Genomic DNA, 57,671 nt, shown 5'->3' on the forward strand with positions numbered 1-57,671 from the left:
CTTCCACTCGACCGGATCTTCCGGGGCCGTTACGTCCAGCCTGACAAGGTCGTATTTGCCAAGCAGTGCAGTCGGCGCCCAGTAATAGGTGATGAACCCCTCTTTTCGTTCATAGGCCTTCGCAATGGCACCATCGAGACCAGCTGCAGAACCGGGACTCATGAGACGAAACCCCTTATCTCCAGCCTTGTAAGCCTTGAAAAGTTGGGCGGTGACAATGGTCGCACCCCAACCTTCTGCACCGTTGAAAATCACACCTTTTTTTGCGTCTTCCGGATCAGGGAAGAGGTCGGGATGGTTCAGTGCGTCCTCAACAGTTTTGATATCCGGGTGTGCGTCCGCCACATATTTTGGGATCCACCACCCTTGAACCCCACCATCTGGAAGCGCCTTAGCAGCCTCAACGATCTTGTTATCCTTCAGACCACGCGGAACAATTTCGGGCAGAAGATCAACCCACGTTTCAGGCGAAACATCGGGCTGCTCTTTTTCGACCATGGACGTGGTTGACGGCACTGTGTCACCCGGCATCATCTCCACGGTGCAATCAAAGCCGTTTTCCAGTATAAACTTATCTACATAAGCCAGAACCTCGGCGCTCTGTACATTGATATGCATTGCCAGCGAGACATTGCCGCAATCAGCCGCAAAAGTTGGCGTGGAATTGCTTGCAAGACCAACCAGAAAACACGTCGACGCAAGAAGTCTTCTCATGATGTTCCCCTTTTTCTTAGCGGCTGATGACGGGAGCAGGACGCCGCGAGATCTGCCCCGAGAGCGCGTTTCTCAGTAATGAAATTTCCTCTGAAACAGATTTACGGACTGCCCGGCAAGACGGAAAGATTGTGACATTGCATCATGGCTCCTTCTGTTCGGAAACACATCGCCTCATCCCGAATGACGGGATGCCCTGAACACAGCAAACTTGCTTGCCCGCCTGTTCAAGGCATGAGGGGAACAGATTTAACAACAACCTTACATGGATGCAATTGAAATGTACATTAATGTCAATTTCCATTTCATGGATGATTTATTTACGTACACTGATGTCAAGTTGTCTATACGATCGCCATTCCTGCCCTGCCTGCCTTGCTGGCCGGACTAAACCAGCCGATTTTACTATCGCTGGCGATGGTGGTGACCGGGATGTAAATATAGGAAAGTCGCGTTGACCGGCTGCAGCTTGTTTGAAGAGGATTGATCGTAGTCAGTGTGAGGCCAGACAGCGCGCTCTAGAATTCACTCGATCTGTAAGATGGAGAGAGGCTAACGATGCGGTTTTCGGGTGAAGATCGATCAAAAACAATCCTGTTGATTTTTGCCTTGTGCGGACTTGTGATCGGGCTCGGCTTGCACTTCTCCGGTTACTCATACGGCGCGCGGCTAACCTGGGCTATCGCCACTCTGCCAGTGTTAGCAACTTTGCTCGTCGAAATTCTCCGAAGTTTATTGCGAAAGGAGTTCGGGCTGGACATCGTCGCGGCGATGTCGATGTCGGCCGCTCTGGCATTTGGGGAAATGCTGGCGGCTTCGATTGTCGCCCTTATGTATACCGGCGGGGCCTTTCTTGAAAGCTTTGCCGAAGGACGGGCACGCCGTGAGATGCACGCTTTGCTGTCTCGTGCACCCCGAACGACAATGCGTTATATCGATGACCATCTCGATGAAATTGCCGTTGATACTGTTCGTCCGGGTGACCGCCTCCTGATCCGCCAAGGCGATATCATTCCCGTCGACGGAAGTATCGCTTCCGCGAAGGCCTTCGTAAACACGTCTGCACTCACAGGAGAATCTCTCCCGGTTTCGCTTGCATCGGGAGCCGGCGTTCTGAGCGGATCAATGAATGCTGGCGATGCTTTCGATATCGTTGCCAGGCACAAAGCGAAAGACAGTACCTACGCCGGCATCGTTCGCCTCGTAGAAGAAGCCCAGCATTCCAAGGCTCCAATGTCGAGACTGGCGGATCAGTGGTCTGTCGGTTTTCTGATCGTGACTGTTATGATCGCCTTCTGCGCATGGTGGTTCACGGGAGATCCGATAAGGTCGGTAGCCGTTCTCGTTGTGGCGACGCCATGTCCTCTCATCCTGGCGGTGCCCGTCGCTCTTGTTGCGGGACTGTCGCGCGCCGCTCATTTCGGGGTATTGGTGAAGGGCTCTCGTCCATTGGAGAATATGGCCCGCGTCAATACGCTGGTGCTGGACAAGACCGGGACACTGACCGATGGCCGTCCACAAATAACTTCGATTTACGTTGAACCAGATTTCAGTGAGAATGAGTTATTGCGGTTCGCTGCTTCTCTTGACCAGGTGTCCAAACACCCAATGGCCCAGGCTCTTGTACTTGCGGCTCAGGGGCGCGGTATCGATCTTGTATTGCCGACCGACGTCAGCGAGCTGGCGGGAGATGGAGTGGCTGGCAGGGTTGATGGCAGAAGCGTCGTTGTCGGCGGACACAGCTTCGTTGACAGACAAGCCAACGCAAAGCCCATCGAAACCCCTGGTACAGAAGCAGGAGCAGCCTTGGTTGCTGTCGCAATAGACGGCAGTATTGCGGGCTATATCGTCATGGCCGATCCCTTGCGCGGCGATGTGGTCGACACGTTACGCGGTTTACGCAAAGACGGTGTAAGGCGAATAGTACTGGCGACAGGGGATCGCGCTGCAGTGGCCAAACACATCACCAGAGGTTTGGGGCTTGATGCCATTTACTCCGATCTTTCACCGGATCAAAAGGTGCTGACCGTACTCAGCGAGCGCAAGCACGGCCCAGTGATGATGGTCGGAGACGGCGTCAACGACGCGCCTGCACTTGCGGCGGCCGATGTCGGAGTTGCCATGGGTGCGAGGGGAGCGGCCGCATCGGCTGAAGCGGCCGATGTCGTTCTTCTTGTTGATAGAATAGACACAATTCGCACCGGGATAGGGATTGCGAAGCGATCAAGGCGCATTGCTATCGAAAGTGTTGTGGTGGGGATCGGTCTCTCTGTAATCGCCATGATCGCAGCAGCGTTCGGTTATCTAATACCTGTTCAGGGTGCGTTGCTCCAGGAGGTGATTGATGTCGCTGTCATCCTCAATGCGCTCCGGGCACTGAAGATCTCACCAACCATCGGCTGAAGGTCGTGGCGGTACTTCAGAATGCGAGCTGGGGAATAGTTCACCTACCGCATCCCACCGCCCCTTAAACTCATCGATTTCTGCTATGAGTTTAGTGAGGTCCTAGGATAGATTGATTTTTGGTTCCCTCATACACGGGTCACCCTCATATCCGATTATACCCGATTATACATTGGGCATTTTTGTTCGGGTCAGCGGTAGAAATCAGCCAAAGTCCAGAATGGACGACCCGCATTCCTTTTGTGATGGCATTTGGCAGAGGACTATCGTCCATTTAGTAAGCCATGAAAACGCACAGGAAATCCACAGACAATCCACCGCCTTTCCACAGCTTCAAGATCGCGATTGACTCTCACCCCAGATGAGAACATTTTAGAAACATCAGCGAGCGGCGCTGAAGAAATCCAGACACGTTAGGTGGCGTGTGTGTCTGCTTCACTGGAGCAGGACAATGAATGCGGTTGCGCAGGGAAATGAATACGAAGACGAAATTGAATTGGTTCTCGCCTATCACAAAGGCGATGCGCGGGCTGCGATAGAGGCGCTTTTGAAAGACAGAGACTTTCTCGTGAAGGAAATCGAGTACGCCAGTCTGGCTATGTCGGTGGGCTTTGCGCGAGGCTGGAAGCCGACGGTGTTCGTGAAATGAGCGGCAGATCACGCGGCGAGCCTCCGAAGACCCTGATCAGTCAGCAATACCCGTTTGAGGTCGTGCTGTTCTCGACCGATGAGCTGCGCATCAGGCTTTTGGAGGTGATTGCGGACGAACACCGGCTTGGCGTTTGTCGGCTGAATGGCTGCGTATATCATGAGGGCCATTACTTCTCGATTGTGAAATTCCCGGCCAAGGAAGGCCAGCAAGAGTTCATCCAGCTATACGGCGGCGTTCCCTACGACCCGACCGACAAGAAATCCAGGCCGTGGGAGACGTATTTTGATCGATGAAACCGCGACCGCCTTACCTGACCGAAATGCCGGTATCGACCCGGATCATAGACCTGTTCAAATGGCACGAGCTATACGGGTTCTGTTGCCGCTGCGGGCACATTGGATCAGTCGATAGAGAGATGATCCTGCGCAAATATGGAACACATACCTGGTTCGTCGACCTGCACCGACGCATGCGATGCCGGGCCTGCATGACAAAGGGCTATGCCCGGTTTGGAATTACGAAAATGCCGAGGGGATAATGGCCGGATACAAGAACGACAACGCACACGTTGCCAAGGCTGGAAGCCTGTTCATTCACCTCTGCGATTCAAACGGTTGCAAGGAGTGGGGAACCTTTGGCTACAGGACGACATACGGCCAGATGTGGTTCTGTCGTGCTCACAAGCAGGAAGGCGAGGATGCTCTGACCAGCAGAAAGAAATAGGTGACATTTACAGGCACCCATTCAGCCACTCTATTTCTTCCTGCATCCTAAATCGCCGTAACAGTTCCTTTCAGATGGCTTCCAACTAGCCATAGCAGAAGCTGTGGAAGCGCCGGCCAATAGTAAAGCCATAGCGATAATTACGAATTTCATATTTCCCTCCAATCAAGCCTTCCTCCTTCGGAAGGCAGGAGAACATTTGACCAAACCGGCTTGATATAAAATACGGCACCTGTCGTAGTTCAGCATGGCAGGACGAAGGAAACGTGGCTCTGGTTGAGTGTTCACCCCGCCTGGACGGGGCAAACGACGCTTATCGTATGTAGATGGATTTCCCATATCGAGGGATCGAAGGAGTAAGTATTCTCCCCGGGCCACCTGCAAGCACCGGTCGGGATGCTTTATCCTGCCTCAGTGTTTGCTTAATATTCGAAGTCGCAGGAGCAACTGCAAACGCAGTGTCCGAGCTTTAATCCGTCCCCGGACCTTTGTCAGAAATGCCTCACACTGTGTTCTTATGTTACACTCAATCCGCGTGCCAAACGTGTTCGCCGCACGTGACGGCGCGTAGCCCCGGCGTGTTGGGAGACTTGCCGGGGCTTTTTTCCACATCCCCAATCACCGCTAACAATCACAAGATCGTTCTCGCTGTTAGGAGAATTGAGCCATTTGCCAGTATTCACGGGAGATAGAGCTGTTGTACACAGTCAATGGCAAAAGGCGGGTGATACCAACCGGTGATTTTTGGATAGACGATGAATAAAACTGCAGCCTTCGCAGCATTGATGTCGGTAATGGTTTCCGCCATTCCTGCCCACGCGCAAAGCATTGAAATTGGCCCGAATGGCATTCGTCTGCTAGAACCCGAAACCGATAGACCGAGGTATCGCGACGATATCAGCGAGCGTCGTGCTGCACGCATTGCACAGCGAGAGGGCATGGACGAAATCGATAGCATCTCCCGCCGCCGAAACGTGTTCATCGTTCGCGGCGTCGATCGCGACGACGACGAAATGCGGGTGGTAGTTGATCGCCATTCCGGCGAAGTGCTGGAAGTACGCTGAAAAGGCTAATTCCATGGCCGTAACATTGCGTTTTCCACACAATATGCGCTCCAGCGAAGCGTAAGGTACGTAGATATATCCTGCGCGTAGTAACAACAGCGTTGTGAGGACCCGCGAAAGCCGCCCATTTCCGTCCTGGACGGGTGGATCGCGAGGAACTTCACAATAAACACGGCGATGTTTAGCAGAGGATGCAGGCTTTCCTCATCGATCGCCTTGAGCGTCCAGGCAACCAAAGCCTCCATTTCGCGCGGCGTATCAAAGGGGCTTGCAGTTGAGAACACAATGCCAGGCTCCCGTCCATCAACATCAAAAACGACAACGTCGTTGCGCAAGGTCCATGGCCTCGGCTTAGCCAGCGACCTCTCCTGTTCGTCGCGCGTAATGAATGACTGCATGCGTATATTCGAAAGAAGCTCTTCAACTTGAGCATCGGAAAGCTTCGCGCCTTCAATACGGGTCGCCCATATATCCGGTTCCATACCCGATTATGCATTAGGCATTTTTGTTCGGGCCATCAACACCATCGCCAAGATGGCAGGCGTCTCCCGATCATCCGTCAATCAGGCGTCGAGGCAATTGGCCAGCTTGCGCCTCATCGCCATCGACTCCGGGCGGTTCGGGGAACGGTATCGGTCATCCGCGTTCTGGCCTCTCCGCTCGGAAAATTGCTGGCCTATTGCCGGTCGCGATTGCATATATGGAAGCAGCATCGCGGTCGCAAGACCGAACTCGCCTCTCTTTTTGAAGGGGGAGTGCAAAAAATGACCAGAAAGAAGATTCTTATATTAGATCACGTTTCGGAAAGGCTTTGGGCGGCGGAAATAAACTTCGACAGAGGGATACATTGCACATTTCCCATGAGAATATCGGTATATAGAAAGACGCCGTCATTCTTGACCGCCTTGCAGCTATATGTAGCACCAAGAATGCTACATCCGATGAAAGCGAAGGCGTTCTTTAAGAGCGCCGTGAGCTCACGCGTTGAATTGCAATTAATACCCGAGGAAAGGAGGGCTGCAAGATGAGCCTGATCGATCCGGATACACGCTGGTGGCGTAAGAACCGCACACGTCGCATCGCTGCATATCTATGCATCGCACTCGGTATCGTAGCAGGTTTCGTCGGTTCCTGGGGCATGTTCGGGATGGGGATGTACGACGACGCAGTCTGGGTTCCCCAAGGGGTTGCGCTTGCTGGCATCATCACATCAATCCCCCTGATTGTCGGCGGTAGCCTGATATACGGCTTCGGTGTCGATGAGGAGGGGCCGACTTCCCGTATGGTGATATGGTCGTTGCCGGTATATTTCATTGCCAACGGCACCGGCTCGATTCTCGGCGCGTATCAGGCTTTCGGTGGCCTCGATGTTGGGCATGCGATCTTCGTGATCTTCATCGTCGGCGGGATTGTCGCCGTTCTCTTGATCGAAGTGCTGCGTCGTCGTTCGCACCTTGCATCGAGGTTGCGTGAGCGGGTTGAACGGAGCGGCGTAACTACCAGCGGGATCGTAACGCGCGCCAAGAGCTATTCGCTGAACTATCGACCCGTCACCCGAGTGACGGTGCGGTTCACCGACACGAATGGGCAACCCCGGTGGGCCAGCCAAACTGTCTCAGGAAATATCAGCAAGGGTTCGCAGCTGAAGGTTCGCTACTTGCCGGGCGAACTGAGCCGCAAAGCAGCTGTTACTGTGAGGGAACAATGACGCTACGTCGAATTGTCTGGTTAAACTGCATCATAATTCTCACAGTTGGCCTTTTCGGATTTTTTCTGATCAACCTTATTGGAACGGGGTTAGCGCAACTCCTTGGCTAATTGATTATTTATATTATTTTTTCTTCTATTGAATGGTATTTTCAGATCATAGCCGTTTATGTGTCTACGTATATAACAGTCGTGTACGAATGAATAATATCCAGTATTGGTATGTTCCAAGTTTTTGACGCCAGATTTGTTCAGCAATATCTTCTGTGGTTATTATTGATCTATCCGCAATGGCTCATCTATCGGCGCTTGACCGATTGGGCCTTGGGCATCCCACAGCTCATTGCATTGCTCTGCTGGGCAGCACTTGCATTGGCAATCGGCGGATGCGTCCTCGCCGTGCACTAGCTGATGTGGAACATCAGCTATGGTCAGGAGTCAGGATTGTTTATAAACCTATATGATGACCTGTTTTGGTCCTCACTGCGTCAATCTCTGGCCCATGGGTAGTTGGCTTGATCCTGCTTAAAACCGAACCCGACCGCGCCCCAGAATAAGGGTGGGATAGTCGCGCTCAATACCTTCTGCTTCCTTTCGGGCATCAACAGATTCTTTGTAACAGCTGTTAATCCGATGTGGATGGAAACATGAAGCCGCCAGCATCGATCGGTACGAGACGTAGCGTTTTCACGGGAGGCGGGCCTTCAACAATAGGGTAGAGGATCAGCCCCTCGGGATAACTGAAATTACTCACATAGAAGTGTTCCAGTGCATCATCCGGGGCTGTTTTTCCTTCCGACGTCTCAAGCCGGAAGCGTCCGCGATACAATATCGTCTGGTCACGGTATTCGCCCTCGAAAATGTCAGTAGCAACTCCGCGCGCACGGCAAGCCCGCGCCCAACCATAGCCGTCTACTCCCCCTACGAGAATGAGGTTCTCTCCGAGCGGTGCGTCCCACACATGTTCGACTTTCTCGATATCCCAAGGTGGAACCGAGTCCTTTCTGAAAGGATATTCCCGGACACAGCTTTGACCAACCGGCGCAGCGCTGCCCTCAGTAGGTTCGGCAGTGGTCCATGACGCAATCATCAATATAAGAATGACACTTTTTTTACACAGCATTATTTGATTGCCCTGTCGGATCCGCGTTAATCATCGGTTCCCAAGGCATCATAATAGGTCTGAAGTTGCAAGCGGTCGGGCCTTCGCCAGGGCGGGTGCAGAAATTGTAATAGTCAGGCTCAACCTGGTCGACTTCGACGCCGTGGACCAGAAATGCATTCATGAACTGCATGACAACCGATTGGGCGACCTGTGCTTTCACAGGATGCTGCGCCTCTTCTTGGCAGTGGAGAAAATTGAGGTGGGGCGGCTTTTGCTCCAGGCTCGCCAGAAGGTCGCCACATGGTTCCTCTCGCACCGCTTCATTGCCTGTTTCGGCAGGTGCGGTGAAGCTGATGCATGATGCCGAGGCAACGATTAGCGCTGCTATGATGGCATGATTCTATCCATAGAGCATAAAAAGAACATCAACAGGATTTTGCCAGACGGTTAAATGCCGGGAGTGTACAAGCCGGGCCGTGGTCACCCTGACCCGAACGTATGCCCAATAATTGTCCTGTACGTGCGACAGCTATTCCCGATCGTGAGCGACGGGTGGCGATCAGTACACGTTCGCGGATCCTGCGTTGATTTTGTATCAGGAAGTGCAATGAGGATGAGCCCCAGGCAGAGGCTTTCGGGGCGCCCCCTGGTCTGTCAAGGGGCGGCTGAAATGAACGGTCGCTTTCGGTCGTCGCAAAGGGCAACGGGATGACTGATGAAAGCGCAATTCAGCCGCGCTACATACAATTGCCATCAGTACATTGCGTGCAGTTATCAACATCCGGCGCTGACGTTCCAACAGTGAGGGCCCGACGACAGCGGTGATGATGCCCTTTTCCTCTTCCAAGGTCGGAAACATCAGTCCCTTGGCCGATTTGGGCCCTCACCAAATGAGCATTGTGTTCCGGCACGGAATATTGATTCCACTAGCGGACGAATGCTTATTCGAAGCCTTCCTTAGCAGCCCGGTCGACAATCGGAGAGCAACACAACCGGGAAATATTCACGCTCCTGTCGCGGGGAAGCAATTATCTCGTTCGAGCGTCGAGCACTAAGGGTTCGCCCGTGGATGGTGTCAATCCAATCGCTGACTTAATCTCGGCTTTCAAGGTGAAGTAGTTCTGCCGAACATCTGAGTTCATTGGACCCCCTGTGCGAAGAACGCAATTGAATGTTATTCGTTCGCTTCGCGCGAAAGCGCCTTCGTTTAGCGCAGGTTTGATGACTTCAAGAGCCCGTGCCGCCATCCGCGAAGGTCGGCTTTCGAGTTTCTCGGACTTCGTCTCAAACGGCTGGAATGAAGACGCGATGCGGCCCGGCAGCTTCCAACCTTCATAGCGACCGTTCATCGTTATCAACAACGTCTCCTAAAGCGGAAGCTAAATTTGGTGAGGCTGTCGTGAAATCTGGAATTCCTCGACAGGGGTTGTTGTCGATCTCCCTTCGAGGTATGTTTTCTTCCATGATGTTCATGTCTACATTTTTCCCCCTGATCTGAGCGACAGAGAGTCGTTCAGGCGCGGTTGCGTCACCTAGATCAAACGGCCCCGCGTAACGTGGTAGCCGAACGGAGAATGTTATAATGCCCAAAACCGAACATATCGGCCTGACTCCCAGTCAGGTCCAGAGCTTCATTGTCGACGGTTTCGTCAAGATTGAAAATGCTTTCAGCGTCGATCTTGCGAAGCAAGGCAGGGACGAATTGTGGGACGATATTGGGTTGTCCCCGGATGCGCCCGAAAAATGGAAAGAACCCGTTATCCGGGTGGGATTCAAGTCCTCGCCGCCCTTCGTCAAGGCCGCCAACACGCTGCAACTGCACAAAGCCTACGATCAGCTTGCAGGGAAGGGCCGCTGGCTTACCCCTCGGGGCCTCGGAACCTTTCCGGTCCGCTTTCCGTCATCAGAATCCCCTGGTGATGATGGCTGGCATGTGGACGTAAGCTTTGGTACCGACAATCCGGATTTCATGGAGTGGCGGGTTAACGTAAAGAGCAGCGGGCGCGCATTGCTGATGTTGTTTTTGTTTTCGGATGTCGGCCCAGACGATGCGCCGACGAAAATACGAAAAGGCTCACATGCCGTCATTGCGCGGGAACTGCTGCCCTACGGCGAAGCGGGCGCAACTCTGCGGCAGCTATCGACCGATGGCTACTTCTCGACAGAAGGTTGCGACGTGGAACTGGCGACGGGAGAGGCAGGCACTGTCTATTTGTGCCATCCATTTCTGGTCCATGCCGCACAACCTAACCGGGGAAAGCGACCGCGCTTCATGGCGCAACCGCCGCTTCTTCCAAAGGGTGAGTTTGATCCAGCCCTGCCCCCCTCACCGGTTCAACTCGCTATCCGTCAGGCATGTGGGTTGACATTCTGATCATATTTCTCCGGGGTCGTTGGGCGCGGTCCCGGAGTCTCGAGGAGATAGTCGGGGAATGCGCCGGCGCGCCAATATCACGCTGTGCCCGCATCGAAAATCCTTCAGGTTTGCTGCCCGTCCGCTTTGATCTAGAACAGGGAGAAAGTGGACGGACGAAAGGAGAATGAGTTTGGCCAGCGTGAAACAGATCTTCGTTGTGACACATACTGAGGCCACCCATCACCTCGAGAATAAGGTTGGAGGGTGGTACGACAGCGACTTAACTCCTCGCGGCTCGCAAGAGGCAGATGCCGTAGCCGAACGCCTGGCAGCCTTGATCGGTCCAGGCGAAGTCGAAATCTACAGTTCTGACCTGCGACGTGCGTCTCAGACTGCGGCAGCAATCGCCAAGCGTGTGGGCCAGCCAGCGCAGGAGACTTCAGCCTTGCGAGAAATCAGCTACGGGGTGGCAAGTGGCAAACCTCAAGAATGGCTGGTTTCACGCTATACCCCGGCGCCGGATGATAATCGGCTGGACCATGATTGCGGCATCGAAGGCGCCGAGACGCGGCGCGACGTCGCAAAGCGAGTATTTCCCTTCATCGATGAAGTGGTTGGACGCAGCTGTGAGACACAGATCATCGTGACGCACGGCTTTACGCTTAGCATGGTTGTCGCAGCATGGATGAAAATCCCCATCGACGCAGCAGGTTTCATGACTTTCCCCGCCAAATCGGGAAGTATAACCCGGCTTCGACAGGACGATTTTTTCCGTAATCGAAGTGTCATCACCGTAGGGGACACGGCCCATCTCTCCGGAGTTTAACAGTTGCAACGTATCGGCCATATCCCTGCTCTGATCTATTAGTTGGGCTCAGGCTGACGCGTCAGCTTATTTGAATTCATCGCAAAACACCAAGGAAGTGGATCGCGGCCCTGCTGCCTGAAATACATTGATGATAAGCTCAATGGCATTTGTTCGAAGAATGCCTGTGTGTCAGCTTAAATCATCGATGACAGTCCGTTACAAAAAACTACCGCGGAACCTCCCTAAATCTGCGGATGGATATAATGTTCTCACATTGTCGACACGGATATGGGTTTATCTGGTTCCGACAGCGTGCGACTTGGATGAATCGGAAATTACATTTGCAGAACGTAAAGGATGTTCGGGCAGTCATTCTGGTTCCGGCTTACGGACAACCGGCATTGACCGCAGAAACCTTACAAACAGCTATCGCGCAACAATGCGAGTTCCCGTTCGCAATTGTCGTTGTGAACGATGGCTGTCCCTCATCTGAAACCCATGAAGTCTGCCAGAGTTTTGCGTGCTGCTATCCAGGGCTGGTTTTCTATCTTCATAAAGCCAACAATGGGTTGAGCGCAGCGCGCAATACCGGACTGGAATTTGCGCTTCGGGCATTTCCTGCACTGGAGGCCGTATTCTTTCTCGACTGCGATAATCACATAGACCCATCCATGCTGCAACGGCTCGTCAGCGCATTGAGAGCCAGCGACGAGAAAACGGGCTGGATCTATACCGACGTTGATAAGTTCGGTTTTTCCAGCTTCAGCGACATGTCAGGTTCATATTCAGGCCTTGAACATTTGTTTCGCAGCTTCTGCGAAGCAGGCAGCATGGTTGCTCGCCGGATGCTGGACGCAGGTGCCCGCTTTGATGAGGCGATGCGAAAGGGCGTTGAAGACTGGGAGTTTTGGCTTCAGGGCCTGGCCCTCGGCTTTCATGGTGTTCACGTCCCGAATGCTGGTTTTCATTATCGGCGACGTGGCGAAAGCATGCTGACGGAAGCTGAACGAGATTTCGTGCAAATCCTTGATTATATTCGCAAGAAGCACTCCGCACTCTATAATGTTCAAGCGGTTCTCAAGCGAGAAATTGAAGATTGTACGCGATACGCTATTTATCACCCGGACACTGGTCAGGTCCATACGCTGAGTGCAGTTGCAAAGCCCTCCAATCCGATGCCCTTGCAGACCTATTTATGTCAACTGCTTCGCGCAGCGGAAAAACCAGATTATGGAAAATGTCCTGGTCATCTATTCGTCATTCATCAGACAACCTACGATCATTTAAAGGATCAAAAGCTGCTCAGCGGCATTCTCTGGAACATGGAATGTGCGTTACAGCAAGCAGCAAGTTCTTCCTTTACCGTCGAACTTTCGACGTCCCCACAGTTCGCAATGAATTCGATCGTGACAGACACGCGAAAAACTGATGCGATTTCCGTTCATCTCCCTACTCAGCCTCTGCATATCTGGGCGGTCGAAGTGAGTGCATTGCTTGCACAACAATTTCCAGAAGGTGGCTTTGCCTTCGGCAATCATTGGCATACCAGCAAGCAATTTGCAGCGCGGGATCATTTGCTACAGATTGGTGTGTCTCGGCAAATTGAGTTGCCGCTGATCCAGCCTGATATGCTCACTCTTTTCGTTAAAAGTCTGCAGAGAACCGCGAAGTCGCAGAAGCGCGATTTTTGGCATTCGGTTCCTTACGACCGATACAGGGCTCAAGCGACTATGCCGCGGGATTACTATCCCGAGCTATTCAGAATTCCGTCAGCCTTTCCGATTAATGGAGCTACCCGAACGATTGCTTTTGTTGTCGATCAGCCGGGGGCCGACGATGTCGCCCGGGCATCCGAACTGGCAAGATCTTCAGCACAACACGGGTTAATCCCGCACCTGATTTGCTTTGGTTCGATGCTCACTGCCGATCCAGCAGATCTGAGTGAATTTGCAGAGATCGTAACATTGCCGATGCTGTCTCTGGACAATTCAATCAGCATGCGGAACACCCAAAACTACATGGGCAGCGCGCTTCCACAACTCGACGGGCGCGACAGGCAGATCGCATTGGGTACGTTGGCGGCTTATTCCACGGTCGTATCGGTCAGAAGCAGTGTTCTGCATCTCATCGCAGGCGCATTGCGCAAGTTGCGTGTAAAAACCTTCGCCGTCATCGAGAGTAAAGAGGATGGCGCAAGCAACTCGGTAATTGGTTGTTCGGCCTTTGAACAGGCATATGATGCGATTTTCCCCGCATCGGAGGAAATCCAGCAGTTGTGCAATAGTGTTGGCTATCCTGCGGGCAAGCTCAAGCGGTGGCAAGACTACTTCCCTACCAATACAACGCCGATAATCGACCATCCAGAAGAGACGGATAAAGTTTACGCATGATCGAAGTTGCCGCTGATATGCTGCTGTCCCTTTTCACGGGCGGCCCGAAAATTCTGGTCCTTAGATCCGAAAGAGCCGATGCCGAGAACCCATGTCCAGAGTTACCCGTCGAGTGGATAGAGACGACGGCTTTCAATGGTGGTGAGAGATTTCTCATTGGTAAGAGCAGCAGCGAGACGCGGCCTCTGGACGTGCCGCCAAGCAATGTTCTGGCGATATGGAGTCCCGAAGGCGATATTTGCACAGCGGTGCTGGAAACCTGGTGGGCACATGCGTCGGGTTCAGCCGATCTTCCTGTGATCTTGAGAGGTGACACCGAACGGCTTGTTGAAGCAGTTGCGATCAAGGCTCTTCACGAGAATATGCGGCTCATACACTTGAACCAGAAGCTTCTGGAAGATCTGGCCACATTCAGACAAGGGCTCGCGCATCACGCCAGGATTCCACCTGAGCTGGAAGCGCTCGTTAATAACCTTAGAAAGGCCCCACCCCAGCTTGTTTATGAAACCCCTGTTGACGGTTCATCGAACGGTACGATCAACGGAGCGTTGTCACAGCCGCTATTTGTTGGCGCGCGGGGTTTTCTTGGCCTGGATCTGCGGATTGAAAAGCCGGGGACGGGAACAGGCCACCTGCTCGTTATATTGAGGGTGCCTTCATCTGAACTGGAACTGGCCAGATGGAAGATACCGTTTGACGAGACACTCTCCGGCTGGTTTGCGCTTCGCCTGGGGAAAGTTCTATCCCGTATGGATTCCACACTTGAAGTTCTGGTCCTGGCTGAAGGTGAAGGTGTGCCCCCGCAACTCTCCACAACATCATCGGTGCTGATGCCTGAATTCGCCTTTCACAGTGCTGACCGGGGGAATCCGGACAGTCAGATGCTTGAAATGCGAATTTGGGGCGGCTACCCGGGGCTCAGTTACAATCCGCCCGGCACTGTTGCGGGTTCACATGCAAAGATGAAGATCGCAGATTATTTGATCAGCAAGGCACAGACCACACGTTCGCTAAGCTGGGCATACCCATATTTCGGATATACTGACGGCGGGCGGTTTCTCTTGCGCCCACTCAAGCAAAACCCTGCGTCAGCAGCCAGGCTTAAATTGCCGTCATTTCCGGGCTTTTCCGGTGTTTCATGCACAGCCAGGATAGATGATGGCTTGTGCCAGACCAAACTGCTTGTTCGCGCTGCACTCAGCTATCCCGGACAGAAGGTTGACGACGTCGAAAGCGGAGAAGGCGCTTTGGCGACCACTGACTGGATTGAACTAACGGAGCCACTGAAGGAGTTCGAACTCAAGATGTCGCTTTCCCTGCCGATTAGCGAGCCGTTGGAACTCCATCTCTTCTCTCGGTTGCCCACCGGAGGCAAACTCGACCATGGCAAGGTTATGTTCGGCGATTTCGAAGCAATTCTTGACGAGCGCGCGCCATTCTCTCGCCCTCCTTATCTGCCAACCGTCCAAAGTGCTTCCTGATATCAAGAATATCTACCGGGAAATCAGTCCAAAAGACTGATTTCCTTCCCGTTCCGATACGACCAACGCGCAAAGCGAATAGTTAAAGCGGATGTGGTGTTTCGATCATGTCTGGAATCTCTTTGGGAGTTTCATTAAAGACCTGTGCAGCACTGAAGCTTTTTCTCCAGGAAATATAGCGATTGATACCATCCGCCAACGAAATGCGCGGATGCCAGTGGAGATGTGTTCGCGCCCGGGAAATATCGAGGACATTTCGCGGAACGTCAAAAGACCTCTTCGGCATGAAGGATTTTTGGAACGGGGGAAAATGCCGCCCGATCTGTGCACATAGATCGTTGAGGCTCGTCCCCTCCCCTGAACCGATGTTGAATATAGTCTGCGGACCGGAATAGTCGATTGCTTTCACGATCGCTTCCACGACATCGTCAATGAAAAGATAGTCGCGAACTGTGCTTCCATCGCCCCAGATTTCAAGCGGCGCACCTTGTAAAATGCGTTCCACAAATACCGCAATTGCACCTTGAGTGCCCTTTTCAGCCTGTCCGGGCCCGAAAGGGTTTGCCAAACGCAGCGTGATTGAAGGCAAATCATGCAGTCGGTGAAACAGCTGAAGATACTTTTCCGCTGCCAGCTTAGTGATGCCATAGGCTGAAATCGGATCTGTCGGATGATCCTCGCTGATCGATTGCGCAGTTGTCTGACCATAGACAGTTCCGCCAGAGGAAATATAGACCAGCTTCTTCAACCGGTGCCGTCTGGCGATCTCCAGGAGCTTTACTGTTCCGGCAAGGTTGATCTGAATATCAGTAATCTTGTTCTCGATGGAAACAGATGGGACCATCGACCCTGCGAGATGAATACAAGCACTGCTATCCGGCATAAACTGATCAAGCAAGGCTTCATCGTAAAAGTTGCCCTGGACGATCACAAGCCGGTTTCGGCTGAGCCTATCAGAAAATTTACTTCTAATTTTTGTGACGGGCGAACGATTTATGATTGTGACAGCATGACCTTCAGATAGAAGCCGCCTCACAAGATGGGATCCTATGAATCCCGCTCCACCAAGCACAAGATAGTGTTTCTCGTCGCACATCGTGCTCCCTCACCAAGTGAATCCCCGCCAATAATGAACCATGCCACTATTTTCTTGTGCTCAATGTGATGAGTCAGCACCAATTCTGGATCGAGCGGTCATTTTTTATAACCGCTGGCAATAAATCCAACCAGGCCGCACGCTCAGAACCGCGGAGCCAAAGTCGCATCGATCCCCGTTGGACCATAGCCAGGAAGTATTCGGCGAGCATGCCGTAGGGTGTGGCAACCCTGCGAAAGCGCCTGAGCTACGAGAAGAAGCGCTCGATCACACGCCACTCAAGGTCGGTTAAATCGTATTGGCTTGTGATTGCCTTGAATCACCGATCCACGGCATTTAAAAGGACTTTGTCGCTCCGCCGGGATCAAAGGGCTACGTCAATGCTTCATCTCTCTACAGTGGAGGACATTTTCGAATTATCGGGTCGGAGCTCCATTATCGTCGCGCCCGGCATCCCAAGGCACGGGGAGCACAATTGGAAGGTCAAGGTAGGTGATCCTGTCGTGTTGGAAGCGCCTGATGGAACCATCCATCACACCGTTATCGGCTGTGTTGAGATGCTCTCACCGCCCCACCCTGACTTCATTCCGGTCATGTTAGGGCCGGGTGTCTCGAAGCAGATGGTTCCGATCGGCACGAAAATCTGGGTGAACGAAACCGCCAAGCTCTGAACTCTTCATGGGTTCACGACCTGGAACCAGTAACCTGCCCGTAAATAGCTTTATCGACCGGCACGCAGTGCACAGTATCTTGTGTCCAGCAATATCCAACGCTCATCAATTCACAGGCTGCAGTCAGGTCTACGGAGAATGCTGGACCGGCTGTGTTCAACAGAATCGAAACAAACCTTCCGCAGACGATGATCGGGGAGGATTTCGCCTTCATGCCTGAAGACCGGTCCGGTTGCTACGACTGGTTCAGCAACGGACCTGATGGCAATGGCCGCATCCTTCATAGCGCCTGGTTTGATTTCAACGACGAAGTGCTGCAGCCGTTTGGCGCCTCCTGTTTTGCATCATCGGTGGAGGTAAGAAGGAACCAGTATTTTATGCGAGCTCGATTTCAAGGGACGAAGCACACGTCTTTATCCCGTTTTCCAATCCCGGCGCTTGGACAAAATCAGATCCGCTCCTGCCCCGGGGCCAACACCAATGCCATGTCGTCAGGAAAACCCGACAACAGAGTGGTGAATGTAGTTGATCTCAAGAGTTCGTATTTGGGCAGCTGTGAGCCTGATGGTCAGCGCAGCTACAGCGTCGTCCAGGTGCTGCAACCTGATCGCCCCGCGTCGAGAGCCTCGTTGGACTAAACGTTTTTCGCAGGCTGATACACCATTTACAAATCTCCATTTCCGCTTGCTGGCCAAGCCTATCATTCCTCGCGGTCATTTCCAGCTAATTTGCTGTCGCTTTGTGAGATTGTCCTCCTGTTTTCTTTTTTGCCGTCAAAGAGTTTCCCCAAACCAGATCCACCGAAAGCGGCCATAAGGGAGCTTGGGTCACTGCATTTACCCTAAGGAGATTGTTTTCTGGGCGAGGCGAAAATCCCGCAGCCCTTCCGCCGCTGAACGCAAGATACGACGATGCACGATAAAATCATTTTACAGTTGAACGCTCATCAAGCATAAGTATTGTATGATTTCTTCAATCATAATCGATCACACAGACTAGCGCCGGGCACGAAAAGAAAATGAAAAAATTCTGCACTGTTTTCGCAATTGCACTTGCGTTGTCTTCCGGCGCCAGTGCTGAAAGAAAACCGACAATTCTGGATCTTGCTGAACAGGGCTATGAAATCAAAACGGCGACGGGCAACTATGTATTCCTGCAGAATGAGGAGAAAATCTATATGTGCTCATTTCTGCAAGTGAGCGAATATAATGTTGCCTCCGGCGAGATCGATGCCATCAAGTTCGATTGCGCCCCGGTGGTCAAATGAATTCAACATCTGGATCACTGTTGACCGTTACCGCTCTGGTTCCCACCAGAATAATCAGGTCGGATATATGATAATGAAGATTGTGATTTATATCCTCGCTGTGGTTCAGATCGCGATCGGACTATTGTTTATCGTTGAAGCGCCATCAACCCAACGATTGATGCTTGGAACAATATCTTTTGGGCTCGGATCGATCTGTCTTGGGATTGCTGTGATTATCGGTCAACTGGACGCCATTCGTTTCAATCGAAGCTAGTCAATGAGAAGGGCCTTTGAACGAAATCCACACCTCGTGTGAAGCTACTTCAGTTCAACTGCTCCCGTTTGCGTCATGCCACCGGCATTGTAGCCGCCATCGACGAAGATCGTTTCCCCGTTGATATAAGCTGCTGCTGGGCTGGCGAGGAATGCGACAGCCTCGGCGATGTCGCGCGGTTGACCAAAGCGCCTGCAAGGTATCATGCCCATCACCTGCGTCCAGGTTTTCTCGTTATACGTATCCCTCGTCATCGGCGTTTCGATCACGCCCGGGGCAATAGCGTTGCATGTCACGCCGCAGGCTCCCGCCTCCAGCGCAAACTGGCGTGTCAGACCCATGATCGCTGCCTTCGACGTACCGTATGCGACGCGACCGGCCCCGGCCCTTTGACCCGACACTGAGGACAGGTTTACGATGCGCCCGTATCCACGCTGCATCATCGTCCGGGCGGCGCGCTGGCTGGCCATGAAAGTACCGGTCACATTCACTTTCATTACTCGAGCGAATGCATCCGACGGAAGGTCAAGCAATGGAGCCAGCACGATCAGTCCGGCGCTGTTAACAAGTACGTCAACAGGCAATTCCGACGCCTCAAGTGAAGTGAATACTGCGTCGATCATGTCTTCATCGGTGACATCCAGATGTTTCGGGAAGGCATTGCCACCAAGCCGGTTAATCTCGGAAGCAACCTGATCAGCGGCCCCGCTGTTTATATCGGCAACAATCACCGCGGCGCCGCGGGCGGCCAGAAGCAGCGCTGTGGCCTTCCCTATCCCTGAGCCACCGCCCGTGACCAATGCTGTTCCGATTTCCCCTCTATCTGTTGTTTCCTTCATATCATTTTCCCATCATTGAATCTGGAAGCCATGTGACAATCACCGGGAACAGGAAGATCAGCACAACAGTAAAAAACTCCATCAGTACGAAACGCATCGATCCACGAAACACGTCCGACAGAGGCGTCTGCCGGTCGATCCCAGCGATGACAAAGCAGTTCAGGCCGACAGGGGGTGTAATCAGTCCAATTTCGCACATCTTTACACACAGGATGCCAAACCATATCGGATCAAAGCCGAGACCAATTACGGTGGGAAACATGATTGGAAGGGTGATAACCATCATTGAAAAGGCATCGAGGAACATGCCCATCGGGATATAGAGCAAAAGCAGAACCGCCACCACCAGGTGTGGGGGAATGCCACTTTCCGTAATTGCCTGCGCCAGGATCTGCGGGATCTGGATCAAGGTCAGAAAATAGCTGAAAATCCCGGCACCGATCATTGTGAAGAGGATCATCACCGTCGTTGTGGTTGTCGAGCGGAAGCTTTCCAGCAGTCCAATGCGTATATTCCCGCGTCCCTCGCGGCTACACAAAAGCATCAGCAAAGCGACGAATGCGCCGATTGCGCCAGCCTCCGTCGGTGTCACGAGACCCAGATAGATGCCTCCGATTACGACCGCAAACAGCACCACGATCTGCCAGGCAGTCAGCGTCACGCGCATCCGCTCGCCCCAGGATGCCTTCGCCGTGCGCGCCGCACGGTTTTGAGCAGAACGCCCCCACATGCCGACGCCGATCATAAAAACCACAGTCGTCAGGATGCCTGGCACGAAACCGGCGATGAGCATTTTCCCGGCAGAAACCTCAGTCAATGCGGCATAAAAGATCAGAAGGACAGAGGGCGGGATCAAGACACCAAGTACGCCACCCGCTGCGACCGAACCTGTGGCCAGTCGCGGATCATAGCCAGCCTTCTTCATTTCAGGAATTGCCACGGCCCCTACAGTCGCAGCCGTCGCCACCGACGAACCGGAGGTGGCCGCGAAACCGGCGGATGTCAGGATTCCGGCCATAGCAAGGCCACCCGGCAGATGTCCCACCCATTTGCTGGCAACAGCAAACAGCCGCTTTCCTACCTGGGCATGATGGGCAAACGAGCCCATCAGAATAAACAGGGGGATGACGGTCATCGCATAGTTTGCGGTGTTACTGAAGGAGAAGGTCTTCAGACGGTTCATGAGGAAGGCAAAGTCCTCGACCATGACGATACCGAAAGCCCCAGACAGGGCGAGCGCCGCAAATACCGGCGTGCCAAGCGCAAGAAACACAAAAATCAGCGCAAGTGCAATTATCGTAATTAAAGTGATGTCCATGAAAACCTCGCGGGTGGACCTTTGTAACGACCGGCGCGAATACCGCGCCGCGTTGCATTGTTAATGCGCGACGCTGTTGGTATGCGTCTGGTTCTGCCGGGCACCCGACGCGACAAGCAGCGCATGAACAAGCGCCTGAATCGCAGCGAACCAGAGACCAGCCGCAACCGCTATTTTCGCCCACCAGATTGGCATCTGGACGGCGCCCCAGCGGAACTCCCGGATCGATAACGAGTAGGCTGCCTCAACGGATGACGGCCAGGCTAGCATGGCAAACGTCAGCGCCGCGAAAAACCAGGATATCCCCGTAGCGATCCGTGACCATTCATGCGGCAGTCTGTCGGTAAGCATTGTCACACGGATATGGGCGTCATCAATCAGCGTGAGCCCCAGTCCCATAAACACCACCATGACCATTGACAGTTCTGACATTTCGAACAGCCCTGGCACGGCACGGCCCATCAAGGCGCGCGCAACAACGTCGATCGTGATCGCCAGCATCATAAAGCCGAGAAACAGGAGGGCGATCCAACCGGTTACCCTGGCTATGCAGTTAAGAATGCGATTGAACCCAACCATCACGAGCTCATTTCGCTGCCACAATTTCTTCGGGACGCTTCATCTTTCCCGCCGCGGCATGCTTCTGGATCGCTGCATCGATAAGGCGCTGCATCTCAGAACCGTCGATCCCGGCCGGTTTGGCGACGGTTTCCACCCAGGCTTCAACTTCAGCCGGCTGCACGATGGCCCGCGCCTTCGCCTTTTCCTGATCGCTGAGCGCACTCAACTTCACACCTTCCGCAACAGCCTTGGCGGTATAGTCCTCCAGCACCTTTTCGTAGAGTTGCAGGAACTTGCCGTCATAGAGTTCATTGGCGAGATCGGTACAAATCTGCTTGTGTTCATCGGGCATCCCCTGCCAGACGTCGATGTTCATTACCGTCGCCGCCGGACCATGCGGGCCATCTCCAATATCGTAGAAATTGGGGGCGATTTCATGCAGCTTGTAGGCGATGGCGGTCACGAAATCGAAGCCATAGACACCGTCGAGAACGCCACGTTCAAGAGCCTGATAGACTTCCCCGGCAGCCATGGGAACCGCAACTCCGCCCAAGCGTTCGATTACATCTGTCGCAATGCCGTAACCGCGAATCTTTTTGCCCTTGATATCCTCGATAGAGGTAACAGGCTGCCGCATCACCAAGGGGGCATAGTTCCAGTTCGTCCAGTAAAGTACCTTTGAGCGATGGCGCTGCTCCCATTCCTGTCGAAGCGGTTCGAACTGGTCATAGACATCGCGGCAGACAAGCTGCAGTGCATCGGCGCGATCCATACGGAAATACCATTCAAGGCCGCGCGTTACCGGCAGTTCGGCCTGGTAATAGCCAGGCGAGATCAAGGTAATCTCCGACGTGCCGTCGCGCACCGCCGCCAGATGCTCGCCAACCTTGTTGAGGCTGCCTGCCCAAAACCTGCGGACAGAAATTTCTCCATTGCTGCGTTTTTCGAGCTCTTCAAGAAACCATCGGTCGATCCATGACGGACCAGCGCTCTCGGTGACATAGCTGTCGAACTTCATCGACCCTTTGGCCGCCGCCAGATTTGGTAACGAGCCGATCAATCCGAGACCGGCGAGAGTACCCGAAGCCTTTAGAAAATCACGTCTTTTCATGTCTTGTTCCTCCTCCTCGATAAGTTTTTTCGCCCTGGACGGCTGGATCTAGCCGCCCGGGGCAAGTTTGCGCAGTTCGGTTTTGAGAATTTTCCCATAGCTGTTTTTTGGCAGATCACCGGCAAAGACGTAATGCTTGGGTCGTTTGAATGCCGCCATAAACTGGCGGCACCAATGGTCCAGTTGGCTTACCGTCGCTGTCTGCCCGGGTTCCAGAACCACATGAGCCGTAACGTTTTCGCCCCATTCGGAGTCGGGGACGCCGATCACTGCCACCTCAAAAACCGCGGGGTGCTGAAGAAGCACCTCCTCCACTTCGCGCGGATAAATATTGGTGCCACCAGAAATGATGACGTCTTTCGACCGGTCGGTAAGATAGAGAAAGCCATCCTGGTCCAGATGTCCCAGATCACCAGTGCGCAGCCACCCACCGGCGAGCGTTCTGGCGCTGGCTTCCGGATCCTCCCAGTAACCCTTCATGACACTTGGCCCGCGTACAACGATTTCTCCTGTACAGCCAATTGGGCAGACCTTGTCATCCTTGTCCCTGATCTGAACCTCGACGCTTGCCTGCGCGACACCGACGGACGCGCGCCGCGTGCGCCAGGCAGGGTGTGTCTCGTCGGCGACCAGTTCCCGGGAGAGCGCGGTTATAGTCATTGGGCTTTCGCCTTGCCCGTAAATCTGAACAAACCTTGATCCGAACAACGAGACTGCCTCATCGATATCGTTCGCATACATCGGTCCTCCCCCATAGATGATCGAACGAATGCCCTCGCCCTTATATCCAAGCGCTCCAGCAGCGGCTATCAGCCGTTTGACCATAGTGGGAGCAGCAAAGAAGACGAGGTTTCCCCGCGTCCGCGCCAGATTAATGATCTCCCCCGGGTCGAATCCGCGTGACACGGGTACGAGGTGAGCACCTGCCACACGCAGTACCGCAAACATATAAAGTCCAGCACCATGCGAGATCGGCGCGGCGTAAAGCATTACGTCGTCGCCGCACGGCGGTACCACATCCATGGCATAGCAAAGCGCCATCTCGCGCAGATTGCCGTGGCTCAGCATCACCCCCTTTGGGCGCCCTGTGGTACCGGAAGTGTAAAACAGCCATGCGAGATCGGCTTCGTTGACTTCTACCGGTGGCGTGATCTCGAATTCGTTCGAGCAGTCTTCGTCAATCGCGGCTTCAGTGATCCCTGGGCGTCCTTCGAAAGTGCGCCCGTTATCAGTATAGACGAGTGTCGCGCGGGAGTTCTCCAGAATCCATTCAACCTCAATCGGATGCAATTTGGAGTTGACCGGCACAGCAACCGCTCCAATCCACCAGCAGGCGTGCATGATTTCTATGTATTCGGGACTGTTTTTGGCGAAGATGGCCACGCGGTCTCCGCGGCCTACCTTATGGTGCGTCGTCAGATGCCGGGCGCGGCAACATATGGCACGCAGCAGCCCGCCGTAATTGTGAATCTCGTCAATGCCCAGCAGGATAGCCGGTTTGCCGGGCCAGTTCAGAGCAGACTGGTATAGCCAGTTCGCGATATTCATTGTGCGGTCCCTAAGCCCGATCGGCGTGTAGGATAGTTGCATAATTGGCGACGGCAGCACCGCCCATGTTAAACGCCAGCCCCCATTCAGCGCCACTGCGCTGAATATCTCCGGCCCGGCCTGTCAGTTGGCGAAATGACATGACGGCCATGGAAACGCCTGTAGCGCCTACCGGATGCCCCTTGGCCTTGAGCCCCCCCGAAAGGTTGACCGGAAGCCTTCCTTCCGCCGTGACTGTTCCGTCCTCGACGGGGCCGTTACCCTTTCCCGGTTCGGCAAGACCCATCGCCTCGTAAATCAGCAACTCGGCTATCGTGAAGCAGTCATGCACCTCGGCGAAGTCGAGATCGTTGACGGTGATCCCCGCTTCTTTATAGGCTGTCGCTATCGCCAGCGCAGGTCCCTCGAAAGCAATGAAATCGCGCCTGCTCATCGGCAGAAAGTCAGAAACATGACCGGTACCGGCGATACGCACGCGCCTTTTCGCAGACTCCGCAGCTCCGGCTTCGTTGCTCAGAATGATAGCCGCAGCCCCATCAGTCACTAACGAACAATCCGTCAGACGCAGCGGGGGCGCAATCAACGGATTTGTCTCGCTGACATTGGCGCAATGATCATAGCTCATCGGCTTGTGCATCTGCGCAAGCGGATTTTTCATTGCATTTGCATGGTTCTTGGCAGCTATGCGCGCCATCGCATCAAGCGGATTAAAATATCGCTGTGTATATTGACCAGCCGCCACGGCGAATACCTGCGGAAAGCTCAGGGCGGCTTCAACCGGATCGTTCTGATAGCCGGCTCCGGCAAGCGCGGTGGTCACATCTGCGGTGGTACGATGGGTCATCTTTTCCGCGCCGACCACCAGTACGTTGCGGGCCTTGCCGGAGCGCAATGCATTGATCCCGGCATAAATGGCCGCTGCCCCCGAAGCACAAGCATTTTCCGAACGTGCAGCGGGCTTGAAACGGAACTCGGGAAACGCCTGGTGGACAAGCGAAGAGGCGAAACCGTCACCGACCAGACCCGAATTGAAGTGACCGAGGAAAATGGCATCGATATCCCCGGGAGCGATACCGGATTCAGTGACCGCTTCGCGTGTAGCCTCGACGATCAGTTCTTCGAGATTGGCAGACAACCTCCCGAATTTGGTGTGTCCGCTGCCAATGCAATATATACTGGACCCGTTCATCAGATTCTCCGATAAAAACTCTCGACCTGGGACGTATAGGCAGCTCGCACACGTGGGCCATGCGCGCCCGTCCGGGCTGTTCCATTTCTAAACCGAGAGTACTGTCTCCACTCCGTGCGTCCGCAAGCAAACGCTTCCTCCGCTTCAATAGTCGCCAGAAAGAGCGAATATGAACATGAGTAGAAATACGTAGATATCTACGTAATTTTTACTTAGATTAGAGAACCCGTGGGTTGCACACGGTTATGGAGGTGGGCGAAATGGATGAATACCCTGATGATTACCTGTGTTTGACCGGCTTCATTGAAGCCCCAATAGGGATCATGGTGCTCTCCCACCGACGCATTTTGCGGGTCAATCGCGAGATAGAACAATTGTTCGGCCGTAGCCGTATCGAACTGGAAGGGCAATCCATCCGCCTGCTATATCCATCTAATGTCGATTACGAGAAAACCGGGGAACGGTGGGAACGATGGCTGGAGTCCGGCCCCCGCTATGAGGATGAGCGCTTCATGCAGCATAGCAGCGGCGAAATTATCTGGATGCGTGCGCGCGGGCGTACGATGACGCCGCAGGAGCCATTCAAACTCATGGTATGGACTTTTGAAAAGCTGGAAGAAGGACGCAACAGTGCCTCTTTGCTGACCCCGAAGGAACGCGTCGTCGCCCGGCATCTGGCCAATGGGATGACCTCCAAACAAATCGGCCAGCTTATAGGTATCTCCCCACGTACCGTTGAGGTGCACCGGGCATCAATCATGCGGAAAATGAACGTTCGGAATACAGCGGAACTCGTCGCACACATGATAGTCGAGCGATAAGGCAAGGCATCGCCGGGCGTGCTCCGAGGGCTGTTTAGCTGTAGATGCGGGACTGGAGTGCAAACAGTTATTCTTGAATCCCATCGACTGCTTCACAAGCAAAGTACGATCAGTAAAGCACGAATACGTTTCGTCACAGCCAGGGAACCTGTTCCCGGACTTCGAGCCTGAGATGCTCTGGTCCTTTACGTAGGACAGGCTGATTGCCTGGGCAGGCTTGAGAAGCCACCGGCACGTTATCCAGGAGTTGGTATGCAGAAATTTTTACTTCGTCGACTTGAATTGAGCGATATGGATTGCGCCGCTATCGTTCACCGCGCTGCGTTTGATGACCGGTTGCCCTGGTTGGCTGGACTGCATACTCCAGCTGAAGATCAGTGGTTTTACCGGGAGCGTGTTTTTAACGCCTGCTCGGTGTGGGGAGCGTTCGAGAATGATGAACTGGTGGGTATTATCGCTTTCCGCGATGGCTGGATCGACCAGCTTTATATCCTGCCAACGGCGCAAGGAAAAGGCATTGGAACCGCCCTGCTTCAGATTGCAAAGTCAGAAGCTGTCGAACTATCTCTTTGGACTTTTCAACGTAATGACGCGGCACGACGCTTCTATGAAAAGCATGGATTTGTCGCAGTCAAAGAAACTGACGGGTCGGACAATGAAGAGCGCGAACCAGATGTCCTCTATTCGTTGCACCCTTCATCGGGACAATAGTAATGTTCTGGCCGGGAAAACAGGGCGTGATCGAACAACGACACAGAACGGACGCGATGAATGCCATATGGGATTAGCTTGAAATGCTGCAATGCCACGGCAATTGAGATCCTGGAGCTTTGGGACGAAGCGAGTATTTTTGAACCCTCTGGTTCAATGCGTGAGTTGAATTATCCTCCCCATTTGACGCTTGCAGTTTTCCCTCACTATCCAGGTGACATAAGCGCGGTCCTGGACGAGGTTTTTTCATCACACGAAAAACTGTCGATAGCCTTCGAGACCGTGGAGCATTTCGATAATGACCTCATGGTCCTTTGGGCAAAACCCCGTTTTGACCAGGGCTTGTCGGACCTCCATGCCGATTTGCATCGCCACTTCGATCCAATGATCTGTCATGAGCATTACCGTGCCGGAAGCTGGGTTCCACATTGCTCACTGGCAACCAGAGTGCACGAAGCTGCCAAACCAGCCGCTATCGACTGGGCCAAGAGCAAGATACTCGATTTTTCAGTTGAGTTCGACGTGGCGGACTTCGTGCAGTTTCCGCCGGTGTTGGTGAAGCAGGAGTTGCAACTGGGATAAGAGAAAGGTTCCGGCGCTATGAAACTTGCCCACATCAACCTTGTGGCTCGCAATGCAGAAACACTTTGCGCATTCTACACGAATGTCATGAAATGCGAGTTGCTTCATGAACCGAGGGTTTTGTCAGGCGATAAGGTCTCACGTGGTAACGGGCCTCCGGGCTGCGAGATATATTCGATCTGGTTAAAGTTTCCCGCGCTTGAATGGCCTTTCCTCGAGATACACCAGCATAAGACTACGCATTCGCGTGGCCTGCCGAAGGTCAATGAACCCGGTTACGGTCACCTGTCTTTCCAGATAGAGAACCTCGACGACATCCTTTCGAAAATCATCAGGGCCGGTGGCTCACAGATGGGACAGACTACAAATTTCGGAACGTCGGAGAATCCATATCTGATTGCTTACGCACGCGATTCTGAGGGAAATGTGCTTGAGCTTGAGCAAACACGTGCATGACCATGTGTAGGTGCGCAACGACCTTGAAGCGCACTGGATATGGACGATCGACAACAATCTGCGCGTCAAAGCCACTCAGCTACAGGGTCATCAGCCCAGATCTGGGCTTCGATATATCGTTCGAATTCCTTGAGATGGTAATCCGCATAGGCATCACCTTCTTCGGGAGTGTCATTAGGCAGCCCGTACTCGCTCACAACACTGTCGAGTTCAGATAAGCGAAAGACCTTTTCATGGTAGGGCCGGACGGGATCGACGGGCAGTCCAAAAGCTGGGTCAAGTCTCATCGAAACAACGCTATCGGGGTAGGTGAAACTCGTTGTGTCCGGATCGAGTTGTTTCAACGGCAACCGCACGTTTCGAGTGTTCGCGTAAAGGTTAGCGAACCAGTCAGATTTCCCCAGGATGAAATAGTGGGGAGCCTTACGCACGGGTCGTCCACCTGCTTGCACGAAGAGGCTTCTCATCTTCTCTTCTGTCAGGCGACGAAACTGCACATAGCGCCGGCCGAAAACGCGCTTCGATCCAGACAATCTTCGTGCCGCGAGTGCGTCAAGGATTGCCGGTATATCCTCGTCCGGGGCGTCGCTAAGATTGCGAAATGGCGGATCTTCAGCTGGATAGTAATGAGTAATATAATCAAACATTGTCAGCCTTACGTTTAAGTTCAATCTCGTTCTCAACGTTCCGCCAGACTTTGGCTTTGTCCCTCCTTGAAAACTGACTGCCCGTGAATTGCCAGCCAATCCAAACGGGTCAGCTCATACGTTACCTCGCCGTGCTCAGTGCCAGGTATGGGATCGGAAAACTTCAGGAAATCGGTCCGCATGTGTTTCATACCAATCTTCTCCATCACACGGCGCGATCCTTGGTTGACAGCCATTGTAGTCGCCACGATCTTGTCATACCCGGCGACCTCGAACCCCCAGCTGACCAGTGCCGAAGCCCCTTCCGATGCCAGTCCATGACCCCAAACCTTCTGGCGCAGACGATATCCGATTTCTGCGACCGCGTTAGCATCCGGCGACAAGCAGAACCAGCCAACGAACTCGTCATCCGCGTTGCGTCGCGCTGTCCAGACGTCGGGCTCGCCCCCTCTTGGCATGAGAAACGGTGCGTGCGCCGGATCAATTCGGTCAAGATCGACTGCGCCATTGTTGAGAAACCGCATTACTTCCCGGTCCAGCTCCAGCTGGATAAAATCGTCGCGATCCTCCGAGGTGCAAGGACCAAGCGTCAAACGCTCTGTTTTTAACAGGGGCATGGCAAATGTCCTCGAAATTTCTTTCGAGTATGATCTTACGAACTGGCGGATTGCGCAATGATATTAGCGAGCCGAGCGTCCGCATTCCCGTTAGTGCCTGCGCGAAGCAATCAGATAGCTTCTTCCCCTGGACGACGTACAATGCCTCAGGTGTTTAAATTCTTGCTGCTCTATGACGAGACGTCACGCGTGTTGGGCGGAGTTCCATTCCAGGCCATGTCCGTCGACCCCGTTCGGAAACGCCCGTAAATGATAAAAATCGGATCAATGCGCTCGGCTTCGCGGGCCCCTTCGCGGTCCTGGCCTTCTTGATCCCCTTGCTGAGCGCCATCCTTTTTTGAAAATGCCCAGGGGAAACAGGAACCCGGAACTTATCATTTGACGCTAAACAATTACGGAGAAACCTTGGATCTGTGGCACAAAGAACTAACCAGCATCGCTGGGTCTCTTCGCGCTGCGTATCTGTCGTATCATGTTCCGTCCAGCTACGGCCAGCTCAAACAAGAATGCCGCGAGCGAAAACATGAGGAATATCACCGCACCACTAAAGAACCAGAATAGATTTTCCTGACGAATGCCAATGGCGAGCGTTCCAGCCAAAAGATTGAGGATTGCAGCACAAGTACAGATGCCGGCACTGACGCCGAAGAACGCTGCGATCTCCAAAGCGAATACGCGACCGCGAAGGTAGGCGAGCTGTACCTGTATCGACTTGTTCTTCTCCGTTTTTTCGACGATGTCATTTAACCGATCGGACAACTTTGCGAGGCGGCCCACATAGATGTTTACAAAGCCTGCGGTCCCGGCCAGGAGAAAAACCGGTGCGAGAGAGGTCTGTATCACCTCAGCAAAATGGCTGGTTATGGACGGAGTATCCATGCGCGATCCTCAAGTAAAACAGTACCATAACTGGACCTTTCAGCCCTCCGTCAACCGCCAGACTCTCACGAATTTCCGTTTGGCGATACCATCGATACCCTGTTAACAGCTGGTTTATGCGCTTAACTATCTAATCCTGACGATAATTTTTTAGAAAAAGCCAGATTTTTGTTTTCACTTACAATTGTCGTGCTTCGCTGAGTGCGGCGGGGACTAACCGCTTCCCGATTTGCTCTGCCAACGCGATAAGCTGGGGTGAGAACTGGCGGTTGCGACGGGCTAGCAAATGGACGTAAACAGCTTGCAGTTGGGAAACATCGATACGGACGGCTACGAGCCGGCCGCTTGCTAACTCGGATCCCACACTAAATTCCGGCAGGACTGTCACCGCCCGTCGAGCACAAGTAGTTCGAATGAGCAACGCGATGGAATTAGTGGTCAATATCGGTGCTATTGTGAGACCGGCATCCGTGGCGGCGGTGTCGATTGTCTGGCGGATACGGAAGCTTTGGCCCATCAACGCCAACTGCTGCGCACAAAGCTCCGTGATCGAGATGCTGGTGCGCCCGGCCAGGGGATGTGCGGCATGCACGATTGCTTTCAGCGGTACCGCCGCTCGAAAACGTGAAACGATCTGCGGATGGGACAACGGATGGAAGCCCAGTCCGAAATGTACCTCGTCATTCAGTAGTGCTTGCACCATTCTAGGAGTATCGGTCACATTCACCGACAATTTAAATCCCGGCCAGGCATCCATAAAGCCATCAAGCGTGTCGTAAAGCGCTTCCCCCAAAAATCCCTCGCCCAGCGCAAGCTGCATCTGGCCTGAACGAGCCGTTGAAATATCCAAAAGTTGGCCGCGTAAAGCCTCAACGCAAGCCTGCCGCGTGCGGTAGTATTCAATGACCGCCTGACCAGCCTCGGTAAGCCGGATCTCGCGCTGGCCATGTTCGATCAGACGGTTCCCGACCTCACGTTCAAGCTGTGCGATCTGGCGACTGATAGAGGACGGCGCGACCTCAAGCACGTCTGCGGCGGCCCGCATTGAACCGCTGCGCCATGCCTGAAAGAGAAACCGCACACGGCGGTCGTCAATTGTCATGCGTACCCTCATGGAATTGCGTTTCAATCATCGTTGGCACAACATCATATCGTATTGAAGCTAAGCCGCGGAATATTCGTAAATTCGTTGCGTAAAACGCAACGAAGTTTGGATGAATCTGCCATTGATTGCAACCCTTGCGACGTGTGGAATGATAGCTATCGCCGCTTGTGTCGTAAGCGGAGCGGGTGAACCGGCATGGGAGGACATGATGGAAACACGCGAAATTAATCCTTGGACCTGGCAGGCCGGATTCGGATTTGCTCATGGCAAGGAGTTCACCGGCGCCAGCCGCATCCTGATGTTGTCCGGGCAATGCGCCACCGGTGCCAATGGTATCCCTCAGCACAAGGATGATATGGCGGCGCAGTTGAAACTCGCGGTGGCAAATCTGGGAGAGGTGTTGAAGCAGGCAGGCATGGATTATACCAATGTCACCGGCATCCGGGTCTATACGACCGATATGGATGCCACACTCGCCAACTGGGAGTCGCTGATTGCTCCCTTCAGCGCCGCCGGCAATACCCCGGCTAGCACGCTTGTCGGCGTCACCCGTCTTTTTTCACCCGACCTGCTGGTTGAGGTCGAAGCCGTGGCCTGTGCGTGAGGGGGAGCTCGCGATGATCAGAGGTATTCATCATCCATCTATTACCACCGGCGACATAGATCGCCTGTTGCCTTTTTATCGAGACCATCTGGGCTTTGCCGAAGTTTTCGCATTCGGATGGGAAAGCGGGACCGATATGTCGGACTTTGCCGCCGGGATTACCGGGATATCAAATTCGACCGCACGTTCAGTCCTGTTGAAGGCGGGCAATGCATTCCTGGAGTTGTTTGAATATAAGCAGCCACGTTCCAGTCGCAACGACGACCGCGCTTTATCCCAACAGGGATTTGCGCATGTCTGCTTCGACAGCGACGACGTGATCGCTGACCACGAGCGACTATCGGCGGCTGGAGTATCGTTCGTTTCAGCACCGGTGGATGTGGGGCCGATGCGCTTGTGCTACTGCCGCGATCCAGACGGCAATTTCATCGAATTACAGCAAATCACTGACCCGGCCAGCGCCCTCGTGTTGCGCACCCTCCAGAGCTGAACCCCATCGAGGAAATTAACGTGAACAACTCGCTCCTTCACTTCCGGGGAGGTATGGGGATGGCATTCTTGCCGGCCCTGATCTTTCTGTTCCTTTGTGTACTTTATTTCGTCGTCTTCAAGGCTTTCGACATGACTGCGCTGGCAATGGGGGGATTCGTCTCACTGTTGATCGGTGCAATTTTTGCTCGCGATTACTCAAGGTTCTGGGAACATGTGCTGCGAGGTATTAGCAGCGAGACCTCGGTGGCCATTATTGTTATCCTGTTTATGGTCGGCATGATCTCAGCGATGATCAAAACCACAGGAGTTGCTTCCGGGTTTGTCTGGCTGGCTCACGAGACAGGATTGAACGCAGGCTATTACACATTCTTCGTGTTCATAGCAGTTGCCGCGATCTCAATGGCCACGGGATCTTCGATTGGCACCATGTTTACCGCCTTTCCGATCTTTTATGCAGCCGGTATTACTATCGGCGCCGCTCCCGCTCCGCTGGCCGGCGCGATCCTGTCAGCGGCAATCCTCGGCGACAACCTGGCTCCCATCTCGGACACCACGATTATTTCATCCTCATCCCAACGCTACCGGACACGGGACGCGGTTGCTGATATTGGCGGTGTCGTACGACACCGTGCGCGCTATGCGCTGACGGCGGCTGCCATTTCTGGATTATTGTACCTGTTAGTCGGTATGTCCTCGGAAAATGCGGCAACTGTGGTGAACGAATTTGTCGGCGATGCCAGCCCGGCACCACTGCTGATGCTTATTCCGGTTGCAATCATGCTGATCGTAGCGATGGTTACCCGCGATATCTTCAAGGCGGTGACTGTGGGGCTGGTGCTCGGCTCAATCACAGGGCTGGCAACGGGTCTGCTGACTGTCGATGCAATCATCGGCGTGTCTGACGGCAAACCAGCCGGTTTCCTCTATGACGGTGTAAACTCCATGCTGGGCACAGTTGCGTTGGTGATCTCGGTTTTCGGCATCATGGGTGTATTGCGCGGTGCAGGCGTGATGGAGATGCTGATCGATTGCATAACCTCTGGCAACATGGCTTCAACGCCGCGCGGCGTCGAACTTGCTATCGGTATTGGTGTGTCAGCCACCACATTGCTATTCGGCGGTGTGAACTCGGCTGCAATGCTGGCCTTTGGCCCGATCGCCGACGAACTGGGAGCACGCGTTGGCCTGCATCCCTATCGGCGTTCGAATATCATGGACTGTTTTGCCCTTGGCCTTGCCTCGGTGGTACCAGTGTTGAGTGCCTATCTGTTTATCGGGGCACTCCTCACCTCCGGCTATGCCGAAACGCCGGCGCAATCGACCTTCTCGCTGTTTCCAGTCACTTTCTATCCGCTTGTACTGACGGTCATTATGATCGTTGCTGCCTGGACTGGGTGGGGACGTACCTTTGAGGCTGAAAATGGCAAACCGGTCAAAACACGGACGGGTGCATAAACGCCCCTTCAAGGAAAGGAAACGACTTGGACCGCAACAGTGTCACCTGGACGGGCTATATCCCCGCCATCACCACCCCGTTCGACCGCTCCGGACGTCTTGACCTCGAAGCCTTCGCAGGTCAGATGGACTGGCTGGTCACCGAGCGTATGCATGGCGTTATACTCGCAGGGACGAGCGGGGAATGGTTCAGTATGACCATTCCTGAACGGGCGAAACTGTTCGACGCGGGCGCCGGCTATCGCCGACACGGACTTGTGGTCATTGGATCTTGCAACGCTTTTACGGTGGCTGAGGCGATCACTCATGCCCGGGCTGCTGAAAAGGCCGGACTGGACGGCATCCTCCTGACCCCACCGCCTTACGTGGTGCCGAACCGGCGCGAGATCGTAAATTTCTATCGCACGGTTTCGGCTGCCACTGACATCCCGCTCACCATCTACAATTGGCCCCGTGGCTGTATTGTGGATATGACCCCGGACCTGTTAGACGAACTGGCAGATATCGACAACGTGGTGGCCATCAAGAATTCCACTGGCGATTTTGCTTCATTCCTTTCAGCCATGTATAAAGTCGAAGGGCGAGTACGCTATTTCGGTTTGCCGACTTCCGCGTTGGGCGCCGATCTCGCATTATTGGGGCATGGGGACGGTTTGATGGGATCGGGCGGCGTTCTGGGGTCTGACCATCCCGATTTCTGGCGTGCAATCACCAAGGGAGACCGCGACCGCGCCATTCAATTGGGCGAGCGGGATCGCGTGATCATGCAATCCTGGTTCCAGCCCAATTACGGCGCGCAATTCGGCAATCAGCAGGCGATCATGAAGACTGCTCTGCGGCTTCGAGGGGTGCCGGCCGGCTATGTGCGGGATCCGTTGCTGGAGCTAACCGACGCAGAAGTGCAGCGGGTTGACGATACCCTGCGTTCTCTGGGTATCGAGACGCGGCCGCTTTGATGAGCCGGCACTATGATGCGGTTGTGATCGGGGGCGGTCTTCTGGGTTGTATCACGGCCTGGATGATTGGACGCGACGGTGGGCAAGTTCTCCTGGCAGAACGTGACCAGATAAACCAGCACGCTTCTGGCCGTAATGCTGGTAGTCTTCATTTCCAGCTAGAATACCGCATGATTGAACGGGGGTTGGACGCGGCTCGCAAGGCCGCAGAAGCCATGCCGCTGCATCTTGAGGCCGCGCGGCTGTGGTCAGACCTGCCCGTTCTGACCGGCGAGGACATTGAGGTTGAGCAATCCGGCGGACTTATGATCGCCGAAGACGCTGCGCAAGTGAGCCTGCTGGAGCAGAAAACCGAGATAGAACGCGCGTGGGGTCTGGATATCAAAGTGATTGATCGGGCCATGATCGAACATATTGCCCCTTATCTGTCGCCTCGCGTGCTTGCCGCTGCCTGGTGCCCGATCGAGGGAAAGGCGGATGCCCGTACCGCTGCACCAGCGATGGCCCGTGCCGCTCTGCATACGGGTGCGGATATCCGCACGCGCTGTGAGGTCGTGGGCCTTTCTCGTCAAGGCGGTCGGTGGCGTGTGGATTTACAGGATCGAACCGGTGGGGCGTCGGACAAGGTAATGGCAGATGCAGTTGTCATAGCAGGTGGTGTCTGGACGACAAAACTTGGCGAGCTGATGGGAGCTTACTTACCCACAATCCCGTTGGCGCTGACCATGAGTGTCAGCCTTCGCCTCCCCAAGCTAATGTCACATCTGATCCAGCACGCTGGCGGACGGTTGTCGTTGAAGCAGGCACGGGACGGCAATATCCTGATTGGGGGCGGTTGGCCTGCCCGGTTGCCGCTGAATCAGGACGGTAAGCCAGACTTCGACGCCAAGCCGGAGCTTCTGGCCGAAAGCCTTGCCGGTAATGCCGAAATGGCAATTCGTGTGTTGCCCGAACTCACGAGCCTGCCGATACTGCGCAGTTGGGTGGGAACCACGACCATTACCCCTGATCAGCTGCCGCTGGTCGGGCCAGTACCCGGTCACCCGGGCGCCTTTGTCGCAACCGGCGGCTCTGCCTTCACGCTCGGACCCAGTTTCGCGCAGGCGTTAACGGGCCTGATCGCCGGACGCGCGCCGACGCTTGATATGAGTAAATTTGACGTAGCCCGGTTTGCGAAAGGCTGAGCGATGGTGCATTGGGAACGCAAGACGAAACCTCGCAGTGAACTGGTCAGGTTCACATTCGAGGGCCGTGAGATTACCGCCTATGAGGGTGAAACCCTGGTAACGGCGCTTCTGGTCGCCGGCGTCACGGCTTTTAGTATCACCCGCGAAGGCGATCCACGAATGCCTCTGTGCAACATGGGAACCTGTTTCGATTGCGCACTGATCGTGGACGGACAACTCCTGGTGCGCGGCTGCCTTACGGATGTCGTTGAGGGGCAGTGTGTCAGTCGCTACCGGGCCAGTTAGGGGGAAGTAATGGTGGATTTAGCAATTGTCGGAGCCGGCCCGGCCGGCATGGCAGCCGCGCTTGAGGTAGCCGACGCGGGATTTTCCGTGCTGGTTGTTGACGAACAAGCCAGCGCCGGTGGTCAGATATTTCGCCGCCCCCCGACTGAATGGGGCATCCGCCATGGAAACTACCGTCCTTATCCGTGGGCACGAGACCTGATCGAGCGTTTCGAAGACCACCCCCGCATCGAAACGATATTCCGGGCCACGGCTTTCGGAGTGCTGCTCGATGAGCCGGAAGCGGGTAGCAGAAAACGACTGGCTGTACATACGAAGAAGGGCGGACGGCTTGTCGCTGCTCGGCGCCTCTTGATCGCCACCGGCGCCCATGACATGCCGGTAGCTTTTCCTGGCTGGACGTTGCCTGGTGTCATGACGGCGGGTGCCGTGCAGTCGCTGCTCAAAAGCCAGAAGCTGCTCGCCAGGCAAAGGCTGGTACTCGCCGGTTCTCATCCGATCTTGCTGATCCTTGCCGCTCAATTGCTTGATGCCGGCGCTGAGATTATCGAGATTGCATTTGCCCGCGGCGTCCCTCGGTTCAACGAGATTTCTGCTGCCTTGCCAGCCATGCCTGGTCATATGGCTTTGTTTATGGAAGCTGCGCGAGCACTGCGAAAAATCATGATGCATGGCGTACGCCTGTCCCGCAATACCATTGTGACGAAAGCCGACGGTGACGAGACGCTGACGAGCGTACACTTGCAAAAAGTGGCGAGCGACTGGACACTCGAGGGTGAAGCACGAACGATAGCGACAGACGCGCTTGCATTGGGTTACGGCTTTCATCCTTCGACCGAACTCGCGCGTCAGGCTGGCTGTGACCTGCACTGGGATTCTGCTGCCGGCGGCTGGCTGGTCCGCCATGACAATGCATTTCGCACGAGTGTCGAGGGAATATTCGTCGCTGGCGAACCCACAGGAGTTGCTGGCGCGGAAAGCGCGTGGGCTGAGGGACGCGTCGCCGGGCACGCTATTGCAGCATCGATGGGCGTTAATGCATGCGCAGCGCGCCAACGCGAGAGCGCCCGGATGTTGGCCCGTGCGAGACGCTTTTCCCGCGTGGTACAGTCGATGTTCGCACCGCAACGCCCTGGGCTGGCGGCGCTCTCTTATCCCGATGACACCGTTGTTTGCCGTTGCGAACTTGTGCGTAGTAAGCAGTTCGAGGCGATGCTGACTCGCAATCCCTTCATTCAGTCCGCGAGTGCCGCAAAACTGGAATGCCGTAGCGGCATGGGGCCGTGTCAAGGACGATATTGCGAGGCAACGGTGGCCGCACGCATCGCCCTCGCAAGAGGCACACCAATCGAAGCGTCGGGTCGCTTTAGCGCGCACCTGCCCGTCAAGCCAGTACCCTTGCAAAGCTATTTCGATCTAGGGAACGGAGAAATACAAGGCTGACCGGGCCGGCCTTTGTTGTTTGCAGGTATCTTTTGTCGGTGAATTCACTGACTGCGCAAGTTTGTCATCGCTTCGGCGATTAGCAAATGCCAATTCATAGCTCCACAGCAAGCGATTTGCCATAACGGTCTAGCAGTCCCGCGACATCCGTCAACATAGTCGTTCAACTGCGTGATCACCACCCTGACGCAAGGCTTCCAGCGGTGATCTCCGCCAAGCGCGGCATCCGATGCCAAGAGGAAATCGAGCGTTACCATGTTCCTTGTTCGTCAAGGTCGCGAACGACCTTGGCTACCCCGGGCAAAACCTCTCCGTCCCGAAACTGACATGCCGGATATTTCCAGTCGCTTCCCTCCCGGACAGCGGGGATCGCTTTGGCACGACGCCGCTTGTCAATCGCCTGCCGGGTGACGCCCGTAATCTTACCGGGGTCTTCGGCGGAAAGAGCACCACCCGCACGTAGCTACAAAACGCTCCTGTGCCGGATATTGCGCGCGAGAGCCGGGACAAGTGGGGCGAGATCAGCAACCGCCTCGCCGATGAACTCAGGATGGTTTGGAATCTCGACCAGAGTTCCAGCTCCCGTAGGGGCGCCTGGAGCCGCCGTCAATGCCTTCGACGGTATGGTCGCGGCGATCCGTTCGAGCGTCGACATGGCACGCCGCAGAAATGCGGCCTGGACGGACTTCGGGGCGGTCCGGAAACTCAACACCAGCTCAGGTGCATGTGGGACCTGAGTTCAAACGCTCTGGCGCGGGTTCTTGGATCATCGTCTTCGCCATCATTAAGCCCCACGCTTTAATTCAAACAGTATGACGCCGCCGAGCCGCAGGGTAGTTCCCCTGGAGATACCGATCGCCCAGCCCGATGGGCACTGCCGACGATTGCATGGCAGTTCCCGAACAGGTTGCCCCGATATGACATTTGCAATAATAGGTAGTCCACTTATCCTATATCATATAGGTTGCGCCATGAGATTAAGTTTTCTGGGTGTCAGTCACTGGCACTCAACCATGCATGCAGAAGCTGCGCTGGCAGCAGGAGCTACCGTTCAAACAGCCTGGGATCCGGATGCGGCGGCTACAGCGGCTTTCGCGGACCGATTTTCCTGCACCATGTCTTCCAGCCTTGAGAATGCACTTGAAGGTGCTGATTTTGCGGTGGTGATGGGGCGGCCGTCCGAGATCGCGGATCGTGGTCTCGCCGTCACCGAGGCTGGAGTACCTTTGCTCATCGAAAAGCCGATCGGCATATCGGCGGCGGCATCGGATCTGCTCATTGCGTCAGCTGAGCGTAACAAATCCTTTGTAACGGTCGCGCTTCCGCACGGGCTCGGCATGATGGCTGCAGTGCGCAATCTCGCCAAGGCGGAGCGCCTCGGTACGATCTCGCACTCCCATTTCCGGCTGATAAACGGCCCACCCCAGCGTTATGTAAATGACGGAGTACCCTGGGTGCTCGATCGTGGCGTTGGCGGAGGAGGAGCTCTGCGCAATCTCGGCATCCATGGGGTCAGTGCGTTTCTCACACTAGCAGGAGCACAACCCGTAGAGATCGTCAGCATTTCGTTTGGGCGTCCGCTTCATGAAACGGAAGTGGAGGACTACGCTGTTGTGGTGTTGCGCGCGCCTGATGGAATGATCGGCATCGTTGAGGCCGGATACACATTTCCGTCCATGAGCCGGGGCCTCTTCGAATGGCGAGTATCTGCAAAAAATGCGTCATTGATCGACGCCGGTGACCGGCTGACTGTGACGACGCTCGACGACGGGAGCGAGCAGATTTTGCCGATTACCTTGCCCGCCCATCGTTACAATGACGTCCTGGCAGACACATTGAAGCGTTTTTCCCATGACTTGCCGCCTGCCACGTCCTTGGCAGATTGCCGTCGTGCTATGGAAATCATTGATCACTGTTACGCCCTCAAAGGAAACTGACATGCTTGGCATTGGTATTATCGGCGCAGGTCATTTTGGTGCAGCTCATGCAAAGGCACTTCAGTCCGTTCCTGGTGCAAGGCTGGTTGCGGCGTGCCGAAACGATGCAGAGGGCCTTGCAGCTTTCACCACGGATTTCGGTGGCTCGGGTTATCAAGATTACCGGGAACTATTGGCCGACCCCAAAGTCGATGCGGTTGTGATCGCGTTGCCGCACCATCTGCACGCGAATGTCGCCATTGCTTGTGCAGAAGCAGGCAAGCACATCATGATAGAAAAGCCTATGGCGCCGACCGTTGCCGAATGCCGCAGCATTCTTGCTGCGGCGCAAAAGGCCGGCGTAACGCTTATGCCTGGACATACGATGCGGTTCTCTCTCCCTTTCGTGACCGCGAAGCGGATAATTGATACGGGGAAACTTGGCAATATGCGCTATGGATCAAGCCGTATGATCAAGTTATGGATGGAAGGAAACCGCCGGGACTGGCACCGTGACCCGGCAACAGGGGGCGGCATGCTGTTTACTGCTGGTATCCACGCGCTAGATCGCCTGCTCGCTTTTGCTGGCCGTCGCGCCACGCATGTCAGTGCCATCACAGCTACTTCATTTCACAAGCAAAAGGCTGACGACGCGGCTTTGCTGCTCATCCGCTTCGCAGACGAGGCCGCCGGTCAGGTTTCCAGCATCGGATATTCCGATGGAGCCTTTATTTCGGGTGATGAACTGGTATTTGACAATGGCGTTATGACCGTGGATTTCTTCAAGGGGGTTACGTTGGGACGCAGTCTGAAATGGCAACCCGTGGAAGGCTCGATCGAACCTGAAGTCCCCGAACGAGGGCTTGTCCGTCAGTGGCACGCTTTTGTGCACGCCGTTAATACGGGTAGTCTGCCGCCTGTCACGGGCGAGGACGGCCTTCACGTGGTGGCCTGTATCGAAGCTGCTTTCAAGGCTTCACGTGAGCGCCGGGAAGTAGCAATCGAAGGATGATATCCCGAATGCAGGTGAAGCGATCCCGCCAGCATTCCTGTCAGAGTGCCTGCAGCATAAGCGGAGGCACTCCAGAAGACAGCCACCGGGAAGATCAATCCGTTACATTACCCATCCAGATTTTGGGTGTGCGGATACCAGGCCGGATTTCGCCGGATGGCAGAAGCAGCTTACCCTTCCATGTCACGGGCTGGGTCGTAACGGGCGCAGCACCGGGGAAAGAGCCTATCTGCTCCCATTTACTGGTCTTGATGTCATAGGCCAGAACTTCGGTATTGAAGCCGAAATGATGGTCGGCCAGGAAGGTCAGAGCCGTATTAGCCTTTTCCCATTCTGGCGTCCCGCTCTCGTGCTTGGCGCGCTCCGTTTCAAGTCCGGACAGCACATTCCATCGATCCACATCCTTATCGCCGCCGACGATCACCATATAGCGATCATTCACACCGAATGCTTCGCCCGCCATGGCGGGAAATGGCATATCGGGCAGCTTTTCCCAGGACTTGTTGGCCGGGTCGAAAGCATAGGCATCGTCGTGGATATGCCAGACACCATCTTGCTTGTTGCGGCCGGAAGCGACGATGAACTTTCCACCGACGGCGGCGGCAAGGGCTGTGTCGCGCGCTTCGCCGGGAAAGGCGGGAAGTGGTTTCCACCCTGTATCGGGACTGTCGAGGTCAAGGGTATAAACGTCCTTACCGGTCTGGTAGTAGACGGTGTCGCCGACCAGCGCTGCAGCGCCATAACTGCTGGGGACCGGAAGCGCTGGATAATCCTTGAATGCGACCTCGTCGCTATCCGGGTCATAGCGCATCAGGAAAACCCCTGAGGATTTTTCGACTTTCGCGAGCTTTGCGCCATCCGGTCCGGTCCTGAAGCCTTCTCCCCCAACAACCAATACGCCATCGGGCAGGCTCACCGTCGCTGCATAACCAATGGCTGACGGCAACTGAAACTCCTTCTTGCTCCAGCTCTTCTTGTTGAGGTCGAGGACAAATAGCTCGTTCCAGTAAACCTTGCCGAGCCTGTTCGCTTCGTTGGGCATCTTACCAGGTTCGGGAAAATTAGCGCCGCCACCGACCAGCAGATAGTCACCGTGAACACCGGTAATCGGGCCTGCAAGTCCAATCTGCCGCCAGTATTTCTCTTTCACAGGAATGGCGTCGTTCCATGCCCTTGCGTTGGCGGGTATGGACGGCAGTTCCTTCCATTGAAGCGCGATATCATCCGCTAGTGAAGGGGTCACGCATGCAAGCGCCAATGCAAGACTGGCGCCGGAAACGTATCTGGACAGTATTTTCATGTCATTACTCCCATTTTGACAGAAATATCCACTGGTGACCTGGTTATATGCGGCGCGCGTCCCGAAGCGCGGCAATCATTCATACGTCGTCGCGGATACAAGCCTTGAATTGGCCGGGCCTGACTTCGCGCAACTGCGGAACGGTTGTGACGCAGGCATCGATAACCTTCGGGCAGCGGGTGCGGAAAACGCAGCCGCTTGGCGGGTTGGCAGGGCTTGGAATGTCGCCGCGCAGGATCTGCCGTTCCGTTTTGGCATCTGGATCCGCAGAAGGAATGGCAGAGAGCAGTGCCCGCGTATAGGGATGCTGCGGGCGGGCATAAAGGTCCTCGCTGCTTGCTATTTCCATGATGCGACCAAGATAAAGTACAATCACGCGGTCACATATATATTCGACAACCGCCAGGTCGTGCGAAATGAACAGCATGGTCAGGCCAAGCCGCTGCTGGAGATCGCGGAGAAGGTTTACCACCTGCGCCTGAATGGAAACGTCGAGCGCGGAAACCGGCTCATCGGCCACAATGAAATCCGGTTCCAGAGTGAGTGCACGGGCAATACCGATGCGCTGGCGCTGTCCGCCGGAGAACTCATGGGCATAGCGATTGATGGCGTCCGACGGCAATTCCACCTGTTCCAGCGCCTTGTGCGCCCGCTCCTGCCGCTCCGCCCTGGTACCGAGGCCCTGAATATTGAGACCTTCCATGAGGATTTCGCCAATCGTCATACGCGGTGAAAGCGAGGCAAACGGGTCCTGAAATATATATTGCATCCGCTGCCGCTGACGGCGCAGTTCACGTGCAGAAAGGGTCGCGACATCATTGCCATCAAACATGATCTGGCCTGCGGTCGGCTCGATCAGGCGCAGGATCGAGCGACCGATCGTTGTCTTGCCGCTACCAGATTCCCCCACCAGCCCAACCACTTCACCACGCGCGATGTCGAAGGAAATATTTTCAAGAATTTTCAGTGTGGATCTGCGGGACTGATAGTACTTGGCAAGTCCACGCACGGACAGGAGGGGAGTTTCAGTCATGCGGCGATCTCCTGCCAGCGAATGCAGCGGCTGCTGTGGTGCTCGTTGACGGATGTGAGCGGTGGAACGGCGGCGCGACACGTGTCGACAGCAAAGGAGCAACGCGGCGCGAAGGCGCAGCCAGAGGGCAGATCAGCAAGTCCCGGCACCATGCCGGGAATAGTATTCAGTTTCTCGCCGCGCCTCTTCATTTCCGTGGCATCGCCCAGTCGCGGCATGGAGCGCAGCAGCCCCATCGTGTAAGGATGGCGCGGGTTGCGGAACACCTCATTTACCGGACCGCTCTCCACGATCCGGCCAGCATACATCACCACGACCCTCTGAGCGATTTCAGCGACAACGCCGAGGTTATGGGTAACGAACAGCATGCCCATGCCACTTTCACCCTGAAGCTTCTGCATGAGGTCCAGAATTTGAGCCTGAATGGTGACGTCCAATGCGGTCGTAGGCTCATCGGCAATCAGGAGTGTCGGACTGCATATCAGTGCCATGGCTATCGTTGCGCGCTGGCGCATACCGCCCGAAAGTTCGTGCGGATATTGTGCGGCGCGGCGGCGGGCATCTGGAATTCCGACCTTGTCGAGCAGTTCCACTGCCGCGTCAAGCGCCTCGCGGCGGCCTGCCCCCTGGTGAACCCGCAAGGGTTCGCCAATCTGGTCGCCTATCGTATAGACCGGATTGAGGCTCGTCATTGGTTCCTGGAAAACCATGCCGATATCGTTCCCTCGAATGTGGCGCATCGCATCCTCATCGATGGCGACAAGGTCGACAGTCTGCCCGCTCTTGCCGCGCAGCAGAATGGAACCTGCATCGATGAAGCCCACCTTTCGCGCAAGAAGCCTCATGATCGAGAGGCTGGTCACCGATTTGCCTGAGCCGGATTCCCCGACCAGAGCCACGGTCTCGCCAGGATTGACGACGATGTCTATACCGTTCACCGCGATGATCTCGCGAGCGCTGGTATGGAAAACGGTGCGCAGTCCCTTGATGTCGAGGATCGGTTGTCGGCTCATGACGTTTGCCTCAATCCAGAAGGCCGACGCTACGCAGGATGGCATCAATGCGGTCTGTTTCAACCGCATCCAGCGCCTGGCGCGGGCGCGCCATCTTGTTGGTGGAAATTATGCCCAGACTGCGCATCGCCGTCTTGAAGCCACCAACGCCGGTGGCTCCGCCGCTGACGCGACTTGCGCCAACCCAGACGATCTCGAAGAGGCGGCAGAGGCGCTCCTGTTCCTTGCGCGCGGCCACCCAGTCGCCGCGCTGCGCGGCATCCCAAAGTCGTACATAACCTTCAGGGTCAACATTGGCGAGGCCGGGAACAACGCCATGCGCGCCCATCAAAAGTGCGTTGTCCACCACGATTTCCGAGCCGGTCATAAGAAAGACGTTCTTGTTTTCTGCCAGATCGAGCAGTGCATAGCGGAAATTGCCATCATCGCCGGAGGAATCCTTCAGGCCGATGATTGTACCTTCATTGGCAAGTGTTACGACAGTCTGGCGCGTTAGCTTGGCATGGACGCAGACCGGAATGTCGTAGGCAATCAGCGGAATATCGACCGCATCGCGCACCATACGGAAATGATCGATGATTTCGGGCTGGCTGGTGATTGTGTAGAAGGGAGCGGTGACGACGACCGCATCGGCGCCAACATCCTTCGCGGCTTTTGCATGGGTGATCACCCGGTCGGTTGCCGGGTCTATGACACCGGCAATGACCGGAACGCGACCGTTCGCCACTTTCACCGTGTGTTCAAGAATCCTGCGCCGTTCGGCCTCATCGTAGAATACCACTTCGCTTGTGGAGCCGAGGGCGAAAAGACCATGGCAGCCGCCTTCGATTAGATGTTCGAGAACGCGGGTATAGGAGTCGTAGTCTACCGAGTGGTCGTCGGCAAGCGGGATGACGACCGGAGGGACAACGCCAAAGAATTTCGACATTTCATATTCGCTTTCTGGTTCAGTTGAGTTCTGCACGCGGGTCAAAGGCGTCCCTCAGACCATCGCCGATGAAGTTGATCGCCAGTACGGCCAGCACAAGCGCGCCCCCGGGGAACATCCATTGCCATGGGAACTGTTCCAGCACGGCAGTGGAGCGTGCGGCGTTGAGCATGTTGCCCCAGCTTGCAGCCGGTGGTGGTACGCCAAGGCCAAGGAAGGAAAGGCCTGCTTCAAGCAGGATGGCGTTGGCCACCTGCAGCGTTGCATAGACGACGAGAATATCGATCGAATTGGGCAATCCGTGGCGAAACAGAAGGTGGCGGAGTCCGGCTCCCATACCGCGCGACGCCATAACGAATTCACGCTCGCGCAGTTCCAGGAGACGTGCACGGATCATGCGGGACAACACAGGCCATGAAAGGAGTGCGATGACGACGACCGTGGACCAGATGCCCGAACCGATGATGGAGGCCAGCACCAGCAAAAAAATGACCGGCGGCAATGTCATGGCAAGATCGACCGAGCGCATGGCAATCGCATCCGCCCATCGCCCGCCAAGGGCGGAGATCGCACCGATCAGGAAGCCGATGGATGTGGAGAGCACCACGGATGAAACGGCGACGAGAAGAGAAATACGCCCGCCCTCCATCGTTCGGGCAAATACGTCGCGGCCAACCCCGTCGGTTCCAAACCAGTGCTTCCAGCCTGGACCGGAATTCATCGCCAGAAGGTCGATATCGTTCGGCTTGTAGGGAAGCCATAGTGGGTAGGTCAGCACCGCGACCAGAAGCGGAACGAGCAGGACAAGGCCGATTATTGCGGCGCGGTTCTGCAAGAAGCGGCTTGCGGAGCGGGCTGTCGGCCCTGCGGAAGAGGTAACGGACAGACTCATCTTACATAACCTTGATGCGCGGATCGATGACCGCATAGGCCAGATCGGTCAGGATATTGACGATGATGACACAAGCGCCGATCACAAGTGTTGCGCCCATGATAACCGGATAATCGCGAGTTTCGACCGCGTTGATGAGAAGAAGTCCCATGCCCGGCCAATTAAAGACGCTCTCGGTGAAAATTGCACCGCCCACCGCCAGGCCTATCGTGGAGCCGATGAGGGTTACGACCGGCAGCATGGCGTTTCGCAACGTATGCTTCACTACCACCCAGAATTCGCGCACGCCCTTGGCACGGGCGGTGCGCACATAATCCTGATTGAGTGTTTCGAGCATGGAGGAGCGCATATAGCGCATGATAAGCGCGGCATGGCCGATGGAAAGCACGAGGGCTGGCAATGCCAGATGGCGGAGCAGGTCAGGTATGGAGAAGTCCGTTGCCGGTGTCAGCATTCCGCCGGATGGCGCCAGTTTGAGACGCACGGAAAAGATATAAAGGCCGAGCAGCGCCGTGAGAAAAGCGGGGCTGGAAATGCCAAGCAAGGCGAGCACAGAGAAAGAGTAATCCGGGAACGAATTTCGGCGCACGGCGCTGATGATGCCGGTCGTGATGCCAATGACAATGGCAATGGCAAGACCTGCAGTCATCAGGAGAAGAGTCGGCCCGATGCGCGAGGCGATGAGGCCTGACACGGTTTCGTTGAAGCGCTGCAGCGAATGGCCAAGATTGCCCTGCACGGCCTGTCCCAGCCAGGCCAGATACTGTACCGGCAGTGGCCGGTCGAGACCAAGCTGTGCCCGCAGCGCATCCATTTCAGCCTGGGTCATGGCGACATTGGGGTTGATGTAGGCGTCGATCGGATCGCCGGGCGTCAGTTGCAGCAGGACGAAGATCAGTATCGTCAACGCCAGCAACATGCCGAGCCCTATGAGCAAGCGATGAAGGCAATAGCGAAGCATGAAGTTTCTAAAGCCTGTCTTTGGTGTTCAGGTGCAAGGGGTCGGGACGGCGTCGTCACAAGACGCCGTCGGCTCGGTCTGGTTGCAAATGGAGCGCCGTTATTCGGCTATCGACCACTTTTCCGGATGGGCCTGATAAGGGCCGCCCGCCGGCGCAGGTGTCCAGACGAAATCCCTGAGCTTTTTGGAAGCCACACCATAGCGGTTGGCGACCCACATCGTGCCCCAGGGAAGATTAGCATTGGTCGCCTTGCAGACATCCTGATAGCGTGCATCGCGCTTGGCGGGGTCCGTTTCGTCAAGGGCTGCGTCAAGGGCCTGCGACACTTCCGGCATACGGATGCGCATTACGTTGGAGCCCGCAGGCGGAATCTGCTTTTCGTTGAGACCGATATTGATATTGGACGGATCAGGTCCGTTCTGCAAACCGGCGAAGATCAGCGGAAACTCACTCGCATTGCCGCCCTGTTTGTAGACGGTGGAATTATAGGTCGGGGTATCAACCGTGCGCGGAACGATATTGATGCCGACCTGTGCCAGCATCGCCTGCATCGCAGCCAGCACATTGGCGACAAGCGGCGAATTGTAATAGGTCAGGATGGGGATCGGCTTGTCGCCGTTGATATCGTCCCATCCAGCCTCATTCAGAAGCTGTTTGGCCTTTTCCGGATCATAGGCATATGCATCTATATCCTTCGGCACCAGACGGTCGGCAACATAGACGCAGTTTGCCGGCTTGGCCGCGCTGCCATAAAGGCTCTGGATAATTGCATCGCGGTTGATCGCGTGCATGAATGCCTGCCGGACCTTGAGGTCCTTCCAGAGCGGGAGCTCCTGATTGAAGCCGACATAGTTGACCACGAAGGAGTCGCCTTCGATCACATGAAAGGCGCTGTCGCTGCTGAAAGTTGAAACATCGTTGGAATCGACATAGGTGAACTGGATTTCACCGGAACGCAGCGCTGCGATAGCCGCAGCCGGATCGGCGAAATAACGATTGATGAGCTTGTCCACCACAGGCTTGCCGCCGCGATAGTCGGGATTGGCGGCAAGTTCAACATATTGGTCGGCGACATATTTATTGAATTTGAACGGGCCGGTTCCGACAGGTGATGTGGACCACCACGCGTTTTTGGCCAGCTGTTCCGACGGGATGGACGCCAGCGCGTGCTCGGGCAGCATCATCACTTTCGTGAGTGTGTCGAGCATGGAGGGGTTCGCATCCTTGAGCTTTATCACCACCGTCTTTTCGTCAGGCGTTTCCACCGATATGATTGAAGCGAGCCTTGCTGCGAAAACCGAACCTGTCTTGCCGTCTTTGGCCAGATCGAAGGTGAACTTGACATCCTTCGACGTAAAAGGCTTGCCGTCATGCCATTTGGCGTCAGCGAGTTTGAAAGTATAGGTCAACTGGTCGGGGCTCGTCTCAAAAGATTCCGCCAGATCGCCCACGATGTTTTCAAGCTTGTCGTCGTATATCACCAGTGGTTCGAAATAAGTGACGAGCCATGTAAATCCGCCAGTGGCGGCCAGTGGATTGAAATTCCCCTGGAAGCCGCCGGGGCCCACATCGAACCCGCCGGAAATCGTGCCTGCAGCCATTGCCGGCGCGGTGGCATAAAGCGGTCCGGCGAGAACCGCTGCCGATAAGGCAAGCGCCGAATAAAAATTACGCAACCTCATGTCTTCCTCCCAGTCAATGAAGCGGTTCTGTTGAGGGCAATCACCTGGTTGATGCCCGAATAGTGGCGATCGAGCTGCTTGCGTACAACGACCACATCGCCAGCTTCGATCGCATCCACGATCGCGACATGATCGCGCCATGTCGTCATTGGATCGATGTTCTCGAGGTTCATGAAATTCGACGCCTTGTAGAAGGCGAGCCAGAACACTTCGATCAGGCGAAGCAGCATTTCATTGTCCTGACAGCGAAACAGGAGCTGATGAAAGTGTCTGTCCTCTTCAGGAAAACCTTCCCCGCGCTCCGCACGCTGACGCATTTTCTCCAGCGTGTCGCGCAGTTCCTTGATGTCATCTTCACCGATCAGTTCCAGCGTTTTGTCGATGAGGCCCACTTCCAGCGCCCGGCGAATTGCCGTTACTTCCTCGATCTGCCGCAATGCGTCACCAAGACCATAGGCCAGGTTCTCAAGCAGAGGCTCGAAGGAGAAGGCTTTCACGAAGACGCCAATGCCCCGGCGCGATTCCAGTACGCCCACCGATTCCAGCGCCTTGATCCCCTCGCGCACCGAATTACGGCTGACGCCGAGTTGGGTGGCAAGCTCGCCTTCCGGCGGAAGCGCCGCGCCCGCCTTAAGGCCGTTATCCTCAATATAGGCACGCAGGCTCTCCTGAACCGATACATGCAGCAGAGGTGCGCGCTTCAGGGGCTTGATCGGGTTTTTCATCTTCGTCTCCGGTTCAGACATGCGGGACTCCGATTGAGCAGGTTTCCAACGATTATCCACTTGTAGGATATCTGTCAATAGGATATTTAAAAGTCGGTTATTCGACTATGTTGGAGATACGCCAAATGGCAATTCGGGCGAAGAGGCAATTTTGCAACCGGGTGCTATTCAAGCACACAGTCATGGAATGCACCGGGCCCGCTATGGGATATCGCGTATGACCAGGAAGGATATTCTCGACAATCTCCGGGGTAAGCTGATCGTTTCCTGCCAGCCTGTGCCCGGAGGAGCGTTTGACAGTGTCGCCTCGGTTGTCGCTTACGGGCAGGCCGCCGAGGCATCCGGCGCAAAGGGATTGCGTATAGAAGGCGCTGCAAACGTTGCGTCGGTCACGCGGGAAAGCGCCCTTCCGATAATAGGTCTCATAAAACGCGATCTCGATGACAGTCCGGTCCGTATCACGCCTTTTCTGGACGATGTTGAAACTCTTTGCGGGGCCGGCGCTGATATTGTCGCCGTCGACGGCACGGATCGGCAGCGTCCTGTACCTGCTGCTGAATTGATTACGGAAATCAAGCGGCGCGGACGAATTGCAATGGCGGATATTTCCACATTGGCTGAAGCGCACAGCGCACTTGCCGCGGGCGCAGATATTATCGGCACCACGATGTCAGGCTATACGGGCAAGGGTCCAACACCGCAAAACCCTGATCTCGACCTGGTCGCGCAGTGTTCTGATCTGGGCGGTTTCCTCATCGCAGAAGGGCGTTACAACAGCCCGCAACAGGCAGGTGATGCGATCCGTGCGGGAGCGGATGCCGTTGTTGTCGGCTCCGCAATAACCAGGCCGGAATATATCATCAGCTGGTTCCGCAAATCCATAGAAAGCGCGACTGAGTTGGCATCGCCGGTCCTTGCCTTCGATATCGGTGGAACAAAGGCACTGGCGGCTCTGGTCCGTGGCAGCAAAATTCTGGAACGTCGGGTTATGGCAACGCCAACTCCGGTGGGCGGGGAGGAATGGATTGAAGCCGTCACCAGTCTTGCTTTGGACTGGAAGGATCGTTACCGGTGCGCCGCAATTGCTGTGACCGGGCGCGTAGACGGCGAAAAATGGACTTCGCTTAACCCTGGAACGCTCTCCATCCCGCATGGCTATCCTCTGGAGCGTATGATGAGAACAGCGCTCGGCGTGCCGGTCGAAGTCGTCAATGACGCACAGGCGGCGGCATGGGGTGAATATCGTTTCGGCGCCGCACGCGGGCGTGACATGGTATTTCTCACCATTTCGAGTGGCATTGGCGGCGGCATCGTTCTTAATGGACGCCTGCTTCGCGGCACACGCGGCATTGCCGGAAGTCTGGGACAGGTTATGGTCACGGGGGCATCGGGTTTTGTGCGGCTCGAAACCCTGGCGTCGGGATTCGGTATCGCGAGGAAAGCATTCGAGGTTGGCCACTCAGGGGATGCGCGCCTGGTGTTTTCCGCCGCTGCAGCGGGCGAAGACTGGGCGCAGCGCATTGTTCAGGATGCGGCATCGCAATTGGCCGCAGCTGTCGTAGGCTTGCAGGCGGTGGTTGACCCCGAATGCATCGTAATCGGAGGTGGCGTGGGTCTGTCTGACAGCTTCCTCGACCTGTTGCGCGAGGCCCTCGCCGACCATCCTTCGGTCACTGTTCCCGAGCTCGTCGCCGCCAGGCTTGGCGCAGATGCAGGAATTATCGGAGTTGCCGATCTGGCGACGACAGGTTGCCGCCGCTGTTGAAAAAGGCTGACCAGATTATTTTGTGCGATGGGGGCCTGCGGAGGTGACGGGGGGAGCGGAAAACCGCTTTGCAGAGTTCGCGAAATTCAATTCGAAGAACGAAATGAGAGCGTCGAACAGTACGGCAGCCAGGTATCATCTTCGACCAAGCTAACACCGTTTGCAGGTGTCATCTGATGGACGCGTGCAGCGATGGGGAACGCTCACCGCTGCGCTCATCGAGCACAATCGCCACCAACACTTCAGGAAAAGACGAAGTCGTCGGCAGATAGATCGGAGAGTGAGACACCTTCGATAAGCATACCGTAATCATCACGGTCTGCGATTGCAAAATAGACACCATCCGCCGTGTCCCGTGAGGCCGCGACGAAATCATCGAAATCATAGACAAAGCCTGCATGATCGAACTGGATTACGTCACCGCTCTGCGTGTCGAAATCAGTGACACGATCGACACCGGAATAACCGATATAAAAGTCAGCCCAGACAAAGGTGTCGGCACCGGCTCCACCGGTCAGGACATCGGCACCACTATAGCTTCCGGCGTCGAGGACGTCGTCGCCATCGCCTCCGTCCAGCCGATCGGATCCAGCATGCCCTATGAGCGTGTCGTTACCAGCCCTGCCCTCTATCAGATCATCTCCGCCCTGGCCGTCCAGCACGTCGTTGCCGGCTCCGCCGCGAAGGATATCGTTGTAACCTCCCCGGGCCTGCACCTCGAATTGCTCAATATTGGCGAAGCTCAGCTCGCCCATTGCTCCGGTCATTGCATCGAATTCGACCGGTCCGTTATCGTAGAGGGTCAGCTCGAGCCGGTCCTGCCCGTCGCCGCCATCGATTTCCCCTTCCAGCGTATTTCCATAGGGATTGGCAACGCCGAAACCGTCGTTACCAGTCCCACCGTACAGGCGGTCATAACCCGCGTCGACATGGGAAAGCCAGTCGTCGCCAGCATCGCCGAACAGCGTGTCATCGCCCCTGTCGCCGTGCAACTGGTCATTGCCTTCACCGCCGCTCAGGTAGTCCGCGCCATAGCCGCCATTCAGCACATCATCGCCATCGCCGCCAAAGAGCCTGTCATCGCCCTGTCCGGTGAAATCCGCGCTGTCACCCCAGAGCTCATCGTTACCAGCGCCGCCTTCGAGATAATCGTTGCCTTCATTCCCCTGGATCAGATCGGCACCGGCGGCGCCCAGAACCACGTCGTTGTCGGCACCGGCCGAGATCGTGTCGTTGCCGGTTGAACCATCGATCTGGTCGTCACCTGCACCGGTCGAGATGTGAGCTGATAACAGCCCCGCCGCATTCACCTTGTCGTCGCCACTACCCGTCTCGCCAACGAACTGCTCGAAATTGCGGATGGCTGTTCCGCCCGAGGTAGTGCCGCTGGCGAAATCGATCACGAGATCCCCGCTACTTCCAGCTTCATCGATCGTCAGCGTATCGTTACCCTCGCCACCGTCAAGCTCTGCGGAAGACACCGTTGCGGTTATGGTGTCGTTGCCGGCGCCACCGAAGAGCCGGTTGGCACCGAGCCGGTCGACAATGTTATCGTCGCCCGCACCGGCATCAACAATATCGTCCCCAAGAGCACTCGCCGGATCATCAAAATCAGGCCAGGACTGCCCTATCAGGTCGTTACCTGCTCCGGTTGAGATAACGTCGTCACCGCTCCCGCCATTGACCCAGTCGTCACCGCTCCCGGTCGTCACCTCGAAGCGCTCGATCTCGCGGAAATAGCTATGCTCTGCGGTCTGCGTCTGGTAACCGACTATGCTGTGGCCGTTCGTTCCATTGAAGAAAACCGGGCGGTTCTCGTCCCTTAAGTCGAAAACGAACGTGTCGATGCCCTCGCCTCCCGTCAATGTACCGCTTGTCCCAATGAGAACCAGCCGGTCGTCGCCCGCTCCCCCTTCCAGCCGGTCGTAGCCGCTCGTGCTGGTCAGCACGTCATCGCCAGCACCGCCGTCAAGGAAATCATCACCTTCCCGACCGTCGAGGTCGTCATTGCCCGCGAGCCCCATAATCCGGTCGTTCTCCAGCGTTCCCCGCAGAATATCGTCGCCGATTGTTCCGATGATCGTCGTCATGACACCAACTTCCTCCTCTGGCTTCGCACCAGGAGAACTATATGCAAGTTCGGATCAAAATGAAATAAATTATAGCACTTTAACTGATAAGCGATTCCTCAATACTTAAGTAAATAAAATTTTACTTCAAAATTACCTCTATTATCTCAATGAGATATTCCATCGATAGCTCACATCAGTCCTGTGTATTGGCTTGAGGAAGGACAGGGTTACCGCCTTTTGATACGCGCACGTTATTCAACGTGGTCATTTTCCAACCAGGAAAATCTTGAGAGGAAGACGACGCGTTTAACCCTTGAAAAATTCTAATAGAATGAAGAGTAGAGACGGGCGCTTTTCACCTGTTTTCAAATCGGGGAGCAACCAGATTGGCAAAATTTCTGTTGTGACACAAAAGCCCTGAAAGTCTGCTGCTGTCGCTGGAACAGGTGCGATGCAGATAAAGTCGGAAAAAGCGCGATCAGTTAAATAATAAACATTGGGCAATGAAGCACTGAAAACAAGTGTAACGAAGGTGCCCCTGGCGCAGCACAACTGCCGGATGCCTGCGGCTGCTTGCGCAGTCGCAGGCATGTCTGGCGTGAATGTCGACTGCAAGACGCGTCACAAATCACAGCGTTCAATCACGAATGGTCTGGCATGGTCCGTATGCAGTTTACGGACAGGTTCTTTGGTCATCCGGCCATTTAATCTTCAACATCCTGAGTACCGAAGGTCTGTCGGCTTGAAGGAATACCGAATTACGTGCGACCTGGCTCGTACGGCTCGTTCCTTCCGGCTCGCCTGTATTCGGGTTAACGTCGAACTTCGGAAAATTGGAGGAAGAGATATCGAGACGAATACGATGTCCCTTCTTAAAGAGGTTCGCCGTTGCAAAGGCCCTGACCGTTATCTTGAAAATTTCACCTTTTTCGACCAGTCTTGGCCTGTCAAAGGCGTCGCGATACCGCACACGGAATATGCCATCCGATATGTTGAGCGCATAGCCACGAGGATAATCCTCCGATGGGGGATAGACATCTACCAGTTTCGCCGTGAAATCCGTGTCAGGCGCGTCGGTTGTCGCCCACAGATCGATCTCGACTGGGCCGACGACTGCCACATCGTTTTCCAGGGGCCCGGTTTCGAAGCAAAGCACGTCCGGACGAGCGCTCAAGGGGAGGCCGGGGCGCTTACAGCCATAGAACTCTTTAGCTTCGACCTGATCGAACCCGCCGCCGGTGAAGATTGGCTCGCCGGACGTAAGCGCACCGCCAATCGTGGGAACAGGATTTGCAGGGTCGAAGTCATAGGTAAGTACGGCTTCCGTTTCTGATGGGGCGGAAGCACTCAGCGACATATCGCTTCCAAGATATAGTTCGAGCGGCTCGGCATTCGGTAACGGCCAGTCGGTGCTTTGGATCCAGCAGCCACCATGATCAAGATGACCGTTTTCGGTCTTGCTACCGCTACCTGTGCCCATCAGGAACAGATGGACCTGCCCTTCCCGGTCTTCTGTTGCCTCTCCTTGCAAATGGCGGGCAAACCAGTTCTCACGATAGGTAAACCAGTCCTTATCGACCTGGCCATCAAAAATGGCCGCTGGTCCGAAATCGACGTCGCCAAATACACTTCTTGTGCGGTTGCCATGCGTCCATGGCCCCATAATCAGTGTTAGCGGACGGTCCGGATCCCCTTTTAGAGCCATGAAGTTCTCCAGCGTCGTGGGTACATAGACATCGTACCAGCTCGACATGAAGGTGATCGGCACCTTTGGAAAGGTTTCGTAATAGCCTGCAGCGTAAATACCGACTTTTTTCCAGAAGTCCCCGAATGTGCCTTCCTGCCATTGCTCAAGCAGATAAGCTTCATATTCAGGGTTCCAGCGGACCGGCGAACGGCCCTTCGTCCAGGGCATCATGGAGAACCAGTCATGCAGGCTTTCCGCTGCTACGGCCGCCGCGGTTCGCTCATCCGTTCCTTCCTGCGCTCTGTGATAGGCCCACGTCGCCTGCTTAAGCTCGAAGGCCCCACCTTGCCGGATCCCGCAGGTATAGGCATTGGAGAAACCACCGGAATCCACCACCATTGCGGCCAGTCCAGGTGCATTCAATGAAGCCAGCGCCATCTGGGTATGGGCGTTGTAGGACAAGCCCTGAGTACCGATTTTGCTGTTGTTCCATGGCTGCATTTCTATCCAGGCCATGCTGTCGAACCCGTCTTGCCCTTCGGAAAGGTACTTCGTGAAATGCCCCTCGCTGTCATAGCGACCGCGGCAATCCTGCCAGATGACAATATAACCCTTTCGTACCAGACGAATGGCATATTCCGGTCGCGATAAAGGCGTGGGTGCAGCCACAGAGAACTCTGTGCGAGGCGTTCCTGACTTGTCGTACGGTGTACGTTCGAAGATGACCGGAAATGGAGTTTCCACCGGCTTTCCGTTGACCGCAGGACGGTAAATATCTGTGGCCAGGTGCACTCCGTCGCGCATGGCAATCATGACGTTGCGGTGCACAACTACGTCGTCAGCTACGGCAGTAGCTGACGTAAGTTCATTCGGATTAAAGTTCATTTTGCTTTTTTTACATCCTGCGCCAGGGTGCGTTCGGCGAGGTTCGGTGTGAAGTCGAGTCCGTCGCGCGAGGCCCAGTAGATCTTCTGGAAATACAGAGGAACGATCGCCTGATCTTCCATCGCGATGCGTGTGGCTTCCTGAAGCTTCTTCATGCGGGCGTCGTAGTCAAATTCCTCCATTGCCGACTGCAGGGCTTTATCAAACCCGGAATTGGAATAACGTGTACGATTGAACCCTCCGGTTCCCGCTTCCTGGCTATAAGTCTGAAGCAGCGACCGCAGATTGGCCTCAGAATTCGGTGTTGACGAACCTAGAGAGAAAATAAAGGCACCATATTCGCCCTTCGTCGCCGCCGACGCATAAACATTGTATGGCTGGGTCTGGACACCATTGACTTTCAAACCGCCTCGCGCGAGCAATTGGCCAAGAGCCTGTGCGATTTCACCATCCCCCGGAAAGCGGTCATTGGATGAATAGAGAGTAATGCCGAAGCCATCGGGGAATCCGGCTTCGGTTAGCAGCTTCTTTGCCTCAGCCGGAGCAGCGGGCGTGGGTGCAAGTTCAGGCACATAGCCGCCAAGAACCGAGGGAACAACCTGGGCAGATGGAACACCGGAACCTCCGAGGATACGGTTCACCAGCAACGCACGGTCGATCATCGCGGATACAGCCTTGCGCACCTTCACGTCGCGAAACGGGTTCGGCTCAATTGCCTTACCTGATGCGTCGACGACGCCCGGCGCAGTGTCGTTGCGCATATTGAGAGCCAGATAGACCAGGCGACCGGATTCAATCGGATAGACCTTGATGTTGTTTTGCCCTTCAAGCCGGGGCACATCGGCTGGCGCAACGGAATCGATCAGATCGACAGAACCTGACAGCAGCGCTGCAGTGCGCGCCGCATTATTTGCAATAAAGCGAAATTCAACATTCTCGAAATCGGGCTTCTGGCCCCAGTAATTCGGGTAGGCTTTCAGCGTCAGGGACTCGGCTGGCTTCCAGGAGACGAACTGATATGGGCCTGTACCGATTGCAGCCTTGCCGGAGTTAAAATCTTCCAGCGTTGCATTTTCTGCGGCCTTTTTTGAAACGATAAAAACCCGACCGATCTGTTCCATCAGCGCAGGATTAGGTGTCTTCGTCTTTACCCGGATCTTGTGATCATCAATCTTTTCCACGCTTGCGACTGAACTGACCATATCGCTGAAGGGAGCCGGGCTGTTCGGCACCTTGTCAGTACGGTCGAGCGAGAAGACAACATCATCGGCGGTAAACGGCGTGCCGTCGTGGAATTTTACGTCCTGACGCAGCGTGATTTCCCAGGTCTTCGGATCGATGTTGGTCCACTCGGTTGCCAGATTTGGATGCATTTGCAGATTTGCATCCGTCATCAGCAACGTTTCGAACATGTTGTCTGCAGTCATCTGGTTGTTGCCGGTACGCGAGAACTGCGGATCAATCGCCGACGGCTCGGTCGCCCTGCCAATGACGATATCGGCTGCCGGAGCCGAGAGGGCTGTCGTTGCAAGAAGTAGTGCAGCAATGGCCATTTTGCCGGCGATTTTTTTCAATGTCATAATATGTTTCCTTCAGTTCCCCGGAGTGTTGAAGACTGGCCTTTGAGACAAGTCATTGAGATGGCATGCGCTTTCATGAATGCTGCCAACCTGGCGAAGCTCTGGGCGTTCGACCTGACAACGTTCGAAGGCATAGGGACAGCGCGGATGGAAATGGCAACCAGGCGGCGGATTGACGGGTGACGGTATCTCGCCCCTGATCGTGTTAAAGGTCCTGTGGCGCTTGTCGATGCTGGGCACTTCCGACAGAAGGGCTGCCGTGTAAGGATGGTTGGGGTGCTCGAAAATGTCTTCGACAGAGCCAGATTCAACGACCCTCCCGAGATACATGATGACCACACGATCAGCGATGTGATTAACGACACCCAGATCGTGGCTAATGAAGAGATAGGTCAGATCGAGCGCTTTGCGCAGATCCATGAAAAGGTTGATTACCTGGGCCTGAATGGAGATGTCGAGAGCTGCAATGCTTTCGTCACAAACCAGGAACTCCGGCTTTACCGCCAATGCGCGCGCAATCCCGATACGCTGTCGTTGTCCGCCGGAGAACTGGTGCGGGTAGCGACCGGCCATTGAAGGATCGAGACCAACCGTTTCCAGTAAGTCCTCGACAATCTTTTTCTTTTCGCGTGCTTTGATCAGACCATGTGCAACAGGCGCCTCGCCAATGATGTCGATGACCCGCTTGCGTGGATTGAGTGATGACATCGGATCCTGGAA

At 55.1% G+C, this 57,671-nt stretch carries 55 protein-coding genes and 1 pseudogene (2 of these 56 cut by a window edge); 27 read left to right on the forward strand and 29 right to left on the reverse strand.

The window, feature by feature from the left end; genetic code table 11:
• On the reverse strand, positions 1-714 hold the 5' portion of the coding sequence (locus tag AAE521_RS13310; RefSeq protein WP_071632992.1) for a glycine betaine ABC transporter substrate-binding protein. It extends 291 nt beyond the left edge of the window; only the first 714 of its 1,005 coding nucleotides appear in the window; it begins with the start codon at positions 712-714; its stop codon lies beyond the left edge, outside the window.
• A gap of 558 nt (positions 715-1,272) precedes the next feature.
• On the opposite strand from AAE521_RS13310, the gene AAE521_RS13315 reads away from it, so the two are divergent.
• From AAE521_RS13315 to AAE521_RS13330, 4 genes are all read left to right on the forward strand, one after another.
• The gene (locus AAE521_RS13315) at positions 1,273-3,117 is read left to right on the forward strand and encodes a heavy metal translocating P-type ATPase (RefSeq protein ID WP_071632993.1); all 1,845 of its coding nucleotides are present in this window, start codon (positions 1,273-1,275) and stop codon (positions 3,115-3,117) included.
• Positions 3,118-3,568: 451 nt separating this feature from the next.
• On the forward strand, positions 3,569-3,766 hold the full coding sequence (locus AAE521_RS13320) for a hypothetical protein (RefSeq protein ID WP_342061549.1): 198 nt from the start codon (positions 3,569-3,571) through the stop codon (positions 3,764-3,766).
• Positions 3,763-4,062 (forward strand): hypothetical protein, encoded by a 300-nt coding sequence (locus AAE521_RS13325; RefSeq protein ID WP_342061550.1) that lies wholly within the window; start codon positions 3,763-3,765, stop codon positions 4,060-4,062. The genes AAE521_RS13320 and AAE521_RS13325 overlap by 4 nt, the downstream gene beginning before the upstream one ends.
• A gap of 1,185 nt (positions 4,063-5,247) precedes the next feature.
• A complete protein-coding gene (locus tag AAE521_RS13330; RefSeq protein WP_071632996.1) occupies positions 5,248-5,556 on the forward strand; it encodes a hypothetical protein in 309 nt (102 codons plus the stop codon).
• Between the two features lie 5 nt (positions 5,557-5,561).
• Here the strand turns inward: AAE521_RS13330 and AAE521_RS13335 are convergent, their stop codons facing one another.
• The gene (locus AAE521_RS13335) at positions 5,562-6,038 is read right to left on the reverse strand and encodes a Fic family protein (RefSeq protein WP_342061551.1); all 477 of its coding nucleotides are present in this window, start codon (positions 6,036-6,038) and stop codon (positions 5,562-5,564) included.
• Positions 6,039-6,580: 542 nt separating this feature from the next.
• Here AAE521_RS13335 and AAE521_RS13340 point away from each other — a divergent pair.
• Positions 6,581-7,264, forward strand: coding sequence for a hypothetical protein (locus AAE521_RS13340; RefSeq protein WP_342061552.1), 684 nt, complete (start codon positions 6,581-6,583; stop codon positions 7,262-7,264).
• Between the two features lie 624 nt (positions 7,265-7,888).
• Here the strand turns inward: AAE521_RS13340 and AAE521_RS13345 are convergent.
• Complete coding sequence (locus tag AAE521_RS13345; RefSeq protein WP_071633000.1) at positions 7,889-8,386, reverse strand: hypothetical protein; 498 nt, start codon at positions 8,384-8,386, stop codon at positions 7,889-7,891.
• 1,564 nt (positions 8,387-9,950) lie between these two features.
• Here AAE521_RS13345 and AAE521_RS13350 point away from each other — a divergent pair.
• From AAE521_RS13350 to AAE521_RS13365, 4 genes are all read left to right on the forward strand, one after another.
• A complete protein-coding gene (locus AAE521_RS13350; RefSeq protein WP_071633003.1) occupies positions 9,951-10,742 on the forward strand; it encodes a phytanoyl-CoA dioxygenase family protein in 792 nt (263 codons plus the stop codon).
• 166 nt (positions 10,743-10,908) lie between these two features.
• Positions 10,909-11,550 (forward strand): histidine phosphatase family protein, encoded by a 642-nt coding sequence (locus AAE521_RS13355; RefSeq protein WP_235817690.1) that lies wholly within the window; start codon positions 10,909-10,911, stop codon positions 11,548-11,550.
• Between the two features lie 323 nt (positions 11,551-11,873).
• Positions 11,874-13,922 (forward strand): glycosyltransferase, encoded by a 2,049-nt coding sequence (locus AAE521_RS13360; protein WP_342061553.1) that lies wholly within the window; start codon positions 11,874-11,876, stop codon positions 13,920-13,922.
• A complete protein-coding gene (locus AAE521_RS13365) occupies positions 13,919-15,403 on the forward strand; it encodes a DUF6212 domain-containing protein (protein WP_342061554.1) in 1,485 nt (494 codons plus the stop codon). The genes AAE521_RS13360 and AAE521_RS13365 overlap by 4 nt, the downstream gene beginning before the upstream one ends.
• An 82-nt stretch (positions 15,404-15,485) precedes the next feature.
• On the opposite strand, the gene AAE521_RS13370 is transcribed toward AAE521_RS13365, so the two are convergent.
• Entirely contained in the window at positions 15,486-16,499 is a 1,014-nt protein-coding gene (locus tag AAE521_RS13370) for an NAD-dependent epimerase/dehydratase family protein (protein ID WP_342061555.1), read from the reverse strand.
• Positions 16,500-16,632: 133 nt separating this feature from the next.
• Positions 16,633-16,779, reverse strand: a pseudogene (locus AAE521_RS13375) (IS5/IS1182 family transposase); the annotation flags it as partial.
• A gap of 100 nt (positions 16,780-16,879) precedes the next feature.
• Between AAE521_RS13375 and AAE521_RS13380 the strand changes: the two are divergent.
• The 4 genes from AAE521_RS13380 to AAE521_RS13395 all read left to right on the forward strand — a co-directional run bounded on the left by AAE521_RS13380 (position 16,880) and on the right by AAE521_RS13395 (position 18,693).
• Positions 16,880-17,170, forward strand: a complete 291-nt coding sequence (locus AAE521_RS13380; protein WP_071634447.1) for a hypothetical protein — start codon at positions 16,880-16,882, stop codon at positions 17,168-17,170.
• A 152-nt stretch (positions 17,171-17,322) separates the two neighbouring features.
• Positions 17,323-17,808, forward strand: a complete 486-nt coding sequence (locus AAE521_RS13385) for a hypothetical protein (protein ID WP_342061556.1) — start codon at positions 17,323-17,325, stop codon at positions 17,806-17,808.
• Positions 17,809-18,188: 380 nt separating this feature from the next.
• A complete protein-coding gene (locus AAE521_RS13390) occupies positions 18,189-18,437 on the forward strand; it encodes a hypothetical protein (protein ID WP_342061557.1) in 249 nt (82 codons plus the stop codon).
• Between the two features lie 73 nt (positions 18,438-18,510).
• A complete protein-coding gene (locus tag AAE521_RS13395; protein WP_071634450.1) occupies positions 18,511-18,693 on the forward strand; it encodes a hypothetical protein in 183 nt (60 codons plus the stop codon).
• A gap of 44 nt (positions 18,694-18,737) precedes the next feature.
• Here the strand turns inward: AAE521_RS13395 and AAE521_RS13400 are convergent, their stop codons facing one another.
• Genes AAE521_RS13400 through AAE521_RS13425 form a run of 6 tightly spaced genes read right to left on the reverse strand, consistent with a single transcriptional unit; the run spans position 18,738 to position 25,259 of the window.
• Complete coding sequence (locus AAE521_RS13400) at positions 18,738-19,532, reverse strand: SDR family NAD(P)-dependent oxidoreductase (protein WP_342061558.1); 795 nt, start codon at positions 19,530-19,532, stop codon at positions 18,738-18,740.
• A gap of 1 nt (position 19,533) precedes the next feature.
• Positions 19,534-20,850 carry a TRAP transporter large permease gene (locus AAE521_RS13405; protein WP_342061559.1) on the reverse strand — a complete coding sequence of 439 codons (1,317 nt, stop codon included), beginning with the start codon at positions 20,848-20,850 and terminating at the stop codon, positions 19,534-19,536.
• A gap of 60 nt (positions 20,851-20,910) precedes the next feature.
• Positions 20,911-21,429 carry a TRAP transporter small permease subunit gene (locus tag AAE521_RS13410; RefSeq protein WP_342061560.1) on the reverse strand — a complete coding sequence of 173 codons (519 nt, stop codon included), beginning with the start codon at positions 21,427-21,429 and terminating at the stop codon, positions 20,911-20,913.
• 7 nt (positions 21,430-21,436) lie between these two features.
• Entirely contained in the window at positions 21,437-22,522 is a 1,086-nt protein-coding gene (locus AAE521_RS13415; protein WP_342061561.1) for a C4-dicarboxylate TRAP transporter substrate-binding protein, read from the reverse strand.
• Between the two features lie 48 nt (positions 22,523-22,570).
• Positions 22,571-24,070, reverse strand: a complete 1,500-nt coding sequence (locus tag AAE521_RS13420) for a class I adenylate-forming enzyme family protein (protein WP_342061562.1) — start codon at positions 24,068-24,070, stop codon at positions 22,571-22,573.
• 10 nt (positions 24,071-24,080) lie between these two features.
• Positions 24,081-25,259: a thiolase domain-containing protein gene (locus tag AAE521_RS13425; protein WP_342061563.1), complete on the reverse strand. Its 1,179-nt coding sequence runs from the start codon at positions 25,257-25,259 to the stop codon at positions 24,081-24,083.
• 260 nt (positions 25,260-25,519) lie between these two features.
• Between AAE521_RS13425 and AAE521_RS13430 the strand changes: the two genes are divergently transcribed.
• The 4 genes from AAE521_RS13430 to AAE521_RS13445 all read left to right on the forward strand — a co-directional run bounded on the left by AAE521_RS13430 (position 25,520) and on the right by AAE521_RS13445 (position 27,829).
• A complete protein-coding gene (locus AAE521_RS13430; RefSeq protein WP_143132880.1) occupies positions 25,520-26,080 on the forward strand; it encodes a LuxR family transcriptional regulator in 561 nt (186 codons plus the stop codon).
• 252 nt (positions 26,081-26,332) lie between these two features.
• Positions 26,333-26,791, forward strand: coding sequence for a GNAT family N-acetyltransferase (locus AAE521_RS13435; RefSeq protein ID WP_071634458.1), 459 nt, complete (start codon positions 26,333-26,335; stop codon positions 26,789-26,791).
• Between the two features lie 60 nt (positions 26,792-26,851).
• Positions 26,852-27,373 (forward strand): 2'-5' RNA ligase family protein, encoded by a 522-nt coding sequence (locus AAE521_RS13440; protein ID WP_342061564.1) that lies wholly within the window; start codon positions 26,852-26,854, stop codon positions 27,371-27,373.
• A gap of 18 nt (positions 27,374-27,391) precedes the next feature.
• Positions 27,392-27,829 (forward strand): VOC family protein, encoded by a 438-nt coding sequence (locus AAE521_RS13445; RefSeq protein ID WP_342061565.1) that lies wholly within the window; start codon positions 27,392-27,394, stop codon positions 27,827-27,829.
• Between the two features lie 65 nt (positions 27,830-27,894).
• On the opposite strand, the gene AAE521_RS13450 is transcribed toward AAE521_RS13445, so the two are convergent.
• The 4 genes from AAE521_RS13450 to AAE521_RS13465 form a co-directional block, all read right to left on the reverse strand.
• A complete protein-coding gene (locus AAE521_RS13450) occupies positions 27,895-28,476 on the reverse strand; it encodes a hypothetical protein (protein ID WP_342061566.1) in 582 nt (193 codons plus the stop codon).
• 32 nt (positions 28,477-28,508) lie between these two features.
• Positions 28,509-29,093 (reverse strand): GNAT family N-acetyltransferase, encoded by a 585-nt coding sequence (locus AAE521_RS13455; protein WP_342061567.1) that lies wholly within the window; start codon positions 29,091-29,093, stop codon positions 28,509-28,511.
• A 426-nt stretch (positions 29,094-29,519) separates the two neighbouring features.
• The gene (locus tag AAE521_RS13460) at positions 29,520-29,972 is read right to left on the reverse strand and encodes a DUF2721 domain-containing protein (protein WP_071634463.1); all 453 of its coding nucleotides are present in this window, start codon (positions 29,970-29,972) and stop codon (positions 29,520-29,522) included.
• Between the two features lie 178 nt (positions 29,973-30,150).
• The gene (locus AAE521_RS13465; RefSeq protein WP_071634464.1) at positions 30,151-31,074 is read right to left on the reverse strand and encodes a LysR family transcriptional regulator; all 924 of its coding nucleotides are present in this window, start codon (positions 31,072-31,074) and stop codon (positions 30,151-30,153) included.
• A 211-nt stretch (positions 31,075-31,285) separates the two neighbouring features.
• Here AAE521_RS13465 and AAE521_RS13470 point away from each other — a divergent pair, with 211 nt between their 5' ends.
• The 7 genes from AAE521_RS13470 to AAE521_RS13500 are packed head-to-tail and all read left to right on the forward strand — an operon-like array spanning position 31,286 to position 37,499.
• The gene (locus AAE521_RS13470) at positions 31,286-31,681 is read left to right on the forward strand and encodes a RidA family protein (RefSeq protein WP_342061568.1); all 396 of its coding nucleotides are present in this window, start codon (positions 31,286-31,288) and stop codon (positions 31,679-31,681) included.
• A 13-nt stretch (positions 31,682-31,694) separates the two neighbouring features.
• On the forward strand, positions 31,695-32,171 hold the full coding sequence (locus AAE521_RS13475) for a VOC family protein (RefSeq protein ID WP_071634466.1): 477 nt from the start codon (positions 31,695-31,697) through the stop codon (positions 32,169-32,171).
• A gap of 20 nt (positions 32,172-32,191) precedes the next feature.
• Entirely contained in the window at positions 32,192-33,628 is a 1,437-nt protein-coding gene (locus tag AAE521_RS13480) for a Na+/H+ antiporter NhaC family protein (RefSeq protein WP_342061569.1), read from the forward strand.
• A gap of 26 nt (positions 33,629-33,654) precedes the next feature.
• Complete coding sequence (locus AAE521_RS13485) at positions 33,655-34,584, forward strand: dihydrodipicolinate synthase family protein (RefSeq protein ID WP_071634468.1); 930 nt, start codon at positions 33,655-33,657, stop codon at positions 34,582-34,584.
• Positions 34,584-35,768, forward strand: coding sequence for an NAD(P)/FAD-dependent oxidoreductase (locus AAE521_RS13490; protein WP_342061570.1), 1,185 nt, complete (start codon positions 34,584-34,586; stop codon positions 35,766-35,768). The genes AAE521_RS13485 and AAE521_RS13490 overlap by 1 nt, the downstream gene beginning before the upstream one ends.
• Before the next feature lie 3 nt (positions 35,769-35,771).
• The gene (locus AAE521_RS13495; RefSeq protein ID WP_342061571.1) at positions 35,772-36,056 is read left to right on the forward strand and encodes a (2Fe-2S)-binding protein; all 285 of its coding nucleotides are present in this window, start codon (positions 35,772-35,774) and stop codon (positions 36,054-36,056) included.
• Between the two features lie 9 nt (positions 36,057-36,065).
• Complete coding sequence (locus AAE521_RS13500; RefSeq protein WP_342061572.1) at positions 36,066-37,499, forward strand: FAD-dependent oxidoreductase; 1,434 nt, start codon at positions 36,066-36,068, stop codon at positions 37,497-37,499.
• 463 nt (positions 37,500-37,962) lie between these two features.
• On the opposite strand, the gene AAE521_RS13505 is transcribed toward AAE521_RS13500, so the two are convergent.
• On the reverse strand, positions 37,963-38,208 hold the full coding sequence (locus AAE521_RS13505) for a hypothetical protein (RefSeq protein ID WP_342061573.1): 246 nt from the start codon (positions 38,206-38,208) through the stop codon (positions 37,963-37,965).
• A gap of 262 nt (positions 38,209-38,470) precedes the next feature.
• Between AAE521_RS13505 and AAE521_RS13510 the strand changes: the two genes are divergently transcribed.
• Both AAE521_RS13510 and AAE521_RS13515 read left to right on the forward strand, forming a co-directional pair.
• A complete protein-coding gene (locus AAE521_RS13510) occupies positions 38,471-39,436 on the forward strand; it encodes a Gfo/Idh/MocA family protein (RefSeq protein WP_342061574.1) in 966 nt (321 codons plus the stop codon).
• 1 nt (position 39,437) lies between these two features.
• Positions 39,438-40,427, forward strand: coding sequence for a Gfo/Idh/MocA family protein (locus AAE521_RS13515; protein WP_071633285.1), 990 nt, complete (start codon positions 39,438-39,440; stop codon positions 40,425-40,427).
• A gap of 94 nt (positions 40,428-40,521) precedes the next feature.
• On the opposite strand, the gene AAE521_RS13520 is transcribed toward AAE521_RS13515, so the two are convergent.
• From AAE521_RS13520 to AAE521_RS13555, 8 genes are all read right to left on the reverse strand, one after another.
• Entirely contained in the window at positions 40,522-41,727 is a 1,206-nt protein-coding gene (locus tag AAE521_RS13520) for a tRNA wybutosine-synthesizing protein 4 beta-propeller domain-containing protein (RefSeq protein WP_342061575.1), read from the reverse strand.
• 79 nt (positions 41,728-41,806) lie between these two features.
• Positions 41,807-42,760 carry an ABC transporter ATP-binding protein gene (locus tag AAE521_RS13525; RefSeq protein ID WP_071633287.1) on the reverse strand — a complete coding sequence of 318 codons (954 nt, stop codon included), beginning with the start codon at positions 42,758-42,760 and terminating at the stop codon, positions 41,807-41,809.
• The gene (locus AAE521_RS13530) at positions 42,757-43,773 is read right to left on the reverse strand and encodes an ABC transporter ATP-binding protein (protein WP_342061576.1); all 1,017 of its coding nucleotides are present in this window, start codon (positions 43,771-43,773) and stop codon (positions 42,757-42,759) included. The genes AAE521_RS13525 and AAE521_RS13530 overlap by 4 nt, the downstream gene beginning before the upstream one ends.
• 10 nt (positions 43,774-43,783) lie before the next feature.
• On the reverse strand, positions 43,784-44,701 hold the full coding sequence (locus tag AAE521_RS13535) for a dihydrodipicolinate synthase family protein (RefSeq protein WP_342061577.1): 918 nt from the start codon (positions 44,699-44,701) through the stop codon (positions 43,784-43,786).
• Between the two features lie 19 nt (positions 44,702-44,720).
• A complete protein-coding gene (locus tag AAE521_RS13540) occupies positions 44,721-45,629 on the reverse strand; it encodes an ABC transporter permease (protein ID WP_374864760.1) in 909 nt (302 codons plus the stop codon).
• Positions 45,595-46,554, reverse strand: coding sequence for an ABC transporter permease (locus tag AAE521_RS13545; RefSeq protein WP_342061579.1), 960 nt, complete (start codon positions 46,552-46,554; stop codon positions 45,595-45,597). Before AAE521_RS13545 ends, AAE521_RS13540 begins: the two co-directional genes overlap by 35 nt.
• Positions 46,555-46,653: 99 nt before the next feature.
• Positions 46,654-48,237, reverse strand: coding sequence for an ABC transporter substrate-binding protein (locus tag AAE521_RS13550; protein WP_342061580.1), 1,584 nt, complete (start codon positions 48,235-48,237; stop codon positions 46,654-46,656).
• Positions 48,234-48,983 (reverse strand): FadR/GntR family transcriptional regulator, encoded by a 750-nt coding sequence (locus tag AAE521_RS13555; RefSeq protein ID WP_071633292.1) that lies wholly within the window; start codon positions 48,981-48,983, stop codon positions 48,234-48,236. The genes AAE521_RS13550 and AAE521_RS13555 overlap by 4 nt, the downstream gene beginning before the upstream one ends.
• A 196-nt stretch (positions 48,984-49,179) precedes the next feature.
• Between AAE521_RS13555 and AAE521_RS13560 the strand changes: the two genes are divergently transcribed.
• Positions 49,180-50,727, forward strand: a complete 1,548-nt coding sequence (locus AAE521_RS13560; RefSeq protein WP_071633293.1) for a putative N-acetylmannosamine-6-phosphate 2-epimerase — start codon at positions 49,180-49,182, stop codon at positions 50,725-50,727.
• A 242-nt stretch (positions 50,728-50,969) separates the two neighbouring features.
• Here AAE521_RS13560 and AAE521_RS13565 read toward each other — a convergent pair whose 3' ends face one another.
• The 5 genes from AAE521_RS13565 to AAE521_RS13585 form a co-directional block, all read right to left on the reverse strand.
• Entirely contained in the window at positions 50,970-52,817 is a 1,848-nt protein-coding gene (locus AAE521_RS13565; protein ID WP_342061581.1) for a calcium-binding protein, read from the reverse strand.
• A 288-nt stretch (positions 52,818-53,105) separates the two neighbouring features.
• Positions 53,106-53,414, reverse strand: a complete 309-nt coding sequence (locus AAE521_RS13570) for a hypothetical protein (protein ID WP_143132824.1) — start codon at positions 53,412-53,414, stop codon at positions 53,106-53,108.
• A gap of 58 nt (positions 53,415-53,472) precedes the next feature.
• Positions 53,473-55,371 carry a CocE/NonD family hydrolase gene (locus AAE521_RS13575; RefSeq protein ID WP_342061582.1) on the reverse strand — a complete coding sequence of 633 codons (1,899 nt, stop codon included), beginning with the start codon at positions 55,369-55,371 and terminating at the stop codon, positions 53,473-53,475.
• Entirely contained in the window at positions 55,368-56,951 is a 1,584-nt protein-coding gene (locus tag AAE521_RS13580) for an ABC transporter substrate-binding protein (RefSeq protein ID WP_071633296.1), read from the reverse strand. Before AAE521_RS13580 ends, AAE521_RS13575 begins: the two co-directional genes overlap by 4 nt.
• 12 nt (positions 56,952-56,963) lie before the next feature.
• Positions 56,964-57,671, reverse strand: partial view of an ABC transporter ATP-binding protein gene (locus tag AAE521_RS13585; RefSeq protein ID WP_071633297.1) — the 3' portion only. 321 nt of this gene lie beyond the right edge of the window; 708 of the gene's 1,029 nt are visible here — the last part of the coding sequence; its start codon lies off the right edge, out of view; its stop codon occupies positions 56,964-56,966.

This window comes from Brucella cytisi, from assembly GCF_038433355.1.
GTDB classification, from domain to species: Bacteria; Pseudomonadota; Alphaproteobacteria; order Rhizobiales; family Rhizobiaceae; genus Brucella; species Brucella cytisi.

Excerpts from the sequence above, each read along its gene's own strand:
- AAE521_RS13355 (WP_235817690.1), top strand. The coding sequence starts at position 10,909 with ATGAGTTTGGCCAGCGTGAAACAGATCTTCGTTGTGACACATACTGAG.
- AAE521_RS13565 (WP_342061581.1), bottom strand. The coding sequence starts at position 52,817 with ATGACGACGATCATCGGAACAATCGGCGACGATATTCTGCGGGGAACG.
- AAE521_RS13440 (WP_342061564.1), top strand. The coding sequence starts at position 26,852 with ATGCCATATGGGATTAGCTTGAAATGCTGCAATGCCACGGCAATTGAG.
- AAE521_RS13345 (WP_071633000.1), bottom strand. The coding sequence starts at position 8,386 with ATGCTGTGTAAAAAAAGTGTCATTCTTATATTGATGATTGCGTCATGG.
- AAE521_RS13430 (WP_143132880.1), top strand. The coding sequence starts at position 25,520 with ATGGATGAATACCCTGATGATTACCTGTGTTTGACCGGCTTCATTGAA.
- AAE521_RS13370 (WP_342061555.1), bottom strand. The coding sequence starts at position 16,499 with ATGTGCGACGAGAAACACTATCTTGTGCTTGGTGGAGCGGGATTCATA.
- AAE521_RS13550 (WP_342061580.1), bottom strand. The coding sequence starts at position 48,237 with ATGAGGTTGCGTAATTTTTATTCGGCGCTTGCCTTATCGGCAGCGGTT.
- AAE521_RS13320 (WP_342061549.1), top strand. The coding sequence starts at position 3,569 with ATGAATGCGGTTGCGCAGGGAAATGAATACGAAGACGAAATTGAATTG.
- AAE521_RS13520 (WP_342061575.1), bottom strand. The coding sequence starts at position 41,727 with ATGAAAATACTGTCCAGATACGTTTCCGGCGCCAGTCTTGCATTGGCG.
- AAE521_RS13450 (WP_342061566.1), bottom strand. The coding sequence starts at position 28,476 with ATGTTTGATTATATTACTCATTACTATCCAGCTGAAGATCCGCCATTT.
- AAE521_RS13460 (WP_071634463.1), bottom strand. The coding sequence starts at position 29,972 with ATGGATACTCCGTCCATAACCAGCCATTTTGCTGAGGTGATACAGACC.
- AAE521_RS13390 (WP_342061557.1), top strand. The coding sequence starts at position 18,189 with ATGAAAAAATTCTGCACTGTTTTCGCAATTGCACTTGCGTTGTCTTCC.
- AAE521_RS13490 (WP_342061570.1), top strand. The coding sequence starts at position 34,584 with ATGAGCCGGCACTATGATGCGGTTGTGATCGGGGGCGGTCTTCTGGGT.
- AAE521_RS13470 (WP_342061568.1), top strand. The coding sequence starts at position 31,286 with ATGGAAACACGCGAAATTAATCCTTGGACCTGGCAGGCCGGATTCGGA.
- AAE521_RS13410 (WP_342061560.1), bottom strand. The coding sequence starts at position 21,429 with ATGGTTGGGTTCAATCGCATTCTTAACTGCATAGCCAGGGTAACCGGT.
- AAE521_RS13475 (WP_071634466.1), top strand. The coding sequence starts at position 31,695 with ATGATCAGAGGTATTCATCATCCATCTATTACCACCGGCGACATAGAT.
- AAE521_RS13560 (WP_071633293.1), top strand. The coding sequence starts at position 49,180 with ATGACCAGGAAGGATATTCTCGACAATCTCCGGGGTAAGCTGATCGTT.
- AAE521_RS13415 (WP_342061561.1), bottom strand. The coding sequence starts at position 22,522 with ATGAAAAGACGTGATTTTCTAAAGGCTTCGGGTACTCTCGCCGGTCTC.
- AAE521_RS13455 (WP_342061567.1), bottom strand. The coding sequence starts at position 29,093 with ATGCCCCTGTTAAAAACAGAGCGTTTGACGCTTGGTCCTTGCACCTCG.
- AAE521_RS13330 (WP_071632996.1), top strand. The coding sequence starts at position 5,248 with ATGAATAAAACTGCAGCCTTCGCAGCATTGATGTCGGTAATGGTTTCC.
- AAE521_RS13335 (WP_342061551.1), bottom strand. The coding sequence starts at position 6,038 with ATGGAACCGGATATATGGGCGACCCGTATTGAAGGCGCGAAGCTTTCC.
- AAE521_RS13380 (WP_071634447.1), top strand. The coding sequence starts at position 16,880 with ATGCTTCATCTCTCTACAGTGGAGGACATTTTCGAATTATCGGGTCGG.
- AAE521_RS13400 (WP_342061558.1), bottom strand. The coding sequence starts at position 19,532 with ATGAAGGAAACAACAGATAGAGGGGAAATCGGAACAGCATTGGTCACG.
- AAE521_RS13435 (WP_071634458.1), top strand. The coding sequence starts at position 26,333 with ATGCAGAAATTTTTACTTCGTCGACTTGAATTGAGCGATATGGATTGC.
- AAE521_RS13545 (WP_342061579.1), bottom strand. The coding sequence starts at position 46,554 with ATGCTTCGCTATTGCCTTCATCGCTTGCTCATAGGGCTCGGCATGTTG.
- AAE521_RS13500 (WP_342061572.1), top strand. The coding sequence starts at position 36,066 with ATGGTGGATTTAGCAATTGTCGGAGCCGGCCCGGCCGGCATGGCAGCC.
- AAE521_RS13555 (WP_071633292.1), bottom strand. The coding sequence starts at position 48,983 with ATGTCTGAACCGGAGACGAAGATGAAAAACCCGATCAAGCCCCTGAAG.
- AAE521_RS13510 (WP_342061574.1), top strand. The coding sequence starts at position 38,471 with ATGAGATTAAGTTTTCTGGGTGTCAGTCACTGGCACTCAACCATGCAT.
- AAE521_RS13465 (WP_071634464.1), bottom strand. The coding sequence starts at position 31,074 with ATGACAATTGACGACCGCCGTGTGCGGTTTCTCTTTCAGGCATGGCGC.
- AAE521_RS13535 (WP_342061577.1), bottom strand. The coding sequence starts at position 44,701 with ATGTCGAAATTCTTTGGCGTTGTCCCTCCGGTCGTCATCCCGCTTGCC.
- AAE521_RS13540 (WP_374864760.1), bottom strand. The coding sequence starts at position 45,629 with ATGCGGTCATCGATCCGCGCATCAAGGTTATGTAAGATGAGTCTGTCC.
- AAE521_RS13495 (WP_342061571.1), top strand. The coding sequence starts at position 35,772 with ATGGTGCATTGGGAACGCAAGACGAAACCTCGCAGTGAACTGGTCAGG.
- AAE521_RS13575 (WP_342061582.1), bottom strand. The coding sequence starts at position 55,371 with ATGAACTTTAATCCGAATGAACTTACGTCAGCTACTGCCGTAGCTGAC.
- AAE521_RS13315 (WP_071632993.1), top strand. The coding sequence starts at position 1,273 with ATGCGGTTTTCGGGTGAAGATCGATCAAAAACAATCCTGTTGATTTTT.
- AAE521_RS13350 (WP_071633003.1), top strand. The coding sequence starts at position 9,951 with ATGCCCAAAACCGAACATATCGGCCTGACTCCCAGTCAGGTCCAGAGC.
- AAE521_RS13580 (WP_071633296.1), bottom strand. The coding sequence starts at position 56,951 with ATGACATTGAAAAAAATCGCCGGCAAAATGGCCATTGCTGCACTACTT.
- AAE521_RS13365 (WP_342061554.1), top strand. The coding sequence starts at position 13,919 with ATGATCGAAGTTGCCGCTGATATGCTGCTGTCCCTTTTCACGGGCGGC.
- AAE521_RS13425 (WP_342061563.1), bottom strand. The coding sequence starts at position 25,259 with ATGAACGGGTCCAGTATATATTGCATTGGCAGCGGACACACCAAATTC.
- AAE521_RS13445 (WP_342061565.1), top strand. The coding sequence starts at position 27,392 with ATGAAACTTGCCCACATCAACCTTGTGGCTCGCAATGCAGAAACACTT.
- AAE521_RS13515 (WP_071633285.1), top strand. The coding sequence starts at position 39,438 with ATGCTTGGCATTGGTATTATCGGCGCAGGTCATTTTGGTGCAGCTCAT.
- AAE521_RS13405 (WP_342061559.1), bottom strand. The coding sequence starts at position 20,850 with ATGGACATCACTTTAATTACGATAATTGCACTTGCGCTGATTTTTGTG.
- AAE521_RS13525 (WP_071633287.1), bottom strand. The coding sequence starts at position 42,760 with ATGACTGAAACTCCCCTCCTGTCCGTGCGTGGACTTGCCAAGTACTAT.
- AAE521_RS13530 (WP_342061576.1), bottom strand. The coding sequence starts at position 43,773 with ATGAGCCGACAACCGATCCTCGACATCAAGGGACTGCGCACCGTTTTC.
- AAE521_RS13325 (WP_342061550.1), top strand. The coding sequence starts at position 3,763 with ATGAGCGGCAGATCACGCGGCGAGCCTCCGAAGACCCTGATCAGTCAG.
- AAE521_RS13420 (WP_342061562.1), bottom strand. The coding sequence starts at position 24,070 with ATGAATATCGCGAACTGGCTATACCAGTCTGCTCTGAACTGGCCCGGC.
- AAE521_RS13395 (WP_071634450.1), top strand. The coding sequence starts at position 18,511 with ATGAAGATTGTGATTTATATCCTCGCTGTGGTTCAGATCGCGATCGGA.
- AAE521_RS13340 (WP_342061552.1), top strand. The coding sequence starts at position 6,581 with ATGAGCCTGATCGATCCGGATACACGCTGGTGGCGTAAGAACCGCACA.